Source organism: Chroogloeocystis siderophila 5.2 s.c.1 (assembly GCF_001904655.1).
In the GTDB taxonomy this organism is placed as follows: Bacteria; Cyanobacteriota; Cyanobacteriia; order Cyanobacteriales; family Chroococcidiopsidaceae; genus Chroogloeocystis; species Chroogloeocystis siderophila.
Genome location: NZ_MRCC01000021.1, coordinates 1 through 57671, shown reverse-complemented (window position 1 = coordinate 57671; position 57671 = coordinate 1). Strand labels below are relative to the sequence as shown.

Here is a 57671-nt window from a genome sequence, read left to right as displayed (position 1 = left end):
ACGGTTATTAGGCTACGACCAGCGATCGCGTACCCCAGTCAGCTTAGAATTACTCGGCACAGGAAAAATCTTAGGCGCAAATTCGATAGTACGCGGCATTCCCTGCGAAACGGCAATTTCTTCAACTGAAGTTATTTGTATTATAATATCATCTCAAAATTTCTTAGACTTGCTCAGTTCAGAACCAATTCTAGAACAGGCTTTTCACAATAGTTGTAGCTTGAGTGAAGTTTTTGAGTTATTAAGTGTCGAACTCCAACGCAGCGCCAACGAAACTCCCAATTTAAAAGAGTTAGCGATCGCAGCGTGGCAAGATGCTGTTGTCCGCAACATCCCTAAAGGCAAACTCAATCTCGCACAACTTGACGCGGATCGCGTATGGTTAGTCAGTAGTGGGACGGTTTCAGATTTTCCCGTCGGTAGTCGTCTACCTGTTGATGGGTCTTCGCAAGTGCTTCGCGTTGAGAACACGCGTTTACTGGGACTTTCTATCCGCAAACAAATTAACATTCCAGTGGATGCAATTCCACCGAGTGCCACGCATGAGATCACGACTTTCAGTGTAGCTCCTCTAGAAGCAATTCCATACGCGCCCGACCAGCCACCCGAAGCACCACCCGATCCTTATGCTGCTAAACCGAAATACCCACTCGTCCGCGCTAGAGGTACAATTGACGCCCCTCTAGCGTGTTTTCAGATGTTGAGTCAGTCTTTGGGGCTCACATTTCGCAAAGATTTGATTCGTAAAGTTTTAGAAAATCAATATAAAAGCGCCGGAAATATTTCATTGCAAGCGTGCGGTGCGATCGCCGAAATGATGGGTTTACGCGCGCAGTTAGCGCAAGTATCCGCAACCGCAATCAATCGCCTCAAAGCCCCTGCATTAATCCGTTACGCTGATAGTTTTGCCGTTATCTACAGCATTACGGAAAAAGAATTAGTTCTCGCCATTCCTGAAAGTGGAATTTTGCGAAAAAGTCCCCAAGGTTTTGCCGAAATTTGGGGAAAAGAAGGGCAAGTACTGCTATTGCAACCACCAAGCCAGCAAGTCAAAGAAAAGTTTAGCCTCCGCTGGTTTATACCATCAATTTATCGCTACCGTAAAGTTTTAATCGAGGTTTTAGTTGCCTCGCTTTTTGTTCAACTTTTTGGTTTAGCAAATCCACTAATTACACAAGTTATTATCGATAAAGTTTTAGTACAGCGTAGTATTGATACTTTAGATGTTTTAGGTATATTTCTCCTCGGAGTCGCGGTATTTGAGGCATTATTGACTAGCGTGAGAACTTATTTATTTGTTGATACAACAAACCGCATCGACCTCAGCTTAGGTTCAGAAGTCATCGATCATTTATTACGTTTACCCCTCAAATATTTTGATCGCCGCCGCATTGGAGAACTCGCCGGACGCATCAACGAACTTGAAAATATTCGGCAATTTTTAACAGGTACAGCATTAACTGTTGTCCTAGACGCGGTATTTTCAGTTATTTACGTTGCAGTGATGCTATTCTATAGCTGGCTGCTTACCCTCGTAACTTTAGTCACAATTCCATTATTTGCCCTACTAACAATATTCGTCTCACCCATCGTTCGCCGGCAACTGCATAAAAAAGCTGAAAAATATGCAGATACGCAGTCTTATTTAGTAGAAATTTTATCGGGAATTCAAACAGTCAAAGCGCAAAATATTGAATTGAAATCGCGCTGGCAGTGGCAAGAACGCTATGCAAAATATATCACCGCTGGTTTCCAAAACGTTCTCACATTTAGTACTGCAAGTTCAATCAGCGGCTTTTTAAATAAATTTACAGGCTTACTTTTACTGTGGGTAGGTGCGCATCTTGTTTTAGCAAATCAACTGACATTAGGACAGTTAATCGCCTTTCGGATTATTGCAGGTTACGTCACAAGTCCTTTATTGAGACTGATTCAACTGTGGCAAAACTTTCAAGAAACCGCCTTGTCAATTGAACGACTCAGCGATGTTTTAGATGCACCGCAAGAAGTCGATGAAACAAATCGGGATAATATTCCCATGCCAGAAATTAAAGGCGATGTGCATTATGATGCGGTGTCATTTGGGTTTAATAGTAATGGTCCGTTGCAATTAATTAATGTCAACCTAGAAATTCCTGCTGGTTCTTTTGTGGGAATCGTCGGGCAAAGCGGTTCGGGTAAAAGTACCTTAGCTAAATTATTGCAGAGATTATACGAACCCACCTCTGGTAGAATTCAGATTGATCGTTACGACATTAGTAAAGTCGAACTTTATTCACTACGGCGGCAAATCGGCATGGTGTTACAAGATACCTTGCTATTTAATGGCACTGTTCAGGAGAATATCGCCCTAACCAATCCTGAAGCAAGTTCTGAAGAAATTATTGCGGCTGCAAAAATCGCTGTGGCGCACGATTTTATTATGTCTTTACCTCAAGGATATAACACTGTAGTCGGCGAACGCGGTTCTTCATTATCCGGCGGACAACGCCAACGAATTGCGATCGCGCGTACCGTTTTGCAAAATCCCAAGCTCTTGATCTTAGACGAAGCAACGAGTGCTTTAGACTACAATTCCGAGCGGCAAGTGTGCAACAACTTAAATGAAGCGTTTCAAGGTAGAACCGTATTCTTTATTACGCACCGCCTTTCTACCGTAAGAAATGCCGATACAATCGTCGTCATGGATCAAGGTTCAATTGTCGAGCAAGGAACGCACCAAGAATTAATGGCACTCAAAGGACGGTACTACTGTCTTTATCAACAACAGGAGTCGCAGCTATGAAGTCAGAATCGATCGAACAACCAGTCATTTTAGAACAGCCAGCAGTATGGTCACGAGTCGTCATGTGGTTACTTGTGTCGGTGACGACTTCGGCGTTTATCTGGGCTTCAGTCGCCAAAATTGAACAAGCCGTACCCGCAACCGGAAAACTCGAACCGCAAGGATCGACAAAAGAAATAAAAGCCCCATCTGGTGGTGTTGTCCGCGACATTTATGTTCAAGATGGGCAGTTAGTTAAAAAAGGAGAACTATTAGTCACATTCGATCCCACTGCGCCACAAGCAGATGTGCGATCGCTCATTCAGTTAAAAGCTTCTTTATTACGCGAAAATCAATTTTATACAACTGCCGCCGCCGGTAATAACTTAGATAATTCATCAGACTTCGCAACACTAACGCGATTGCGCGCCGCTTTAGTTGCAGAAAATGACTTTTTAAAAGCCCAAGTTAATGGTTTTAATCCTAACAAGCCAATAGAAGGCGAATTTGATGCTAATCAACAACAATTACTAGCAAGTGCAAAAGCCGAATATCGTTCGCGCGTAGCCAATGCCTATCTTGAAATTAAAGAATTAGAAAAACAACTGAGTCAAACGCGATCGCAACTAGAAACCGCTAAAAAAGTCACTGCAATCAACCAAGGTATTCTTGAGAAAATTGCTCCTGTCGCCGAAGAAGGTGGATTATCGCAAGTACAATACCAACGCCAACAACAAGAAGTTTTAACACGACAATCTGAAGTAGATCGCCTAACAAGTGAAGAACAAAGACTATCAATTCAAATCGCTCAAGCTCAAGAGCAGTTACAAAATACCGTTGCGCTGACTGCAAAAGATATTTTAACTAAAATCGCAGATAATCAGAAAAAAGTTGCGGAAATTGATACTCAACTTGGGCGAAACAAAATAGAAAACGAAAAACGAATTGCAGAAATTGAGGGACAACTCAGTAAAGCAAATCAAAGTTTGCAATATCAAGAACTGCGATCGCCTGTGGATGGAATTGTTTTTGATTTACAAGCAAAATCACAAGGATTTGTAGCAAATTCTGCTGAGCCAATCCTAAAAATTGTGCCAAACGAGAATTTAGTAGCTTCTGTATATCTAACAAATAAAGATATTGGTTTTGTATATCCAGGTATGGAAACTGACGTTAAAATTGAATCTTTTCCAGAATCAGAATTTGGTAGTATCAAGGGCAAATTAATCTGGATTGGCTCAGATGCTTTACCACCTACACAAGAGCGCCCTTATTACGCCTTTCCTGCCAAAATTCAACTAGAACGCCAAGCTTTAAGTATTAATGGAAAAGAAGTGCCACTACAATCTGGTATGAGTGTTAATAGTAGTATTAAAGTGCGTAAAAGAACAGTTTTAAGTATGTTTATGAATATGTTTGATAAGAAGATTAAGAGTTTAGAAACAGTTAGATAAAAAGAAGGGGTAGGGGGAAAAACAAAGACAAGACTCGTCTCTCTAAGTTCTATGCCTCTCGAACATACCTTTTGATTCTAGTAGGGCTGTTTCATTGTCACTGAAGGAAAATAAGGTCGAATTGGTTAGCCAAGTGTCGCATAGCGATTGAAATTGAATCAAAGCCGCAGCGTCGAGCAACAGTAATACCATCCGCTCGACCACAATTGAATGAACGTAACCCGCGCGACTTGCTGAATTAAAGACAAAGCAGGGCAATAGACCTGGATGAACGCAACGATGCACGCATTGACTATGAGTGCGTTAGGTAATATTAACGTAATCTCTACTTCTCTAGCTCCCAACCCCTAGCCCCTCGTATGATGATCTGGTAACGATTATTTCTGGGTGTTGCTAATGTCACTAGCTTCCGATTTACTAGCTCAGTTTGCTTCTCCAGGTCCCGTTATTATTAATGTTGGACCAATTACAATCCGCTGGTATGGTTTACTCATCGCTTCGGCTGTATTAATTGGAATCACGCTTTCGCAGTATCTTGCGAAACAGCGCAAAGTTGATCCAGATTTAATCGGTGACTTGGCAATTTGGTTAGTTATTGGGGCGATACCTGCTGCGCGTTTATACTATGTTTTGTTTGAGTGGTCAGAGTACGCGCAGAATCCTGAGCAAATTATTGCAATTTGGCAAGGAGGAATTGCAATTCACGGAGCAATTATTGGTGGTTTGCTTGCAGCACTGATTTTCGCACGTATCCGGCGAGTTTCGTTTTGGCAGTTAGCCGATTTAGTCGCTCCCTCACTGATTTTAGGACAAGCGATCGGGCGTTGGGGCAACTTTTTCAACTCCGAAGCTTTTGGGAATCCGACAAATTTACCTTGGAGATTATACATCCCTCCCGAAATGCGTCCGCCAGAATTTGCAAATTTTGCTTATTTCCATCCCACCTTTTTATATGAATCGCTGTGGAATTTGATGGTGTTTGCGTTGTTGATCGCTTTATTCGTGAGAGATGTACAAGGTAAACAGCGTTTAAAAACTGGCACACTATTTCTTGTTTATCTCGTTGCTTATAGCTTAGGACGCGTTTGGATCGAAGGATTACGTACTGATAGTTTAATGCTCGGACCACTACGCATTGCTCAGGTAGTAAGTTTAACAGGAATTGCGATCGGATTAGTCGGCTTGGTGTGGTTGTACGTATACAATCGTGCTTTACCTGATGTGGTAGAAGAAGGGATGAGGGGTGAGGGGTGAGGGGTGAGGGGTGAGAGAGTAAGATTAATAGTCTATACTCACTTTTACTAATGACTAACTCAACATCACTATTACCGAAAGTTTATCTTGTAGGCGCGGGTCCAGGAGATCCAGATCTCCTGACGATTAAAGCACAAAAGATTCTCGCGCAAGCGGATGCGATCTTATTTGCCGATTCGCTGGTTCCACGCGAAATTTTACAATATTGTCGCTCGGATGCCGAAATAATTAGGACGGCGAATAAGACTTTAGAGGACATTTTACCTGTAATGGTGGAACGCGTGCGATCGCATAAATCAGTCGTACGACTTCAATCAGGCGATCCAAGCCTCTATAGTGCGATCCACGAACAAATGCAAGCCTTAGCAGAAGCGGATATTCCCTTTGAGGTGATTCCTGGAATTAGTGCTTTTCAAGCTGCGGCAGCTAAACTTAATGTTGAACTTACAATTCCTGGAGGTGTACAAACCATTATCCTTGGTCGGATTAGTGGACGCACAGAAGTTCCCACAACCGAAGAATTATCCTCGCTGGCAGCGCATCAAGCAAGTCTTTGCTTATATCTTAGTGCACGTCACGTAGACAAAGCCCAAAGCCAACTTCTCGAACACTACCCAGCACACACCCCAGTCGCAATTTGCTTCCGCGTTGGTTGGTCAGATGAGAAAATTGTGCTGACAACGTTAGCGGAAATGGCAAAAGTGACTCAAGCAGAAAACCTAATTCGCACCACACTCTACATCATTAGCCCCGCCCTCACAGCAACCGCCGCCCGTTCTCGCTTATACCATCCCGAACACTCTCACCTATTTCGCCCACACCGATCCACAGCATCTTAAATTAAACTTCTCCATTATTCTTCTCTTGGATTTCTAGCCTTTGGCAACTCCTTTGGGGAATGTGTCTTTGTGATTCGTTAAACTTAGCGATGTAGCAATCCAATAGGAGAACAACCCTTGTTAGACGAACAAGCCAAAAAAACCATGCTGCGGAAAATTCCTCACGGCTTATACATCTGTGGCGTCAAAGATGGAGAAGAAGTCAATGGCTTTACTGCTAGCTGGTTAATGCAAGCTTCTTTCAAACCACCTTTAGTTGTTAATTGTGTTAAACAAGATTCCAAATCCCACGCGATGATTAAAAATAGCAGGGTGTTTGCTATCAGCTTCCTAGATGATTCTCAAAAGGAAGTCGCCCAGAAATTTTTTCAACCGCAGCGCCGTGTTGGTAACAAATTTGAAGATGTAGAATTTTACATCGGTGAAACTGGATGTCCAATTATTTCTGATAGTCTTGGCTACATCGAATGTCAAGTTGTTGATGCCGTAGAAAAAGGCGACCATACTGTTTATATAGGTGAAGTAATTGCTGCGGGTGTTCACCGTGAAGGTGATTCTCTCCGACTCGAAACTACAGGTTGGAACTATGGCGGATAAATAGCAATTTGAGTTGAGCAGGCATCTTGCCTGCTTGTAATTGATCGAGTTACCCTAGGTTGTGAAAAGTTTTTTAAATGAACTACTCCAGATGCAGAGAATGCAGAAAATTCTTGTTTTATGAACGGTTTAAGCTTACTTTAGTAGATATATATTGGGGTAACTATGCCTTTGATTAAAGTTCAAACTTCTGTCGCTAATTTTGAAAAATCTGAGGCTGAAGCTTTACTTAAGAATCTTTCTTCAGCATTAGCAAAACATTTAGGTAAACCAGAATCTTATGTTATGACAGCTTTGGAATCTGGAATTTTGATGACTTTTGCGGGTACGCTTGACCCTGTTTGCTATATAGAAATTAAAAGTGTTGGTTCGATGAAACCTGAGCAAACCAAAGCAATGAGCCAAGACTTTTGTCAACAAATTAATCAAGCTTTAGGTATTGATAAGAGCCGAGTTTATATTGAATTTACAGATGCAAAAGGTTATATGTGGGGCTGGAATAGTTCTACGTTTGGTTAATTGCGTGTATTATTTTACTTTAATCGGTTCACCTGGACGGGTAAAACGAATTTCAATGCGTCGTCGTGTTGCATCTGGTTTGCGATTGACTGATGCAAAATTTCCATCGGGTAAAATTAGCTGTGCAGCTGAGTAAGCTTTAAATTTTAAGCCTTTCAACTGTCCTTTAGCTTGAACATCGTGCAATACTCTAACAACTGCTAAAGCACGCATTAAGCCAAGATCGGCGTTAGATCCCGCTTTGAGTTGACTTACAGGTATACTTGCGTTAGCAACTTTCTCTAAGTTTTGGTCTAGGTTACTAGCTGCGCTACCGTTGCCCTGACCGTCGGTGTGACCGATAATTTCTACAACATTAATTTGGTATTCTTTTGTATTACGCTCAATCTCTGGAACAATTTTATTTTTAATGTATGCGTTCATAATTGGTGGAATTTCGGCGCTACCCGAAGCAAATCTGTAAGCGCCTTCATCTTCAATGACAAGGATAGGAGGAGGGCTTTTAGGAGGTTGAATTTTTGTGACTTCAGTTTGAGCGATCGCACCTTTAACGATAGCTATTAACAATAATAACATAGCTATCATAAAAGTATTAGACATCAAATCTGTAAAAGCCGACCAAATATTTAGTTCTTCTTGAGATTGATGAGATCTACGAGAATACCGCATCTTTTTTTAAGTAGATAATGATTTTATTTAGCGGTGTTGGTAATATATTGTTTAAAAGTTTCATCTGCTATAAAATGTTTTTCTAAAAGTTTATTCAAGCGATAGCTTTCTTGCTTAGAATCACTGAATTGCTTTATAAGCTGTGCTAAGTATTCTACAATAATTTGCATTTGTTGTTGTTGATTGATCGATTGATTGCTAATACTCGTAACTAGGCGATCGCTCAAATTTTTTAAACCAACGGCTACTACTTGATTATATTTATTGAGTGATTCAGCTAAAGTTTTTAGTTCAATTTCTACAAGTTCAAAGCTATCTGCTTTATCTAAAGTTTTTTGTTGAAGTTTATCAAGTATTTCTACAGCAAATCGCAGTTTTTCACCACCTTGATGTAAACAAGGTATAATCTCCTTTAAAGATTGCTGGTTACTACGATGTAGTTCTAAAGCTTGAACTGTGTTTTGGTTGTGGTTGTTAATTTGATTAGCTATATTTTGGACTTGACGATTAGAATTTACTACCTCAATTACGGCTGATTCAATTACTGATACAGACTGAGATAAAACTTCAGTTGAGTTATTAAACTTTTTCTGTATACCATACAAATCTTTTGTAGCATCGGCGAGAAGTTGCGCAAAATTACTGCGCTCAAATACTTGTGCTATTTCTGCAAACTTAATTGTGGTGGCTTGTAGATCATCAACACTTTTTGCAAAAGTACCAGATGATTCTTGAAATCCACTATACACGCGATAAGCAAGTTCGTTAGCTTGTTTATTAACATCCACAATTTCTTGAATCTTTGCTCCAAGTGATGATTCTACTGCATCACGTACTGTTGTACCAAACCTACCTAAAAAGTCTTTAAACTCAAACACTAATCGATCTACAGCTTTATCTAATCGATGATTTCCTTGAATTTCAGATTGATAAATATTGTCCAAATAGTCTTCAATTGAGCAAACTAATTTATATTTAGCTACACTAGTATTTTTAATTAAATTAAATGTTGTTATTAAAGCACTAAAGAGTATTCCAGTTAAACTAGTAGCGAAAGCGATACTCATTGCTTGTAGAGGTTGCTGTAGCTTATTTAATAAATTCTCTATGTTATCTACTTGTGCAACATTTGTAAGCATCTGACTCAACTGATTTAGGTTCAAGGTAATACCTAAAAAAGTACCAAGCAAGCCAAATGCTAAAAGTAAATTAGGTAGAACCCTACAAAAATATTCAATTTGATCGTAAGAAAAAATACCAATTTTCTGCTGGCTATAAACTTGTTCGATTAAAGCTACTGTATTAACTTGATCAATATCCACACTAGCTTCTTTAAATCGAAGTTCTAATTCTTTAATGATTTCTGGCTGATCTCCACGTTGAGTGCGGTTAATAAGTCTTCTAACACGACTTTCTAAAAAGACAAGTTTGCTATAAAGATTTGAGCGTAAAATAATAGCAGCTATAGAGGGTAATACAACAGCTAAAAATACACTTAATAATAGCGTTGGTGATAGAGAAGATATAAAACTTTCCATAAAAAAGTTAATGACAAAATTAAATAGAGTGGGTCTTACCCACCCTGTTCACTAGCACAAGGGATATTTAGCAATGATTTGTTGATGCTCTTGCTGGTATTCTTCTGGCGTTAGAATACCATCAGCAAGATCTTGCTTCAGACGTTCTATCTCGATACGGCGTTTTGTTCTATTGTCTTCAATATCAACAGCAGGCTCAAGCACTAAAACTTCACCTGTCAATACTTTTTGACTGGATGCGATCGCGCTATTAGTGTTGTTATTAGATACTATCCTAGTCATAAGTTTTTCCTGCATTCGCGCTTGGAAACGGTTAATGACTCCTTCTTTTGCTGTTGTAGAATCATTTCCCTGCGAACCAACAACACTCAAACGATAAGGATAGTTTTCGTGGCTATCTGGTAAATTATCAACCTGTTGCACAAATTTACGTAGTTGCGGTAAATAACATTCTTGCCATCTATTAGGTTGATGTTCAATTTGTGAAATAACGTTATCAAGTAGATCTTGTAGTGCTTTTGTTTTATTGTTATGCTCGCTTAATTCCTGTAAAGCTTTTTTCCAAGATGAGTTGAGCGAAGCAGTATAGTACTCTCCTCTTAAATTATCGAAGTATTGAAATTCAAGTTCCTGAGTCTCTGGATTAGTTTGAATTAGATTCAAAGCAAGACAAGGATAAAAAATATCTTGTAATTCCAGCATTTTTTTTACTGGTGGTGGAATAATATCTATAAATCCTTGACTTCTGTGATTATGTAATGACACATTTCCAAGTTGATTTTTCTGTCTTATATAATGGTTTCTTAAATTTTCTAAACCATCAATCAATCTAAGTGGAAAAGCAGCATATTCAGTAATTAATAAAACTTTGTCTTCATGCTGAGTAGACTTAAGTTCATTGTCAGGAATTCCTAGTTTGCTAGTCAATATCTCATGAAAATGCTTAACTTCTGGCTCATCTGTATCTTTAAAACCAATCAGTTGGCTTTTTTTAGCGGAACTGCTATGAAAGTATGGCGCAGTCAAATTAAGTGGTAGTAGTGGTTGTGCTTCGCGAATAATTTGCCCAAGGCGCACTGCACGTTCTGAAGCAGGATACTTCTCATTGAAGCGCTTGATAACTGATTGTACAGTATCTGCACTCCGCGACCCAAACAATTGATTTACTCTATTGTCAATTTCATGTCTTAGTTGCTCTGTACTAATATGGCTTTGTGCGAGAAGAATTGCTAAAGATTGTCCTTCACCGATAGACTCTAAAATCTTTTGAGTAATTTGAATCGATTGAGCACGATATTCTCTTAATGGTAGTAAAGCTTCATAACAACTTTCTATATCTTCTTCAGAGAAGATTTCCTCACCGCTCATTTCATCCGAATTTGATTGTTTCAGCTTGATTTGATATTTTTCGTAGTGACTTTTTAAATCTTCTACTGAGCGGCTTAATAAAGTAAGTTGATTTGCTTTTGCTTGTACGTGATGCTGTAGGACTTTGACCACTTCTAAAGCTTCTAGTGCTACAGATAAGTTAAAATTTTGTTTGATTGCTGTTTCTGTCTCTTTTACTGCCTTTCTTGCTTCATCTTGAACGCGACTATTTTTAGTATTAAATATCAGTCTAAATTCTTCTTCTATATCCTGAACTATTTTATTAGTTTGTAACCACTTTTTTTCTAATTGTTCTAAGGTACTACCACCAGTGAGGCTTTTAATTTTTGATTCGATTTCATATTGATAAGTATTTAATTCAGACTGAATTGCATCGAGCCAATTTCGACTATTTATAATTGAGAAGTATTGGTTACTAGGTTGAAGCAAGCTATATAAATAACTATCAATGTCGTTGCAGAGTTTTGTAGTTAAACTGGCTCTTTCTTTAATAACTTTTGTTAACCACACTCCCCGATTAGTGTCTGTATCTCCTGATTTTATTTTATAAAATTGTTCGCGAAAGTCTCTTTGAAGCTGACGCAGCAAGCTCGAACGGTCTTCTTTTGTTTTACACTCGGCAATTTTATTTTCTAACTTTGATCTCCAGGCGCTCATCAAAGCATTAATTTTTTTTTCATTCTCAAGTGTTGAGTCTTCTAACTTAGCAATTATGCTATTTTTTTGCTCTAAGCTATTATGCCAATGATACTCGATGAAAAACTGTTCTAATAGTTTTAGTGGATCTGGGCTTTGTCCCTCACCTTGTAACCAAAAGTTAACGAGTTTATTACTGATGCGTGTCACTGTAATTTGTGAGATGCGATCGCGTGGGAAATAAATAGCAGCTAAGCCAAAAGTTAAATAATTTTGAGTGTTAGGACGAGGATGATCGTCTTCTTGAATAAGATGTTGAGCAAAATTATCGCGCATCCCTTTAACAACAGGAGCTAACTCACTTGAAAAGTCTAAGGCGATTTTATTAGCAATTACATTACAGAGTTTCCGCTGTTTATCGATAACATAGTTACCTTGTTCTGTAAATTTAGAAACTAAGTAAGTATAATCAAATGGCGGGCGTTTGTCTTGTATATTAATGTGATATCGTTGATCGTAACAAGCTTCAAATGTTGTGCCTGGACTTGAATAATAATCAAGCTCCATCAGCGCTGCATAAGTATTAGCACACATATTTGGCGTGTTACCATACAATTCTGGACTAATCACCAAATATCCAATAAGTTGCTTAACTTCAGGATAGGAATATCTCAGGCTATATGCCATATCTAAAAAAGTACCGCTACCTGTACCACCACACAGCGAACCAACAACAACAATATTTAATCCAGGATCGACAATTAAACCAAATTTTCGTAGTAACTCTTGTTCGTGTCCTCGCGTACGTTGTTCAGCAACTTCAATTGTTTGCTTAATTTTTAAGTAGTTATGAAAAAATGATAATCTTCCAATAGGTCTAATGCCTTTTGCTCCCTGGTCGATTACTTTAATATTCCTTAAAAGTTGGGGTGGAAACCACTTAGCAATATGTTTATAGGGACTAGGCTGATCGCCAATGAGATTGCACTGTTCTAATCCTTGAACTAGTTCTGTAACTTGTGTAGCAGTCATTGTAGCATTGGCTTTTTCTGCATCTTGAAAACCTAAGTCAACACCCTGATAAACATTTCCTGCACGCAAACTAACTGATTGTGTTGCTTCTTTGTCAGTATCTATATGAACAAAACTAACTACCGGTAAATTATCTAAATTTTTATAGCGGTCTACAATAAGTCTACGAATACGCATTAGAACATCTCTACCAGTACCACCTAAACCAATACAAATAGTACGGTTTATACCTTGGTATTGCCGTTCATTCATAAAAAATTGATTACTATACAACATAGTTAGCTTTAATTTTATAAACTATCTTTTAACTTGAATATTGATATAAAAATCTCCGTGTTTATCACTTGGGCAATTTAGTTTAATTAAGCTACACTTTAAACGAGTTTTTTTATTAACTTCTTTACCTTCCCACTCAATTGGTGCTAACTGAGTCGGTACTAAATAAAGCAGATTACCTTCACGTTCTAAGTAAGCTCTTACCTCTGAACCAGGACAATCGATTTCATCAATACAATTAGAATCACCTTGTCCTATAGCTAAAGATTTTCCAGGTAATAAAGGGCAGCATTCCTCCTCATATTCTTCTAAATCTGTAGAAACTAAAATACGCCATTTTTTACGTAAATTTACAAGATAATTAACTAAAAATGAAATAGAAGTTATTCCTAAGATGGCTATAAGAAAAGGTAGCCACAATTGCCCTAACAAGTAAGAGTTAACTTTACAAAATTCTTGGTTATTTGGTGCAATTGTGCAAAATTCTTGCACAGTCGGTTCTATATCAACAACCGCTAATTTATATTGCTGAGACGCTGAGTTTTCAATTGTTAGCTCTCTTTTCTTTAAAGGTAAAATATTGATCCATGCTTGTCGTTCTTTACTTTGAGAAGAATCTGCTACTCGAAAAGGACTATTGACTGGCGTTTCAATCCAATCGTTTCCAGACTTTGCTAGTAAAGGAGCATCGGTAACCCAAACAACTGATTGTGCTTTAATCGGTTGATTTTGTTGAAGACGATTTTGATTAAGCTGAGCTAAGCCTTGATATATAGTGAGCTCTGCTCGTTGAATATCTGTATTTTGTAACTTTAAATCTGCTGATAATGGAATTTTTTGAATAATCTTGTCAAAACTTTCTTGATTGTTACTAAATTCAATTGGTGATCCTAAAGGATATACATCAGATAGTCCGTGTAGTTGAGTTACTTCTGCTGCAAAAGGAACAATATATACTGAATCTCCTGGTTTTAAACTATCCTCAATAATTTGCTTTAATCGAATACGACCTTCATTATTAATGCCTACACTTTCAGTTAAATCAATTGCTAATACTACATCGCGTTTTCCATGAAGACGTGCAACTATGCCTAAAGCTGTTTGTTGTTGAGAGCTTAGTCTTTTTCCTGGGGTAACTTTTGTATTTGTAGATAATGATAAGATCCGCTCGGATACGAACATATTTTCAGTAATTCGTGATTGATTGATAGTATATATTTTTCTGGTTTATTAAATTTAAGAGTAATTAAGGTACAAATCAGTTTTAGCTACTAATTATAGTTTTTTTTTAGATTAACTGAATATTATTTTTTCTATAATCGCAATCTTACTGATAATCTTGTATATTCAATTGTTGACCTAAGTTGAGTTCAGTGATAGTACTGTAGAGACTTATCAACTTCTTTTAGTAATATATTGCTCTGACTATTAAATCAAAACAGAAGTGTAAGTAGTATTAATTATCTCAATGCATTTCGGCTTAAATTTAGCTTAAAGAACATTTAAGAAAAGATTGCCTTGTGAAAAACTTTTAACTTTCTGGGGAAAACTTTGGGGAAGTCTGTGGAAAACTACAGGGTATTTAGGGGAAAACTTAACTAAGTATAAATACTGTGTGAATAACTCGGGGCTTTTTCCACAAGTTTTCCACAACCTTAAACCGTGAAAACGGAGATAGGCAAAGATTTTTTTGACTTTTTCCACAATTTCCACAGAGCCTACTACTACTATAGAAAAATAATAAATACACTTCGTAGTAGATAGTTTGCAGCAAATGTCAAAAGCAAGTGTTACGATAGTTCCTCTAAGCTGGTTTTGACCATAACGCGATCGCAAGTAACTGCTGGATACATCAATGAAATTCGTTTGCAACCAAAGTGATATCAGTACAAACTTGTCACTCGTAAGTCGGGCGGTTCCTTCACGTCCAACGCATCCGATTTTGGCAAACGTCCTCTTAACCGCAGACGCGCAACAAGGACAGGTTAGTTTAACTGCGTTCGATCTTAGCTTAGGAATTCGGACTAGCTTTGCTGCACAAGTCGAAACTGGTGGAGAAATTGCCCTTCCAGCAAAGTTACTCAATGACATTATCTCTCGAATGCCACAAGGAGAATTGACGATTGATGATGAAGGCGATACGCCGTTAAGCGCGACGATCACATCGACTTCGGGAAAATATCAAGTGCGGGGTATGGGAGTTGAAGAATTTCCCGAATTACCTGTTGTCGAAGGTGAAACGATTTATCTTCCAGCAGAAGCTTTAACCGAAGGGCTACGCGGTTCTTTGTTTGCAACGAGTGCAGATGAAACGAAACAAATACTATCTGGACTACATCTGACTTTAGAACAAGATACTCTAGAATTTGCATCTACGGACGGTCATCGTTTGGCAGTTGTACAAACAATTAATGAAAATGCTTCAGTAGAAGCTGAGACAACGCGATTAGAGGTAACAGTACCAGCAAAGGCTTTGCGCGAACTAGAAAGGATGCTAGGAATGCGCGATCAAAGTGAATCACTGGCGTTGTATTGCGATCGCGGACAAATTGTTTTTGAATGGGAAAATCAAAGGCTAACCAGCCGTACTTTGGAAGGACAGTATCCTGCTTATCGTCAACTGATTCCCCGTCAATTTGAAATTCAAGTCACACTCGAACGCAAATATTTACTCAGTGCGATCGAACGCATTGCAGTCTTAGCAGACCAGAAAAATAATATTGTTAAGTTTACACTCGATAGCTCAAGACAAGAATTAGCTTTGTCGGTTGATGCGCAAGATATTGGTAGTGGTAGAGAATCAATGGCTGCGCAAATTTCTGGCGACAGTATTGATATTGCCTTTAATATTAAATATCTAGTTGATGGCTTAAAAGCACTCCCCAGTTCAGAAATTCAAATGCAGATTAACACGCCCACCAGCCCAGTGATTTTAACGCCTTTGAGTGGTGTAAAAATGACTTATTTGATTATGCCAGTACAGATTAGAACTTAGATATAGAATAAGGACATTAAGTTTACTGAGGAAGTCTCTGCGCCGTTACAAGAAATACCCGTTCGACATTGGGAACATCACGAGGTGGCAATTTACGAGTATAGCGCCCAAAATATGCGCCGTCATCTCCAGGTTGAATGACCTTTGCTTTCCATCCATAGTCTGCTAGTAACTCTTCTGGGTTGTCAAATCCACAACGCCAATATCCTTGTGTCACTTGCACATCACTACATGAAGCTGACGCGCTTTTCCGGTTAGGAGTTCATCTTGAATGTTTGTGCGATCGCACTTTGGCAAATTTTGCCCTCTTACAGTCTCCCCCAAAATTGGGGGAGAAGTGATACATTGACAGGTGTTAGAAGAGCAATATTTACCTTATACAATAGTTAGTCTGCGTTCACAGACTTTAGTTTATTTAGCTGCAACTTTAGTTGCTAAGCCCTTACACCATCAGCAAAACGAATCTTTAAATAATCATCCTCCATCTTGGCACCTGCTGGCTGCAATGCGGCTAAAGCTTGCGGTAATACCAAGTTACGCCGATGATTACCGATGGTAATATTTAATTCATCCCCAGTTTTGCTTAATTGAACATTATCTTTAGCAATTCCTGGTAAATAAAGCTCTAAGCTGTACTGATTGTTATCTTGAACAACGCGTACAGTCGTTTCTTTGTAATAAACTTGCGTCGGGTCTTCGTCTTTATAAAGCGTATCTTTAAGTCGCTCTAAAGCTGCTAAACCGCACATTTCTTCAGAATATAAAGGGACTTCCTTTACAGGTAACGGACGGAAATTTTCATAAATTTCTTGGCGATATTGCTGTTGATTTTCTTTCCATCTTTGAAAGAAAGGATCTTGAACTTCTTCAGGAATAATGCGATTTGCAACGACTAAATCTGTTGCTACATTATACAAACTTAAATAAGCATGAGCGCGTAGCGATTCTTTTAATACCATCTTTTCTGGATTTGTTACCAAGCGCACCGAAGTTTGCATATTATCGGTTAAGACTTTTTCTAAGGCTTCGATTTGCTCGTAAAATTCATACGGTGCATCCATAACTTCTTTGTCAGGCAAAGAAAATCCTGCGATCGGTCGAAATAAAGGCTCTACAAGCGGTCTTAACGCTACAGACATCTTTTGTAATGGCTTGTAGAACCGTCGCATATACCAGCCGCTAACTTCGGGTAAACTCAATAAACGCAAAGCAGTACCAGTTGGAGCCGAGTCGATAATCAAGACATCGAACTCGCCTTCATCGTAGTGGCGCTTCATGCGTACCAAGCCGAAAATTTCATCCATTCCAGGCAAAATTGCGAGTTCCTCAGCTTGTACTCCGTCGAGTCCTCGTGCTTGTAAAACTTGAGTAATATAGCGCTTAACGGCTCCCCAGTTACCTTCTAGTTCTAATAATGCGTCTAATTCGGCTCCCCAGAGGTTTGGGCGGACTTGTCGCGGATCGTGTCCGAGTTCTAAGTCAAAACTATCTGCAAGTGAATGTGCTGGATCGGTACTCAAAACGAGTGTGCGATAGCCTAACTCTGCGCAACGAAGTCCAGTAGCCGCAGCAACAGAGGTTTTTCCGACTCCTCCTTTGCCTGTCATTAGAATTACACGCATGAATACTTTTGTCCTGTCTAAGCAATGTTTATATTTCTTTACTCTATCTATTCTTGGTAGGAAATAGGTGCTGTTTAATCACGTCGAGGCGCGAACATTTCCAATAATCGACATGAGAAGTAATAATGTCCTGTTGATTGACGCGCAACTCACTCCAACCAGGAATCGTAATTCGAGGTTTCCAGGGTACAGGAGTGTTCCAACTTAAAGTCCACTCGGTTTTAATCGTGTCTCCCTCACGACGGATATCGTGTAAGTCCATTTTGGGCGCAATGAACCATGTTTCGATAAAACCGATCATTGCTTTGTAGCGCTCAACGCCACGAAATTCATTTAAGGGATCTTTGAAGTACACATCTTGCGCGTAGATGCTGTACGTCTGATTCACGGGAAACCGTTGATAGTCCTGTTTGAGGATTTTAACAACGTCCATAAGTTAGGCTCAATAGTTTTGTACAAGAATGCTTTTGAGTTTAAAAGTTTATTAGTCTTGCTTTCCTTTATCTACAGGAGTAAATCAAGTATCAGCAGTCAACCGAGAATTTACGTAGAAATGCTTAAAAAAATAGTTGTTTTTTCTCAAGTGCTTCTAGCAATACTGAATTCTCTTTCAACTTTATGTTTACAACATACTCTGAAAAAAACTGTATTTTGCCAATATTTTGTAGTACTTTGGGGTCTTGGCATCAGTGTAAATTCTTACTTGTATGTAAAAAAAATACCAAGAAGTAGAGTTGTATCTTTACTAACTCAGTAATTTGACTGATACTAAGGTCATGCAGATAACAACTGCTCCACCTAATACGCAACTATCAAAAGAGGTATTTATGTTGAAAAAGTTCGCTGTAGTTCTACCCACATTAGCTGTAGCTCTTTCCCCCTTCGCTGCTTTTGCTGGTGAAGTTGGAGTTTCTAATAAGTACACTGATGGCTGGAGTTATGGTAATAGCCATATTAATATTAGCTCCTACGAAGTTCGTAAAGGGTTTGAAGCTTCTTTTGCCTACGCCGACAAGGACTACTCTAATATCAAATTCGATCAGAGCGGTTTTTCTTTTGAGGATGTCAATGCTACTTCTGGTTATCTCAGTGCTGGTACTTACTTAGTAGAAAATAAAGCTAATGGTTACACCAGCAGCCACTTTGGTAACACTAGCCATGAACACAGAACAACTGCTTTCACTAACTTCTAATTAGCTCAAAGCAGTGGAGGAAGATCCGAGGTGCACCTCGGACTTTCTCTTTGATAATTAGGAGGAAAAATGAAGCGTTATATCTACTTGTGTACAGCAGCAATGTTATTACTATCGCATCCAGTATTTGCAAGTGAGAATCAATCGGTCACGTATTATAGTAAAGATGCCAAAAATTTGAATAGTAGCTTTCAGCTTGATAATGCTCAAAACAACAATGCTGAAACTTCTCAAATCAATACTGGCTCTGTGCAGAATGTAGGAATTCTGAATCAAACTATTGGTGAGTATAACTTTGGTCCAGGAATTAGCTGTAGCACACCTAGTGTTGCACTTAATGGCTACATGAGTTCGCTAAGTAGAGAGCGTGAGGTATATGGTGCTACATTCTCTTTGATGATTCCTTTAGGAGGAAAAGTAGGAGGAAATTGTCGCCGTCTTACAGATGAAATTGTAAAACAACGTCGTCTTGACACGAGTCTTACTCTAGTTAAAACTTGCGTTGACTTCAGCAGTAGGGGAGTCAGAATTGATCCTAAAGTTCACCCTGAGTTAGCAGCAGCGTGTATTGGTGTTTCTGCACCAGCAGCAAAACCTGAGTAATTGAGCAAAAAGTATTGAGTATTAGATTGCTCCTGAATTGATGTCAGTTAATTAAAGCCCATTTATGTGATTAGTATAAATTAGTACAACAAAATTTCTAATTGGAAAAGCAGGATTAATCATTTACCTTCTAAATTTACTCAACTTCTTGCCACAAGCGTTCTAGCTGTCGTCGCCATGCTGTTAATGTTTCCTCGCGCGATCGCGCGCTTTGTTCCATATCACCTAAAATTCCTTCTTCGTAAAAGCGATCAAGATTTTGTAAGGTTGATTCAAGCGTTAATCCTTGCTGTTTTGCCGCAAGGATAATTTGACGCATGCGATTTTCTACTAATTGTGAAAAGACATCATTAAGTCCAGCTTGGTATAACGAAACTAAACGCGCGATCGCATCTGCTAAATCAGTCCTCACCAAACTTTCCGTTCTGTGCTGAAACACACCCCAAACAACACCTTGTTGCAGCGCGTAGCGCACTTCTTGGGTATCATCAAAATTGGCAGCCAACAATTGTTCTATAAAAGGTTGTGCCGCTTCAGCAGACATAATTGGTAGTAAAAGCCGCAACCACGATTGATCGTCAGATAAAAGTACCAACAAACGGAATTTAGAAGTTTCAACTTGCCACGAACCAGGCGCGATCGCTTGTACCGTTGCTGGCTCAAAAATTTCCGTAAGCGTACTTGCAATTTCTTCAGGTGTCATAATCTTTAGCGAAAAGAAACCCCCGACAATTGTCGAGGGATTTTGTAATCTATTTATCAGTGTGGCAGATAATGCTTTAAGCAAACCACTCTGGAACCGCTTCTTCTTTTGTATTCGTATTCCGCGATGGCGTTTCGCGGGTGAACTTCATATGAATGGAGCGTGTTTGCTCGCCGTCAGCAGCTACCGCCATAATCGGATAGTCGATTAAACCATCCTGGAAGGACATCTGGAAGCGGAATGTACCATCAGGATTAAGCTTGATCGGACGTCCACCAATTGTTACAGTAGCATCTGGTTCGGTTGCACCATAAACAATCAACTCGGCATCTGCGATTAACCAGAACTGACGCGGGCGCATTGGAATTGCCGAAGCTGAGAAGCCAACACCCGACATTCCTACACCAGACATTGTTGGTACAGCCCACATACCCATTCCAGAGGCAGTGACATACGAACTAATTGACTCTACACCAACCATCTGCGCAGAACCTGGTACTTGCTGCATTGAGCCATAGAGCGAACCTGCCACTCTTTGCGCTTCAACACCTTGAGCCATACCAAAGATCTCATCGTAGATCAGATTGCTGTCGTGTTGAACTCCAGCGGTTACCATGCGCTTGGTTGGGGGTACAAGTTCGTAGACCGTTTTACCGCGCAGATCTTCCTCAAAGCTGACAGTGATGAAATGGTCTTCAATCCAGTCGCTAGGGTAAACTGGTGGCACGTGAACAGGTGCAGAACGTGCTAAAACTAACCAACGACCGTCAGCACAGCGATAACCAATATCGACAACGTAGTCGCGATCGCTAACAGGAATTGGTAAATACCATTCCCGCGCTAACTCATCGCAAGGATATTCTTGAATGCTGTGCGGGCTTTGGTAATCGATGTTAATGTCTGTGACGTCATAAATGCGCAGTGCTAGCTGTTGTCCGCCTTGTTTGCGCAAATCTTCTTTATGATCGTTGGGGATATCCCAATATGTGTATGCCCATTGCGGATCGCGAGGCAGTAACACAATCCGACTTTCGCCATAACCATCAGGTAATTCGGCTAAACCTTCATCTACATCAGCTAGGGAGCCACCTGTACGGTCATCTTGACCTAATTCAAATTTAGCTGCTTCCACTGCTTCTTGTGCCTCCAGTGTACGAGTTGGAACAACAGAAACTTTTGTGCGCTCGATTTGTTGAATTGCCGCTAGCAGTTGCGCCTTCCGCATTCGGCTATAACGCGAGACACCGTATTCACTGGCAACTCTTCTGAGTTGTCGCAAGGTCATCTCATCTAAAGGTGGGCGTTCTTTAGCCATGAATTTTGTCTCCGGTAATTTGAATCAATTATTCTGTTGCCGGACAAAAACTCCGTTCTGTCGGTAACATCCAGTGCCAGAATGGCTGCAATCAGGTTTGACTGGTGAGGGCATCTGAATGTTTTGTTATGCATTTAGCTTCTTGAACGGCTCTTGTTGGCGTATCCTGAACAATCCTAAGTGTGCTTAACAGCATTTTTTTTGGGATCGTGGGGATCGCTTGTTAATAACTATTAAGCCGCAAATCCTCTTTAGGGATCAAGGGGGACTCAAGGTGGCTTTGAGTAATTCTACGCATCAATCAGCCTTTTGGGGATCAAAATGTCATAAATTCGTGACAAAAACATTGTAATGTAGCCAAAATGTCACAGTTTTGTAACAAAACGATCTACTTTTTTCAGTTCGCACAGATAAAATAACTCACGGGTAGGATATTAAGAGGTGCGATAAGGACTTTTATCACTTGAGTACTACACTTCTTTTTGTTGCTTACCAACCTTTAGCTGTTTATGCCATCTCACTAAATGGGAACTGTAAATAATTCCCCTCTCCTTCCTCTACACTTCTGCTCTCTTATTTACAAATGGCATTAATTATCGCTGGAGAACGTAGCGGCGTTGGTAAAACAACGGTCACTCTGATGTTGCTTGCTTATCTGTGCCGACAACGACAAGTACAATCTTTTAAGGTTGGACCCGATTATATCGACCCGATGTTTCATCAGTATGCAACAAAACGCGCGTGCCGAAATTTAGATCCAATATTGACTAATGGCACTTATATAAAACAGTCTTTTAAACGTCACAGTCAAGGAGTTGATTGTGCGCTGATAGAAGGTGTCATGGGCTTATTTGATGGTGCTACAGGTATTGATGACACAGCAAGTACAGCACATATTGCACGGTTATTAGAATTACCAGTTGTACTTGTGATTGACTGTAGTCGATTGTCACGATCTGTCGCAGCGATCGCCCACGGTTATCGTTCGTTCGATCCGCGCGTCAAAATTGCCGGAGTTGTGCTAAACCGCGTTGGTAGTGATCGCCATTTGCAACTTTTAAAAGAAGCTCTCGAATCAATACAGTTACCAATTCTTGGTGTTCTTCACCGTTCAGATGATTTAACGATTCCCGATCGTCACTTAGGTTTAGTTCCCACCGCAGAAATGACGCAACTCGATCAATTGATCGATAAATTTGCACAACTTGGAGAAACCTGTTTTGACTGGGAACAGCTATTACCACTTTTGAAACGAGTGAGTAGCTTTAGCGTAACCACAGAAGATGAAGAAAAGATCGCAAGTGCTACCCCTGGTACTTCACTCAGAATAGCAGTGGCACGCGATCGCGCTTTTAGTTTCTACTACCTAGATAATCTAGAAATTCTGGCACAACTGGGTGCAGAGATCGTTTATTGGAGTCCATTAACTGATCCTGACTTACCAGAAAACATTCACGGATTATATTTCGGTGGTGGCTTTCCTGAAGTATTTGCCCAACAACTAGCAGAAAACTATTCAGCACGGGTAGCAGTAAAAAAAGCGATCGAGCAGGGAATGCCTACCTATGCGGAATGTGGTGGATTAATGTATTTGTCACAAGCGATCGTCGATTTTGAGCATAAATCTTGGTCAATGGTAGGAGTCATTCCTGCAACAGCAATTATGGATTCTCGCTTAACACTCGGTTATCGCCAAGCAAATGTCTTACAAAGTCCACTGTTTAAGACTGGTACAATAATTTGGGGGCACGAATTTCATCGATCGCGGCTCAATCAAACATCTACAGCACCTTTATTTGAACTGCAAAGATATAACTCCAGTTTTAGAACCTTGGAAGGATGGCAAGCGTATCAAGTTCATGCGTCTTACCTTCACCTTCATTTTGGTGGAAATATCGAAATTCCTCAACAGTTTTTACGACGCTGTCTCAAGTTTCGTGAATCTTAAAATCGCTCCTCTCTCTTGACTCAACTCAAAAAGCTCACTGGCAAGCACTTGTGCTACCAAATTGGAGCCAGATTCAAGGTGAAGCCAGGAAGAACATCTTCCCCCGAAAGCGTTGCAGGTGCTTGGCATACTTCAACTGCCTTGCCCGAACGATAAACTTCAACTTGCTTCGCCTTGCGGTTTAACAGCCAGCCCAAACGCGCACCATTATCAATATATTCCTGCATCTTGGCTTGTGTTGTAGACAGCGAATCACTGGGAGATATCAACTCCACAACAAAATCGGGACAAAGCGGAATAAACTTCTCTTGCTGTTCAGGCGTGAGTGTGTTCCAGCGCTCCAAGGTTAACCAGGCTGCATCGGGAGAGCGGTTGGCTCCATTGGGTAACTTAAAACCCGTTGAAGAGTCGAAAGCAATGCCAGTTGCATTAACATCAGTCCAGTTAAATAATTGCTGGGTAAGCCGACCGTTACGATTTCCTGTTTCCCCTCCGGCGGACGGCATAATAATCAGTTCTCCTTGGGCTGTGCGCTCAAACCGCAAATCTTGATTGCGCTGACAAAGCTGGTAGAACTGCTCATCGGTCAAGTCAATGACTGATTTAATGTCAACGGTAAGAGCGTTCATGGAAATGGAATTTCAGCTAGGTTTGGCTCTTATTGTAATACGCTTCAGAACAAAGGAACTGCTGCACAATCTCCAAGAGCGATCGCTCTTCACTCCCAAAAACTCAATACTCGTGTTATCAAATCCAGAAAGAGGAGCAAACGAGCGCGTGTAGACAATTTGGATATCATGCTCGTGAACAGGTGCGTTCACTATCAAGTCCTGCTGGTATTCGCAATCATAGAAACTTAAACACAGCCCTGGTGATATCTCTATGTTGCGATTAGAGCCGCGACCTATGCACTCTGGTATGCCTGTAATGTGATCCAAATCATCATACACCAAATTGTCAAGTTGAAGTTTGGGAGCCTGCTGATGTAATTCATCCCAGTTTGCTTGGTTGAGGCTCAGGGTCATAGCGAGGCTAAGGCAGTAAGTTGGTAGATTATTACTAGATGAGAATTATTCTAAGTTAACTTTAGCACGGTCTACTCGCCAACTCCAAAGAATGCAGCTATGCTGAATGCGATCGCCATTTTAGTAATACGTATTATGACCTAAGTTTCTATTTCATACAAATTGATAATTGCTGCTTGGTTTTTAATATCATTTGCAGGCTTTGTATACCACCATGCCCACGCAATTAAAACTGCTTGAAAAGGTAATCTCACAACTTGAAACCAAGGTGAATCAGGAATGCCATCAATATGAATATGATTAACTGCCATATTAATATTGGCAGGAAACACTGCAATAAAAAGTGCGACTAGTCCCCAAGCGGCAGCACGACTAACTGTAGGAACAAGTAACCCAATTCCTCCTAAAATTTCAAAAATTCCACTAATATAAACTAACGCTAAAGGGTAAGGTAGAAAAAATGGAATAATCCTGACGAAAATCTCAGGTACTGCAAAGTGAAGCAGACCTACTACAACAATAGATCCAGCAAGAATGACACGTAGAAGCTCTTTGTTTTTACGAATTATTCCTAACATAAACTCAATTTAATCTAATCTTACCAAAAGCTCTCTTTAATTTATCCTCTGTATACGCTACGGACACTTGCGGGGCTATTGGGTATTGCTTACGATAGCACAGTGTCCTCCTCTGTAGTGTAGTTCGTTAACTCTTGATAATGATTAACTAATTGCCATCATCATTATTCCTAGAACTGACTTTGAGTAAGATTTGATCGCTACTATCGAGCGGATTATAGAAAAACGATCCTGTTTGGGGTGGTAGTGTGGGATCAAAAACAATTTCTGTTAAACTTTTGATGACACCCGTGAGAGGAATTGCGAGAATTACTCCCAGAAATCCACCGAATTGCGCTCCCAATAGTAAAGACACAAAAATAATTACTGGAGATAAACCTGTAAGATTTCCCATAATTCGGGGAGCAACTAAATTGTCTTTGACTTGTTGTAATGCTACCGCGATCGCTAAAACTTGCAACGCTAGCCACCAGTCAATAAATGCAACAACAATCGTTACCGTTGCGATTCCTAAAGTTGCCCCAATAAAGGGAATCACTTCCATAAAACCAATAAAAACCGCAAATACAAGAAAAAATGGCACGCGCAATGTCCAAAAAGCTAGTGTCAGCGTTACTGCCATAAATAAACCGAGTAATAACTGACCCGAAACAAATCTTTGAAGATTACGTTGAAGTGATTCTGTTAGCTTTTCACGGATTGTTGGTGCAAAAATACGTGTTAAACCTTGCCACAATCGCTCTCCATCAATGAGCATATAAAACGAGATCACTAAAATAAAAATTAAATCTAATACCCAATTAAAAGTTCCCAGTACCAAACCAAAGCCTTTCGTCGCGATCGCTTCGCTTAAAGTTTGCGCCCGTGCGAGAAACTGTGATGTCAAAATCCGAACATCAAACGGTAAATTGTGTTCTACACTCCAAGTTTGAAACATTGTCAACTGCTGTTGTGCAGAGGCTACTAGCGATGGTAAATTTACGACCAACTGCCGTGCTTGATTGAATACTGGCGGTACTAAAGTCACAGCAGTGATAACGACAATGACTCCAGCTAACAAGTAAACAAGGATTGCCGCAATACTTCTAGGTATAAACGATTGCAAAGCTACAACCGCATAATTAAGCAAAAATGCAATCAACCCAGCCGTAATCAAAATGCTGAGTAGTTCTCCAATAAACCTTAAAGCATTAAGCGTTACCCAACCAGTTATCAAAATCAGCAGCCAGGTAATCAAAAACTGTTGCAGTGGCGAAAAGACACGATTCATTAGAAAGCTGTATTCACAAGCTACTCTCCAAAATGTAGCAATAAATAAACACGACAGTCAGCACGATCGCTTCTGGTTGGTGGCTAAAGTCACAACTATACTTGAGTTGCCAATTGCTAATCATTTTGCTAGCTTTTGTTTGCAAGTAGTGTTGTAGTTTCCCATCCACTGCATGGATTTAGATGCTTTACTACGACGACGCCGTCGTACTATTCGTGTTGTTGGTTTTGATGATGCACCGTTTTCCCGCCCTAGCAAAAGCGGAAAAGTTAGTATTGCTGGTGTAGTTTGTGCAGATACTCGATTTGAAGGGATGGTTTGGGGAGAAGTGCAGCAAGATGGCTGGGATGTAACCCAAATCATTTACCGCAATTTGCCCAAAGGCTACAAATATTACAACGTGCTGGTACGATTTATCCGTATCCACCCTTTTTCTTTCAAGTGTCTGGTAGCAAGTCCTGAAGTAACGTTTGCTGTACTACAACGTTTAACAAACTGTGGAAAAGTGCCGGAAGCATTGCGTTTAGCACATCTTATTGGTGCTGCTGTCGTCAAAGGGGAAAGTGGAAAATCAGCGTAAGATGAAACTCAAACCCGTTGATGTATTTGTTTATGGAACTCTAAAACCTGGAGAGACGAACTATCAACGCTACTGTGCGGATAAAGTGTTGACGGTAAAACCGGCGATCGCTTTTGGTCAGCTTTATCATCTTCCTTTTGGTTATCCGGCGATGACTGCGGGTGAGAATCGCGTACAAGGGTTTGTGCTTTCGTTTGCTGATGCAGAAATATTAACTCACCTTGATTTGCTAGAAGACTATAATCCACACCGCCCGATCAAAGAAAATGAATACTATCGCCAGCAAATTGATACTTACAACTTAGATTTAACTTTTCTTACTTCTGCTTGGGCGTATTTTATGACATTAAAGCAAGTTGATCATTTTGGTGCTAACCTGCTACCGGATGGTTGGTGGAGTGGTTGTATAAGTAACGATGATTCAACCACTCGTAGTTACTTAAATTTTACTCGTGACGGTAGTCAGCTTGATTGATAAAATGTGGTTCTGGAGCAACGACGGCTGCTTTGGGAATTTCGATAACCGGACTGTTTACAGCCACCATTAAGGTTTCGTTGGCTTCAGGTACTGGTTGCAACTGAGCGACTTGCAGTGATGGACGACCAGTCAATACACCAGATAATGCACCAACAAATAATGCAGCGATCGCTGTTCCTCCCCAGAGGACTAATCGCCGCGAACGACGCCGATCAATCCGAGTCAAGACTTGCTGCACAGTTTGTTCTACTGGCTCATGTTCGGTCGGTGTTGGTAGCGTTCGTATACTTTGACGTAACTTGAGCAATCTGGCGTATAAACGTTGCATTTCTACGTCGTTCGCCAGCCATTCTTCTACTTGCTGCCGTTCTGCTGCTGTGACTTCACCATCGAGAAAAGCACTTAATAACTCGAAACGGTCGCGCTGACATCTATCCATAACACCTGTTGGTTTAGCATAACCAGTGTGTATTGCTGGCAAATTCCCTTTTTGGGATTGCTCACGTGGCAACTTGATCTCAGACGTCATTTTAACACTACTACCAAATGTGATTGGGGCAACGAGCCAACTATTCATGCTAGTTAACTGCTACTTCTAATAATCTTCAAAAATCTAAGGTTTTGAGAATCTTCTTTAAGACATAATCCTCCGCTGCTTTTTTACTTATCTTCATCAAGTCAAGAATCCTTAACCATCTAAATATTGTTGAAGTTGTGACTGTAATCGGGAACGCGCCCGCGCGATTCGAGACTTAACAGTACCCAAGGAAACACCAGTAATTTCGGCAATGTCTTCATACGCCATGCCTTCGATTTCCCGCAGTACGATTGTTGTGCGGAAAACTTCTGGTAAGTCAGCGATCGCCTCTTGGAGTTGTTCGTAAAACTCCCGTGTTGTTAACTCTTCATCAGGGCTGGGATGATCTCCGGCAATTTCCCAATCCATATCTCCATCTTCCACTGCACGGGGAGCGTCCAACGATAACGGGCTAGAATTGCGCTTGCGTTTGCGTAGCTCGTCGTAGAATAAGTTTGTTGCAATCCGACTCAGCCAACCTCGAAATTTCACTGGATCGTTTAAGCGCTTGATGTTGCGATAAACTCGAATCCAAACTTCTTGAGCTAAATCTGCTCGATCTTGCCAGTCGGGAGCCAGATGGTATAAAACCTTATCAACATGGGATTGATACCGACGTAACAATTCAGCAAATGCATTTCGTTCTGGACGTAGCCCAGCTTGACAACGCAAGATTAAATCGTAGTTAGATAAGCTGTCTACTTGCACTGGTGTTTGAGGAATATTTGCCTCAACAGATGACCAGCTTACAGGAATTGATTGACTCATAAAAGCCACTGGCTCGACACTTCCCTCATTATTAGACACCACAGTTGCAGGGAAGTTCCTTGCCTGAGTGCCAGATTTATCACTGGCTCACTAGAGGGGTCAGGAATTAGGGCTCGGGGATCAGAGGTCAGGGGTCAGATAATCTTTTTTTAGCTGCACCACAGACTTTATAGAATGTGAAGTTTTTCTATTTCTCTGACCTCTTCTTCAAGATAGCTACCACGGAATCGAAGCCGCAGGTAATGGAGGTATTTTTGTACGATTTGGGGCATTAACTAAACGCGTTGGGGTTTCTCCTATACGGTAACTTGGATAGGTAACGGTCTTGTTTGGCAAACGTACTCCCAAAAACAAATTAAGGCAAAACGTAGCTGTGACCGCTAATATCAGTTTCTCTAGCATCACTATTCCTCACGCCACACTATTTTTGCTAAATCACAAATCTCGGCAATCAGCTTGCGACAACAAGTCAGATACCAAAGAATATGACTGAACTCCTAGCTATAATGTGCCTGAGGTATGAGAAAAAATGCGTGAAAAACTGGTAAATCTTTATTAAATTTTTTCTCTGAGAGTGATTAAGATACCTCATGGTCTGTAGCTGTTTGTTCTTCAAAATTAGGCGCGTACGCTTGTAGGAGGCTACTGACTTGTTTGAGGACTTCGTTTCCTGTACTTTTGCTGATAGCTTGCCGTTCGGGGAAGAAATGGGGTTGATCGAGACTGCGGGCGATCGCCGCGCTGACTTGCTCGCGAATTAAATCTTGTAGTTCTTCACTTGCTCTTTGGCTTTGGTATTTAGCACCTTCTTCGGTCGTGGCATAAAGCGGGGGAAGACGATTTAATGCATAAGCGGCAATATCACCGACATCGATAGTATGTACGCTTGTCACTTGAATTTCTGCTACTCGCGCGATCGCTTCGGTCAGCACTAATTCTTCCATTACATTGATGAATTGCTTACGCGGTACTGCTACAACTTCTCCTGTTAAGAGTGCCCCCATCAACTTGTCGAGTGCCATGTAATCTTCAATGGAAAGTTCCGCTGCAGTGTCGCAAATTCGACCAACCTCGGTTTCCATTGCTGGTGTTAAATAACCATCATGCAAAGCTTGTTCTATTATCTTTTGGATACTCATAACGCTGCCAAACTCCACGGCGCTTGCTCGAATAGATCGCAGTAACCTTGTATTAATTTTTCCCAGTTCTCCCACAAAACGATCAAGCTTGATGCAATTAGTTAAATCCTTGTTCGCGCCAAGGTACGGGATCGACTGCTTCGCCATGAACATACAATCCCCAATGCAAATGAGGCCCTGTAACTGCGCCTGTGGCTCCTACTGCGCCAATGACTTGACCAGGTTTGACCATATCTCCTTCTTTAACATCAATGCGGCTGAGGTGTAAAAAAGCGCTTGTGACTCCTTGACCGTGATCGATGCCGACAATGTTACCGTGAATGCGGAAGCCTTGTGATACTGTACCAACCAAAGCAACGCGTCCTGATGCTGGCGCAACCACCGGCGAACCGACGCCACCTGCATAGTCAACACCCCGATGGTAGTAATCTTTGGCAAATTTACCGTTGTAGTAGCGACGAACGCCGTAAATCGCACTGATCCGACCTTTATTTGGTCGGGCAAAAGCACCATTCCAGTATTTTTGTGGTGTCACAAGTTTTTTAAACGCCGCCACGCGGTCGAGTTCGTATTGTGTGGCGGAGATTCCTGATTTTCCAGGAGGAAGATTGATGCGTTGGATGGGAAATGAGCGATTGCCAACTTTCACAGCCATGTTACGTACTTGATCGCCAGCTATAACTTGAAATCGACGTACACCAGGTTGTTCTAGCGGCGTTGTTGGTAGCATCGCTCGAAATCGATTTGGGGCAATTTCAAAAGCAGGGTATGTTTTGTCTTGTAGCTTGATGGTAGGAGTGCTGCCGGTTGTGCCTGGTTGCTGCTCGATCGCAACAGCGATTGTATCTCCTAACTTCGGATTGGTTGGAGAAACTCGAACTTGCAAAGCACCGACTGCGGGTGTGCTGAAGGTTATGGGCAAAGCGATCGCCACAATTCCAACTAAGCCTAGCGATAAGAAGCTGATCAAGCGCTTAAATTTAAATTGCCGATGATTCCTCCCAACATTGACTAATTGTTTCCAGAAATTATACGCGCGGTATTGGTGAGCCATAAAACGAAAAAACCTGAAGCTGATTTTGACGATCTAGACTAGCTCTTTGTGGTTACTCTGTCCAACTAGTTGGAGGTCAAAGGTCAAAATGCAAGTAATGCTTATAGAAGTTTAGGGGAGCAAGTAATCAACATAGGTTTTATGGTGCGTGTTGTGACAGCAAAATTCAGTCTTGCTACTTTTCTGAGAAACTGAAAAGTTTGTATGCTGAAGTTTATAGACCTTAATAGTTCTTTTAAAAACTTGTGCAAGAAGATTTTAGATTAATTGTTGATTTAGTTTTGGTTCTCGCCGCCGCTGCTGGTGGAGGGCTGTTAGTGGCGCTATTACGTCAACCAGTGCTACTGGGCTATCTTTTAGGAGGTATGGTCGTTGGTCCTGCGGGACTAGGATTAATCAAAGAATTAATTCAAGTAGAAACTCTGGCACAGTTTGGCGTTGCGTTTTTATTGTTCGCTTTGGGTGTTGAATTTTCTTTTGCTGAAATTAAAAAAGTTCAAGTTATTAGTTTAGGTGGTGGTGGGTTACAGATCGCCTTAACAATTTTGATAACAGCCTTAGTCTCACTCGTCGTCGGTTGGGTGAGTTCTCCAGCGCAAGGCGTGTTTTTAGGGGCAATTTTGTCACTCTCCTCGACCGCAGTTGTTCTCAAGTGCTTGATGGAACGCAACGAAACAGAAACCACCCACGGACAGGTGATGTTGGGAATTTTGGTAGTTCAAGATTTGGCACTAGGACTCATGTTGGCAGTGTTACCAGCTTTGGATCAACCTGCTGAAACAATCGGTCTTGCGGTCGTCACTGCGCTCTTGCGAATTAGCTTATTTGCTGGAGGTGCAGTAGCAGCGGGAATTTGGCTGATTCCACGGCTGTTGAGACTCTTAGCACGCACCGAAAGTAAGGAGTTATTTTTACTTGGCGTTGTGGCTTTATGCTTAGGCATTGCCCTACTCACAGAACATTTAGGTCTATCGATTGAAATGGGGGCATTTGTAGCTGGATTGATGATTTCGGAGGTGGAGTACGCCGATCAAACTTTGACGTATGTGGAACCGCTGCGTGATATTTTTGCCACGCTATTTTTTGCGGCGATCGGGATGTTGATCGATCCGGTGTTTCTCTGGCAAAACTTAGAGTTAATTTTAGGATTGGTTGCGCTGGTATGGTTGGGTAAGTTTTTGATTGTTACGCCTTTAGTCAAAGCGTTTGGCTACTCGTTGAAAACAGCTTTATTAGCAGGATTAGGCTTAGCACAAATTGGGGAATTTTCTTTCGTTTTGGCAAGCGAGGGACAGGCGTTAGGGTTAGTTTCTCGCCGAGTATATCTTTTAATATTGGGAACAACCGCAGTGACGCTGGTGTTAACACCATTTGTGTTGCGGTTAGTTCCGTCATTTTTTAATTGGGCAGAATCTGTACCTTGGCTAAGACCATATTTAGATGCGGATGTACCAAAAGAAGTTGCATCAGATATTCCGATACAAGGTCATCTGGTTGTTTGTGGTTATGGACAGATGGGGCGTAATTTAGTGCGACTGATGCAAGAACACGGGCTACCTGTGGTGGTGATTGACCAGTCAGAAAGTAAAATTCAACAGTTACGCGAAGCTCATATACCTTATGTGTATGGAAATGCGAGTAGTTTGCGAGTATTAGAAACTGCTGGGGTAGATAAAGCGCGATCGCTCGCAATTGCCTTGCGCGATCCGATGAGTACGCGTTTGTGTCTGAAGCGGGCTTTGGAACTATCACCGGAACTTGATACCGTAGTTTGTGCGAATAAAGATCAAGATATTGAATTACTGTATCAACTTGGTGCAAGAGAAGTTGTCCAACCGGAGTTTGAAGCAAGTATCGAACTTTCAACGCATTTATTGGCGGGAGTAGGCTTAGCACTACCAGTGATTCAACAAGAAATGCAGCAAATCCGATCGCATCATTATCTCGAATTGCGCCCTGAGCGATCGCCTGCGCAAGTTTCGCGCGAGTTACAGCTAGCTGCTAGAGATATGAATAGTCGCTGGTATCGTTTACCTGATAAATCTCCGCTGGCTGACATGACGTTGGAAGAAGCAAACTTACGGTATCTTACTGGTGTCAGTTTGATAGCGATCCGTCGAGCGAAAGGTGAAGAAGTTGATTATCCTGATGCGACAGCAATCTTACAAACAGGCGATCGCTTGTTACTTGTCGGAACGACTGAGGAACTCGCGGCGTTTGACGAATTAGCGAAAGGTGAAGTGGCGATTCATGATGAAAATATGTTGTGTCACTGGATGACGCTTGGAGTGAATAGCCCCGTGGTTAATCAAACCTTGGCTCAGTTGGATGTTTTTACGCGTTGCAGCGTACAGGTACAAGCAATTCGGCGTGATGGAAAATTCTTTTGGTTTCCTGATAACAATATGAATTTACAAGCAGGCGATTTGTTATTGTTGTGTGGAGCTTATCCAGCATTAAATCAACTACAGCAGTTGCTGTCAGTACAAGGTGTACAAAGTATTTTTCCTGTTCTGTCGTAATGTGTGCGGCGGTAATTGCTAATCGGTAATAGAAAATTCGTAACTCTAGAAAATTTCTTGAACGGTATTAACAAACTTCTGTAAAACTGGAGAGGAGTCGTGTTGTCGCCAGGCTACAGCGATTTCAAGTTCTGGAGTGGGTTCTTGAAGCATTTTATAAACAACACCTGGTCTTTGTAAATTTTGCAGCGAAGCAGGTACAAGGGCGACACCAACACCGCCAGCGACTAAGCTGATTGTTGTTTGCAGTTGCGTTGCTTCTTGCACAACGTTTGGCGTGAAATTTGTCTGTTGAAAAAAGCGTAGAATTTGGTTGTATAACCCTCCTCCTAAATGATGCGGAGGTAAGATGAACGGTTCGTGGCTGAGTGCTTTGAGTGATAATTCGGGTAATGCTGCTAAGGCGTGAGTTTCGGAGATCGCTACAACAAGGCTTTCTTGTAATACAGACGTAGTACTAAGGATGTGGCTTTCAATCGGTAAATAAAGAATTCCAACATCGATTTGGTTGTGGTGAAGGCGATCGCACTGTTGGCGGGTTGTTAATTCTTGCAAATCTAACTCTATATCTGGGCAGTGTTCGCAAAAGATATGTAAAATTTGCGGTAACACGCTGTATGTCGCTGAACTGTTAAAACCAATTACTAATCGACCAATTTCACCACGACTGGCTTTTTGAACTGCAATAATTGCTTGACCGACTTGTTGTAAGACTAGCCGTGACTTTTCTAAAAACACTTTTCCTGGAGTTGTTAATTCTACTCTGCGCTTGGTTCGCTCAAAAAGTTGAACCCCTAACTCGACTTCTAAGTCTCGAATTTGTTGACTTAACGGTGGTTGGGCAATGTGTAATCTTTCTGCTGCACGACTAAAATTGAGTTCTTCTGCAACTGTAATGAAGTAACGTAGGTGTCGCAGTTCCATTTGGGTAACTGGTAATAGGTAATGGGTGTTCAATTTATATATTTAAAGTATAAATGAGCTATTAAAAATATATTGGACATCTATTGATTGCTTCTCTACAGTGAGTAGTAGGCGTACTCAGGAAGCTGAAAATGGATGAAATTGATATTAGAATTCGCGTAGCAACGATTGAAGATCGGGAGTTAATTCTTTCGTTTATTTCGCAAAAAGCAAACTTTGATAGGTATCCCCAGCCTCTAGAAATCACGATTGATAAGTTAGGACAAACTTTATTCGCTCAACCTCCACTTGCACAAGTGTTGTTAGCCCAAATAAATAATGTTGCGGTTGGATTTGCGCTATTTTCCTATGCTTACTCCAGCTTTTTAGCACAGCCAACACTTTGGGTAGGCGATCTGTATGTACAGCCACTGATGCGCGGTAAAGGAATTGGTACAGCGTTGTTGCAACGTTTGGCACAAATTGCAGAGGAAGCAAATTGTGGCAGATTAGAATGGACAGTTGCGGATTGCAATACCCGTGCGATCGCTTTTTATAAAAAATACGGTACGCAAGTTTTAGATGTCCGGCTGTGTCGAATCGAGCAGTCAGTAATTTCGCAACTAGCAGGTAAACGGTCACACAAAAGATTTACTGCTTCTCAAAAGTAAACAAAGAACATGAAATATGCACAAAGTAAAAATTAGCTATAAGAAGAATTATGATATTGATCGCCACAGTATTCTTAATTTATATAAAGCGAATCATTGGTCTTCAGCTAATAAGCCTCGGTAACTCCACAATGCACTAATGAATTCTCACTTTCTAGTTTCTGCTTGGGATAAAAGTAAGCTAGTTGGATTAGGCAACGCTATTTCTGATAACTTTTTAGTCGTTTACTATCCGCACTTACTTGTTTTGCCAGAGTATCACAAGCAGGGCATAGGTAGACAAATTATGAAGATTTTAACATCTCGTTACCAAGGTTTTTCATCAACATATCCTCCTTGCAGACAAACAGGCAATTGAGTTTTATAAAAGGTGTTGATTTGAGTGCACAGGCAAAGCTGAGCCAATGTGGATATATACGGAAGAAAATAGGTCTACTTTAAACCACTTTTATCTACTAGTTTATTGGCTTAAGATAAGCGATCGCGTGTCGCCAGACGATGATAGTCTGATTATTTACATCGATAATACATAAACAGTTTTGATCTTGCCAGCTAATTTTGCCCATGACTAAATCGCCAGTGACAAGTTTTAACTCGACGCGGTTTACTTGTTTAATTAAGGTTTGAACTTGGCGAATGCTAGGTAATGCTGGATCAAATTCGCTAGGCATAAATAAATTTGGTTTTCTCGTTGGGAAAGGGGTAATGGGTAATCGAAAACAAAAAGATATTTACCAGTTACCAATTACCACTCTTTAAGTTACATTTATTTTCACTCACTTTAAATCCTATGATGATTGAATTTGCTAAATATCACGGACTGGGAAACGATTTTATTTTGATTGACAATCGCTTGTCATCACAACCTGTCGTCACACCTGAACAAGCAATTAAGTTATGCGATCGCCATTTTGGTATTGGTGCAGATGGCGTTATTTTCGTGCTACCAGGGCAAAATGGCACTGACTACACGATGCGGATCTTTAACTCTGATGGTTCAGAACCGGAGATGTGCGGTAATGGCATTCGTTGTTTAGCGGCATTTGTCGCAGAAATTGACGGCAATCAGCAAGAAAATAGCCAAAAACGGATTCATACGCTGGCTGGCACTATTACACCGCAAATCATGTCTGATGGTCAAGTCAAAGTAGATATGGGTGTTCCTCGGTTACTGGCAAGCGAAATTCCAACAGCTTTAGGTGCGGAAAATCAGAAGGTCATCGATCAGCCTTTGGAAGTCGCAGGGCAAAGTTGGGATGTTACGTGTGTCAGTATGGGAAATCCGCACTGTATTACGTTTGTCGAAGATGTCGCGGTAATTCCTTTAGAAAAGATTGGTCCACAATTTGAGCATCACGCCGTTTTTCCGCAACGGACAAACACCGAATTTATTCAAGTCGTGCGTCGCGACTACTTAAAAATGCGTGTGTGGGAACGCGGTGCAGGGGCTACGTTGGCGTGTGGTACAGGCGCTTGTGCGGCATTAGTCGCAGGTGTATTGACAGGAAGATGCGATCGCCTAGCGACAGTCGAACTTCCTGGAGGTTGTTTACAAATTGAATGGTCTGAAGTCGATCAGCGGTTGTGGATGACTGGACCTGCACAGCGGGTGTTTACCGGTGTTGTAGAAGGTTAGCGGATTCTACAAGATTTGCGCTCGCTTTCTAGCTGTGGATCTTGCCAAGACAAAGCAAAATGACTGACACCTTGAAGTCGTGGCGCATAGGCGCGGAGTGCCTGCATTTGGGCTTCTAAAGATGGACGATTGCTAATTGGTTTTCCCCAAACTCCAGCGATCGCAGGAATAACCTGTGTACCTGGGGGCGCGTACTGCAAAACTCGCTGTACCAAAGCCGCGATACAACTCGTATTATTGCAGGCTGCGTAAGACATCGGATGCCATTCTAAAGTCGTTGGAAAGCGATCCCAAGGTTGTAAGCGCGAGTCATAGCCTTGACCAACTGCCTGGTTGCCATCTGGGAAAAATACTGCACCTGCTTTAACTCCCTGGCGCTGGACGGGCCACGCTGCGACTGCTAAAAAGTCGATGATGCCTTGAATTGCATGAGCAACACTGAGTTGCCATAATTCCCATTGTAGTTGGGGCTGTCTTTGTGCAGCCGTTGGCGGTTCGTTTGGTGGTTGTGGTGCTGGGGGCGGCGTGCGACCTTGCCATAACGGTTCGCCTTCTTGCGGATACAGTTGGTCGACGATTTCGATATCTCTGGCGCTGACATACCCTTTACTGAGAAAGCGTTGAATCAAATTGAGTCCTTTGTTGTTCAGCGCCCGACGATACAAGGCTTGTTGCGCAGCTTCGCTATGAATCCACAAATCTTGAACTCTGTTGACGACAGACCCTGCGCCCAAGCCTCTGGGATAGCGTACGTAATCGAAGAGAACCCCGTCAGGACGACGGCGCATAACTTCGAGCACTAGTTGGTAATAATCTCGTTTGGCTTGTAGGTTATAGGGATCGACAAATACTTGGCTTGCATTATCGACAACGTACAAACTTGTTTCGCCTTTGCTGTTGCGTGCTAGTACTGATTGTCGATCGGGGCGCTGTCCGTAGGAGTAGCCAAAATTCATCATGAACATCCAAGCATAGACCTTCAAGCCGCGATCGCGTCCTTTTTGAATTGCTTGGGCAAGTAAATCGGTTCGTTCAGCCCCAGGAACTCGCACCACTGAAGGCCAAACTGTAGGATTTGCTGCTGCTGGTAGTAACACTTGACCGTCGTAGAATACTTCTACATACACTTGGTTATAGCCACGATTAACAACATGGTCCATTACTTTATCGAGGACTCCTGGTTGCACATCACACGGATATAACCGTAGCCATACTGCTTGGGTTTGAGGCCAAGTGCGATTGCGGCAATCCTGTAAAATTTGAGCGTGTTGATTTACAAGCGCTCTGTAGCGATTCTGCGCGTCTGTGTTGCCTCGTAGTGCTGCTTGACGTAAAGTTTCTTTTTCTTGGGTTGCTGCTGTTGTTAGCTGACAATACGCTGTTGTTTGTGCTTGAGCCGGCGGCAGACTACCAAAATTGGCACTCAATAAGCTACTTGTCAACACAGTAGCAGCCAAGCGTTGCCAAGCAAAGCGAGGACGGGCAAATCTCAAACGATGGTTGAACATTACCACAAACACAACATAAGTACGATCAATAAATCAGTCTTGTAAGACTGATGGTGGCAAGGCTAATCATCAACGCACACGTGATGACCTCGACAAGCGTTGCTGAAAAAAACAGCGCTTTAGCTTATCTGTTACTAGCTGCACTAGAACAACGTTGCAAGGCACGCTAATAAGTCACTAGTAAGTACCCTGCGTTATAGAGTCTTTAAGACTAGTGTTAGAGACTACAAAAGCTCTGATTCGGTTTCCTTAGCCATTTAATTTCTTAAGTGTGGCACATGAAGGAAACCGTCTCAGGTGTTTAGCTCAACTGCTCAAATCATTAGACCTATTAGCTTTTGGCGACTGATCTTGTCAAATTCATTGAGGAGTAAGATTTTATTTTTTAGTAGTGAACTTGCTCGCTACTTGCAACTTATCTTTTATGATTATGAAGAGTTTAGCTACCTCGGTTAAGCGCCATTTCTACTTGTTTGAATTCTTGTTCTAAACGTTGTTTGAGTTTTTTTGGGACTGGACGATTTGGGTAAGAACTATAGTGTCCTGCTAAAGAATTTAATGCAGTTCGCATTGTCGTGAAAGAACTTAAACCAGCAACGCTACCATCTCGTTGATAACGCGCTGCAAATTCGTTGATCTTTTGGCGGGCTTCTGTTTGCGCCTCGGCTTTTTCAGGCGCATCATCAGGTAAATCAAGAGCATTTCTCAGTGTATCTACTACAGCGAGCGTATCTTGACGATAATCCCCACTCAGACTATCCGAGAAAACGTTGCTAGAACAGCCAGTCAAGCCGATGACAACAACCAACGTGAGGGCAAGTAGACGTGACCAATAGCGCTTCATAAGCATTAAGTGAGAAAAGACAGAAATCAACGTCCATCCTATCTCGGATTGGCACTGCGGGGATCAATTATTTGGAGTAGAGGGGCAGAGGAGGCAGAGGGGGAAGAGTTTTTTATACCACTCACCACTTCTAGCTACTAACCGTTTGCTTCTAGTCTTTTTTGATTAGGCAATAGAGAGTATCGCGTTGGGCGTAAGGTCTTTTAATAGAGGAGATCGCATCCTGTAATGTTGCTACTTCCATACACGTACCGCCGATCGCACCCGCCATTGTAGTAATGTGTTCTTCCATCAAAGTGCCGCCAATATCGTTGCAACCCCACTTTAAAGCTTCTGTTGCTCCTGCTAGCCCTAGTTTGACCCAGCTTGGTTGATGGTTGGGTATCAAGTTTCCTAAAAAAATCCGTGCTACTGCTGTGAGTAATAAGGCATCAGCAAGTACTGGTTGGTCTCTACCGACACGACGGCGTAATGCTTTGGGAGCTTCTTGACCGACAAATGGTAGCAAAATAAATTCGGTAATTGCTGCGGGATAGTCGCGATCGCGCGCTGTTTTTTGTAGCGATCGCAGTTGTTCGAGGTGAGTAATCTGCTGTTGGGGTGTTTCAATATGTCCAGAAAGCATCGTACTGGTTGTTGGTAAACCTAAGCGATGCGCGGTACTAACAATTTCAATCCAAGTCGCTGTGTTGATTTTTTCTGGACATAAAATCCGCCGCACGCGATCGTCGAGGACTTCGGCTGCGGTTCCTGGCATTGAACCCACTCCAGCATCACGCAAAGCAGCAATGACAGCGGCATAGCTCATATCGTCTTCTCGCGCGATAAATTCAACTTCCTGGGGTGAGAAAGCGTGTAAGTGCAGTTGCGGAAATTGTGTTTTGATGGTTTCTACAAGTTTTAGGTAATAAGGCAAAGAACGCCCGTTGATTTTCGCTTGCGGGTTTAATCCGCCTTGCATACAAATTTCTGTCGCACCGCGTTGTACTGCATCGGTAGTCTTTTCGAGAATTTGCCCCCAATCAAGCCAGTAAGCTTCTTTTTCACCAGAATCGCGGCGAAATGCGCAGAAACTACAGTGCTGTTCGCAAATGTTAGTAAAGTTAATATTACGATTAATGACATATGTTACAGTATCACCTGTCTGTAGGCGGCGGAGTTCATCGGCGGTATCGCGAATTGCTGCGATCGCTTCTACATCAGTCTGCTGTAACAAAATAACTCCCGCTTGTGGAGATAATTCGTCACCTGTCAAAACACGCGCCAGAATCTTTTCAACAGCTTTATTAGTCACAGAACATCAGGAATTAACTGCACTTCTGTTTCAATTGTGTCAGTAAATATTAAAAAACTGATGAGTCATGACACTTTTTCTGTGTTGGGTAACGGGTAACAGGTAATAAAGACTAGTTAACGGATTACCAATGACGAATGACCAGTTACCAGCCTTTAAATAACACTTCTTTACCGATGTCAAATCGCAATCACAAGCTCAAGACCGAATACCAAGATATATTGTTACTGCTGGGATGGACAGCGATCGCTGTTGGTTTGCGGTTGACGCTACTTGCTAGTAAACCACCATGGACAGATGAGTTCTCAACGCTAGTTTTTAGCTTGGGTAATAGTTTTCTTGGTGTTCCTTTGAATCAGGTGATCGCGCTTGATACACTTTTGCAACCGTTGCAGCGTAACCCAAATCATGGCGTTGTCCAAGTCGTTCAAAACTTAATCACAGAAAGCAATCATCCACCACTGTACTTTGTGCTAGCGCATTTGTGGATGAATTTTTGGTTGCCGCAGTCAACCGATTTGGTTTCAGTATGGGTGGCGCGATCGCTTCCGGCGTTACTTGGTGCGGTATCGATTCCAGCAATTTATGGATTGAGTTGGCTGAGTTTTCGTTCCCGCCTTGTGAGTCAGCTAGCGGCAGCGATGATGGCGGTTTCGCCTTATGGCATTTTTCTAGCGCAAGAAGCCCGACATTACACACTGGCAATTTTATGGGTGATTGCTTCTTTGAGTTGTTTAGCGATCGCAATTCGACGGCTTGAGTACCGTCAACTAATACCTCTGTGGCTCGTTATTGTTTGGGTTGCTGCAAATTTTTTAGGAATGGCCACGCACTATTTTTTTGTGTTGACTTTGTGTGCTGAAGCTATTGTGTTAAGCGTGTTGTGGTGGCGTCAGCATCGGCGTACTCGCTTTCGGTTAATGTGGAGTGCTGATCCTTGGTGGCAAATTTTGCTCGTTGCAGTGGGGACGTTTTTGGGTGGTTTAGTGTGGCTACCTGTATTCTTCCAAAACAATTATGGTAGCGATCTCACTGATTGGATTCAAAATGGAAGCAATGGATTATTGGTGTTACTTAATCCGATTTTTCAAGCACTAGCAGCTTGGCTGACGATGATATCGTTGCTACCAGTGGAAGCTCGACAACTACCGATTGTGATTGCTTCGGGTTTTGTGATGCTCATTTTCTTTTTATGGGCGCTACCTTGGTTGTATCGTGGCATCAAAGTAAAACTCACGCAATCGAAAACGCGTTTAATGACGCGGGTTTTTGTGGGAATTGTGTGTAGTGCGATCGCGTTGTTCTTTTTCTTCACTTACGTTTTTGGAATTGATCTGACTCGTGGTGCGCGTTACAACTTCGTCTACTTTCCGGCGGTGATGGTTTTACTCGGAGCAAGTCTTGCAGTATGTTGGCGGACTCCTGATCAGCAAGGAAAACGTGCTGTCGCGTTAATCTGGCTAATGGGGCTACTAAGTGCAATTACGGTAGTGTGTAATTTGGGTTATCAAAAATACTACCGCCCTGACTTGATGCTGGAAATTATGCAAAATGCCTCGCGATCGCCAATACTTATTGCGACAACACACAAAACGCACGTGCAAATTGGCGAAATGATGGGTCTAGGAAGGGAATTTAAATTGGCTGGAATTGATACGCCGCAATTTCTGCTAGCGCGTGAAACCAGCGCACCCACGACGACTTTACAACAAGCTGTAAATAATTTTCCTCGGCCGCTAGACTTGTGGTTAATTAATTTTCACGCCCCACTAGCAGTAGATAGCTGTACATTTGATGCTCTATCTTCACCACCCGTCAATGGTTACAACTACCAACTGTATCGTTGCAATTAAAGATCTTGCAAAAATTATCGCCTGCACCAGTGCGTAGAGTTGATTCTCAAAACCGAGGAGGACAAAGCAGAAGAGAGACGATTAAGCCAATTACCTATTAACAAAATTTACTGAAGATGCTTTGCGACAGTTTGTACATCTTTGTCGCCACGCCCCGAACAATTGATGACAATTCGCGGACTTCCTGCGAGTTGTTGACATAAAGTATCAAGATACGCGATCGCGTGTGCAGTTTCAAGCGCCGGAATAATTCCCTCTAGTTGTGCTGTACGCTTAAATGCGGCTAACGCTTCTTCGTCAGTAACGCTGTAATATTCTGCTCGTTGTATGTCTTTTAAATAGCTATGTTCAGGTCCTACCCCAGGATAATCTAACCCTGCACTAATTGAGTGTGCTTCTAAAACTTGACCGTCATCGTCTTGCAAAAGATAACTCATCGCCCCGTGTAACACGCCAACACGCCCCTGAGTCAAAGTGGCCGCGTGTTTTTCAGTATTGACGCCTTCGCCTGCGGCTTCAACACCAATTAATCTTACAGAGGAATCGTTCACGAATTCATGAAATAAGCCCATTGCGTTAGAACCACCACCCACACACGCGAGCAGAATATCAGGTAATCCCCCCCATTTTTCTAGACACTGCGCGCGAGTTTCTTTACCAATCACAGCATGAAAATCACGTACAATCATGGGATACGGGTGTGGACCTGCAACTGAACCTAAAATATAGTGAGTCGTTTCTACATTCGTTACCCAATCGCGAATTGCTTCAGAAGTTGCATCCTTAAGCGTTCCTGTTCCCGCTGACACAGGGCTAACTTCCGCGCCCATTAACCGCATCCGAAATACGTTAAGGCTTTGGCGTTCCATATCTTGAACGCCCATATAAACTATGCATTTTAAGCCAAATCTCGCGCAAACTGTAGCTGTGGCAACGCCGTGTTGTCCTGCACCTGTTTCGGCAATAATCCGCTGCTTACCCATGCGTTTAGCGAGTAATACTTGCGCTAGGGCATTATTAATTTTGTGCGCGCCAGTATGGTTCAAATCTTCGCGCTTTAAATAGATTTGCGCACCTGTGCCATTCTGTCGGGCATAATGCGCCGTCAGACGTTCCGCAAAATATAGTGGTGTAGCCCTTCCTACATAATCTCGCAGCAATTCTTGTAACTCGGCGATAAATTCTGGATCGTGGCGATATTGTTGATACGCTGCTTCGAGTTGACTCAATGCTGGCATCAACGTTTCAGGTACATATTTACCACCAAAGCGCCCAAAGCGTCCGAGTGAGTCGGGGCGTTGTTCAGCTTGCGATTGTGCAGGTAAGGGAGTAGTAGTCACAGACTGGCTAAAATAACGGAATACAGTTAATTAATTATAAATTAAACTCAAGCTTTCAACTTCTACTATGGCTGCTGCAAATCGTAAATCTTCAGATAGTCCCTATGTATACCGCGAGTTTGGCGGCGATAACTCTCCTGCGCTAGAACGCGGTGTTCAAGACTTACCACCCGCGCAACAAAATCTCCGCGTCCAAGCTTCGCGTAAAGGACGTAAAGGTAAAACAGTAACGGTAATTAGTGGATTTCAATCCACACCAGAGACTTTAACAGCTTTGGTAAAGCAACTCAAATCACAGTGTGGTAGTGGCGGAACTGTTAAAGACAACGAAATTGAAATTCAAGGCGATCACAAGCAAAAAATTATTGAAATTCTTACTCAACAAGGTTACAAAGCAAAAATCAGTGGTGGGTAGCTTGTTCCTACTTACTAAGAGTAGTTAATCCAGTCAGAAGTTAATCATAAAGAATATAGCTAAGATGCCAAATTTAGCAGAAGGGATAGCTGCATTTCAAGCAGGAGATTACACAACTGCTGTTAAAATTTTAAAGCCAATTGCTGATTGTGGAGAGGCTGAAGCGCAGTGTATAATTGCAAATACTTACCATCTAGGTCTTGGCCTAGAGAGGAATATTTTAGAAGCAGTTAAGTGGTATAAGAAAGCAGCTGAACAGGGTTATGGTCTAGCTTCAAATAATTTAGCAGGGATTTTTCTGTTTGGTGATGACGGTATAGAAGTAGATCGGGCAGAAGCAAAAAAGTGGTACAAAAAGGCTAGACAAGGTTTCTTACATACTCCTAGTGAAACATATCTTGAGTCAAGATTTCTACCTAGTAGTCTTGAATAAGTAAAGTATAGATGGCAACAATGGCTCTAAATACGCCCACTGTTCATTACAAAATCCAGGCAAATTAACGCTGCACCACAATCAAGTTAAGGTGTTAGCATAATTACCAATACCGGTGTGCTAAAAACCACCCTTTAATTCAATAAAAAGTTGTCACATCACATAATACAATGGATATTCTTCGCCTAATATGCGCAATCTTTTTGCCGCCTCTTGGTGTATTTTTGCAAGTAGGTTTGGGTAGAGATTTTTGGATCAATGTGCTTTTAACTTTACTGGGTTACATTCCAGGAATTGTTCATGCGGTTTGGATCATTCTTTCTAAATAAACTGCCTGCACAAACATCAAACAGCACTTAGTAGGAAAAGACACTATAATTAGATTGAATTTGGGTACTTAGTTTGAGTTTCGTGTCCGAAATCTATGTCTGCTCAATACCTCTCTGTGAAAGAAGCTTCGGAAATATTGAATTGCTCTGAGCAATACGTTCGCAAATTGCTCCGCTACGGTGACATCAGCGGAGAAAGGATTAGCAGCCGATGGATTGTTGCGGCGGAATCTGTTGATGAGTATCGATCTAAAGAGGAGGATACAAGCAGATTTGTTCGGGATCATGCAAGGAGATCTTTTAGTAAACCATCCCTAAAAGCATTAAGTTTTTTCTCTGGATGCATGGGTTTAGATTTAGGACTGGAAAAGGAAGGAATCAAAGTAATTCTCGCTTGTGAAATAGATTCAGCAGCCCGAAAAACGATCGAAACGAATCGACCGGATATCGCGCTAATTGGAGATATTAGAGACTACTCAGCTACAGCAATTCGGGAAAAGGCGGGATTAAGTTCTGAAGAAGAGATTGATGTAATTGTTGGTGGTCCCCCGTGCCAAGCTTTCAGCAGTGCAGGTAAGCGACAAGGGTTCAATGATGAACGAGGAAATGTCTTTTTAACTTTCATTGATTTGATTGTCGAACTCAAACCGAGGTTCGCAGTAATAGAAAACGTCCGAGGACTATTATCTGCTCCGTTAAAGCACAGACCACATGAGATGAGAGGAAATAACTACCCATCATTATCTCAGGATGAACAACGGGGAGGTGCACTACTTTTCATCACTCGGAAGCTCAAAGAAGCTGGTTATAGTGTTTCCTTCAACTTGTACAACGCTGCCAATTTTGGTTCGCCACAACAAAGAGAAAGAGTTGTAATTGCTTGCAGCCGTGACGGAGAAAAGCTTCCCTATCTCACACCAACTCATTCGGAGAAAGGTTTGTATGGACTTCCTCATTGGCGAACATTGAGAGATGCGCTAGCAGGACTTCCTGATAAACATCAATTCATCAAGTTTCCTGAAAAACGAATCAGATACTATAAACTTTTGAAACCTGGACAATGTTGGCGAGATTTGCCAGTAGAGTTGCACCAAGAAGCACTTGGGGCTTCTTATCACGCAGGAGGTGGAAAAACAGGTTTTTATCGGAGATTAGCCTGGGATAAGCCTGCTCCAACGCTCGTGACGCATCCTGCAATGCCTGCAACAGATCTGGCACATCCAGAAGAAAATCGACCGCTGAGTATTGAAGAGTACAAGCGAATCCAAGAATTTCCCGATGATTGGGTAATTGCAGGAAGTTTACTCGATCAATATCGACAAGTTGGAAATGCTGTGCCCTGTTCTTTAGGAAAAGCGATCGCCAGAATGTTACTAAACCACCTCAAGGGCGAAACACCAACTATTTACCCCGACTTTCCCTACTCGCGGTATCACAAGACTGATGATGTAAGTTGGACTATTGAAACTTTAGGCTCTCTGGAACCATCTGTAAAACAACTTTCCTTGAATTTAGTCTGAAGACTGAGACAAAGATTGCCAAGGATTATTTGCTTCTAGTGCTAAAGCACTTGGATTTGCTAATAAAACTTTCTGAACAAAAAGAATAAAGTTTTCTTCGGAGAAGCGATTTGTATTATATTTCGTATTAAAGTATGACCATTTGTATAGTCCTGTTTTTGCATCAACCCTGTGCCATTTTTCGATTGGTTGATTAATCCTGACCCTAGAAGAAGAGCTATTTTCTGAATTACTACGGTTTTTTACTTGTAAAAGGGAGCCATCTATGTGGCAAAAATCGACGTGGCGGATAACTTCTCCCCAACAACAGTACCAACCATAATCAGCTAGTTGTTCAGCTAGAAATTCTTCAAGAAGTAAGCCTTGAATATTTTCTGCTGACATGGACAATCTATGAGCATACTTAATCTGCTCAAGATGTTTTTCAGTTAATCCTGTTAACCTAGCTTTGATAATTGTATCGACGATTGGATCAGCAACTGTTCTCGGAGGTTGAGAGATTCGTCTTGAGATTCTGTTCTCGAAGCTATAACAATACTTTTGCAACCAGGACTGAGCTAAGAATTCTGGTGTCTCTCCTTTTAGAGTTAGAGAAAGTCCTGGATTTCTATAACAAGCTGTTAAAATTATACGATGCTCTTGGAGAAGCGGCTGATCAACCTGAGAGAAGGCATTTTGAAAAATTTGGAGAAAGTTTTCTTCAGAATTACAAGCCGTGATAATGTCACTAAAGGTAACAGGCATGAAATTTCCTCTCTGGGCAAGAGAATGCCAACAGATTACAAATGCCCAGGTTTCATATCAAAAAAATGCTTATAATTAAGCCTACTCTTCTAGAGGCTTGTTTTCAAAATACCCTATTTCACATAAAGAGTGCTTAACTAAGTCCATCTCAAAAATAAACTGAGGATCGCCACTGCGCATAGAATCCAAAGCAGTCACTAGTTTAGACACTACCTGCAACGTAGCATCTAATTTTTCCTCTAACTGTGCAATAGCTACAAGATCTTGTTCACTCATTTCTCTGCGGTTCGCTATCTTACTCCAAAAATCTCCGCGAAAAACTGCCGCATATCTTGCCAAGAACGGCGATCAGCTAACTGATTATACGCTACACCTTGAGATTTATCGCTACCTGCTTCAGGATTTGTAAAACTGTGAACCGCACCACCGTAAGCCATTAATTGCCAATCAACTCCAGCATTGCCCATTTCCTCAGCAAAACCTAAAACCTGTTCGGGTGGTACTAAAGGATCTTCAGCACCATGTAAGACAAGTACTTTACCTTTAATATTCTTCGCATCACTGGAATCTGGCGTATCTAAATTACCGTGAAAACTGACAACGCCAGCAACATTTGCCCCACTACGGGCAAGTTCCAATACAGTGCCACCACCGAAACAATATCCAATAGCAGCAATGCGTTGGGCATCAGTTAGAGAATTTTTTTGTAAGACTTGTAATCCTGCCAAAGCGCGATCGCGCATTAACTGACGGTTAGATCTGTAAATTTTAGCTTGTGCTGCTGCTTCTTGGGGATTTTTAGGTCTAATACCTTTACCGTAAATATCCGCTGCAAACGCAACATATCCTAGTTTTGCTAATTGTTGTGCGCGTTGTTGAATATAAGGATTGATTCCTGTCCACTCATGAACAACCATAACACCAGGACGCCTGCCTTGAATTTCATCATCGTAGGCGAGGTATCCTTCTAATACTGTGTTGCCTTGCTTGTATTCCACAACTTGCGTTTGAATTGCGGCTTGAGCAACGGTACTAAAAGCTAAAGCAAAAATAGGAGCAAGTAAAAAGGAGCGTAAGATCTTCATTAGGTTGACAGTGGAATTTAACTTATTCGCTAGCAATCAGTACTTGTGATTCAGGTACAGCTAGCTGTGGTGCAACTAATGCAGTTGAATAGAGAGGCGATCGCTGTTTTTGCGCGATAACTGTTGGTAACACTTGGCGTACTTGTGCTGCAACTGCAACTGTTTTGACATCATATGTCTGAGTTGCCAATTTAGGATACATCCCGATGCCGATAATTGGCAATAGTAAGCAAGCTGCAATAAATACCTCGCGTGGCTTCGCGTCACCAAGATACTCTTCAATGACAATTCCAGAATTCTCGTTACCGTAAAATACTTGACGTAGCATCGACAACAGGTAAATGGGAGTTAAAATTACACCCACCGCAGCTAAGAGAGTGACAACAACCTTAAACGCAGGGTTGTAAGCATCGCTGGTGGTAATTCCCAAAAAGATTGTTAATTCACCAACAAAGCCACTCATACCAGGTAACGCTAACGAAGCCATCGCCCCAGCGGTGAAGAGTGCGAAAACTTTGGGCATTGCTTGCGCCATACCGCCCATCTTCTCCATGATCAACGTGTGCGTGCGCTCGTAAGTGACTCCAGATAAGAAGAATAAGCTAGCCGCAATCAAACCATGCGATACCATTTGCAGTACTGCACCGCCAATACCAAGTTCGGTAAACGAAGCAATACCAATTAATACAAAACCCATGTGCGCGATTGAAGAATAAGCTAAACGGCGCTTGAGATTTGTTTGTGCAAACGCAGTTAATGCACCGTAGACAATATTAACGACACCCAAAATTGCCAGTACGGGAGCAAACGAAACATGGGCATTGGGCAACATTTCGATATTCATGCGAATTAGCCCGTAGCCTGCCATTTTGAGCAAAACTCCTGCCAAAATCATTGAAACAGGTGCAGAAGCTTCACTGTGGGCATCTGGAAGCCAAGTATGTAGTGGAAAAATTGGTAATTTGACGCCAAAAGCAATGAGTAGTGCAGCATAAACCAAAAGTTCAAACGCTCTAGGATATTGCTTAATACCTAAAGTTGCCATGTCGAAGGTAACGACATCACCATACATTGCCATCGCAAACGCAGCTACTAGGATAAATATCGATCCAGCAGCAGTGTAGAGGATGAACTTTGTTGCTGCATAGCGGCGATTTTGTCCTCCCCAAATCGAAATTAGTAAGTAGACAGGGACTAATTCAAGTTCCCACATCAGGAAGAACAACAGCATATCCTGGGCAACAAATACGCCAATCTGTGCGCTGTACATCATTAGCATCAACGCGAAAAACAAGCGTGGCTTTTTCGTGACGTTCCACGCTGCCAAGATTGACAAAGTTGTGACAAAACCTGTTAGCAATACCAACGGTAATGATAAGCCATCTACCGCAACCGACCAGTTCATGCCTAGCTGGGGTATCCAAGGATAGCTTTCTGCTAGTTGAAATGTTGAGATTTGTAAATCGTAGTTCTGCCAAACGGCGTATACCATCAGAACCAAATCCGCTATCCCTACTCCTAAGGCGTACCAGCGAACTGTTTTACCTTGATTGTCTGGAATTAAAGGAATGGCTAGGGCAGCCACCAGCGGTAACAGAATAATAGTTGTTAACCAAGGAATTTGTGTGCTAAGCATGACTGAGGATAAATACCTATTGCCTATGCCATATATTCTATTAAGTTACGTGAAGTTTTGAAAAGGTATATTCATAGCAATTAGCATTTTAAGAATAAATACTTAGTGCAGTTTTGTATTACAAATCTTAATGAATAAATGTTAAGAGCAGGAAATAAGGTGGCGATCGCAACAGCGTATATAACTTAAAAGTCTCGAAACCCATGACACTAAAACAAGCCAAAGACTGGTACAGTACAGTTGCCAGTGTCCATACTTCAGAACAAAGGAAAAACTGGTACAGTGCAGCCGCAGAGGCTTACAACCAAGTAAGACCGCGCTATCCTCAACAGCTAATTAATCGCGCAATAGAGTTAGCCAAACTGCCTGATGAAGCAATTATTTTAGAAGTAGGCTGTGGTTCTGGGATTGCAACAGTCGCATTTGCAGATCGTGGCTTTTCGATGATTTGCCTAGAACCAAACCCAGAAATGTGCCGGTTAGCACAGCAAAACTGCATTCAGTATCCAAATGTCAAGATTGTAAATACTTCTTTTGAAGAGTGGCACGTGGAGGCTAAGAAATTCAATGCTGTCGTTGCTGCAACATCTTTTCATTGGATTTCACCTGAGATTGGGTATTCAAAAGCTGCTACTGCATTGCAAGACAACGGTTCATTGATTTTGCTGTGGAACGCTATTCCAATTCAACCTCCATACGCTATTTACCAACTATTGCAGGAGGTTTATCAAACTTATGCACCATCTCTTGCAGAATATGAAGTGAGAAGCACTCAGGAAGAAAGTATCAGTAGGTTTAGGACAAACAGCGATCGCGTCAGGGCTATTTAAGGATTTAGAATCCGAACAATTAACCTGGGAAGCTGCATATAGTATTGATGACTATCTCACGCTTTTAAGTGGCATTATTTGCTGGTTTAAAGGAAGTACTTGCGAGAAATTGGATTACAAGTATCCCAGTTTCCTACCTCTCAGTGCTTCAGGTTGCTCAAAGAGCATGAATTAAACGATGCGATTTACAATTGTTAACACATCGCTATCAGTACGCACGTAGGGAACCGAGATCGATCTAAAGCCAGTAATCAAAGGTTTGTAATACACCTGCCAATAACCGGGGCTGAGTTCATCCGCAGTTGCTTTGAGTGACTGTAGTTCAGCAGCAAGTTCAGCGGCGAGTTGATTAATCCGTTCAGCTTGGGCTAAAGCCTGTCTTTTACCAGCAACAACACGTTGTTCTAGAGAATTATTCTGCGGTTGCGATGCCAACTCAATTTTTTGAGCAAGTTGCGCTTCTAAAGCAGCGATCGCATCGTCAATACCTTTAACTTCTGCAAATAATTGTAAATCTTGTTTAGCACGGCGACGGTAAGCATTTGCAATCTCTTCTGGAGACGCACTTTCTAAATCTATTGGATCAGTTGTCAGTGAAGTACGTTCCTGACATAGAGCCTCAATTTGAGTTTGAATAGCCGTAATTTCTGCTTGAATGTCATTCATCATACTTACTAGGCTACCTCATTAGAGCTACGCGCACCTTGATTGTCAATTTCCAACGATCGCACTTGGGCTTTTACTCCTACTTGCTGCCAAGTTTGAGCGATCGCCTCAATCACAGGCTCAGCTTGTCTGGGGTTTGTCAAAGCAAGTAAAGTAGGACCTGCACCACTAACAACTAAACCATACGCCCCAGCATCCACCGCCGCTTGCTGTACCACTTCATATCCTCGAATCAAAGCTTGACGATAAGGTTGATGCAACCGATCCTGCAAAGCTGCCCGAATCCAATCTTCATTTCCCGTCTCCAAGCCGCGCAATAGCAACCCCAAATGCGCCGTATTAAAAATCGCATCCGCACGACTCACCTCACTCGGTAACACTCGCCGCGCCTCAGCCGTCGAAAGCTCAAAATCAGGAATTGCCACCACAGGTACAACACTTTCATGCCAAGGTACATCACAAATTTCCCAGCGTTGGCGACTTAGCGTTTCAACACTTGCTGCTAATCGACATCCCCCCAACAACGCCGGAACAACATTATCAGGATGTCCTTCTAAAGCGATCGCCAACTCCATCACCGCAGTTGTATCAAGTGGTTCGCCTGCAAGTAAATTTCCTCCAACTAAACCCCCAACAATCGCCGTTGCGGAACTTCCCAAACCCCGCGCAAGCGGTACATCCATCGCAATATCTATATGCACAGATGGTGGATTTTGTCCAATATGTTCATACAATTTGACAAACGAGCGATAAACCAAATTACTGTTATCCGTGCGGACGCGATCGCTTTCTGTCCCTGTAACATGAATAGCTACTTCGTCTTGATGCGTAAACTTAAATCGGTTATACAGCGTCAACGCTGCACCAATACAATCAAAACCAGGACCTAAGTTAGCCGTTGTAGCCGGAACCGTGACCGAGACAGAGTGAGTCATTGTTGATTGTGTTACACCACACGACGCAAATCATATCAGAATTTATCTACTAATATCGACGCTAAGCTTGACTCTGCCGCTAGCACTAGTCATCTATTTTGGAATTTCCGCTTTGAACGAAGCTTAAATTATTCAACTACTGTATCTACATCGTCTTCAAAGGCTAAAGAAGCTTCTTCGGCGTCAATATCGTCAATTTCCTCTTGTGTTAACCCCAGTTCTTTCTTTGCAAAGACCCGTCTAGCTCTCTTGTCGAGAATTTGAATGATGTTAGTGCGATCTTCTTTAATGGCTTCAATATCTTCACGTTGAATCAAGACCATATAATAACGGGAAACTTCCATCATCCGGTAGGCGTACTGAAAAGCATCTCTACTGAACTCTCCTGTAGTTACGATCATTACTACGTCAGCCCCCGTTACAAAGGTCATGCCAATTTCTTTTGCTAATACCTCAACATCAACCTTTTTAGTGTTTTTACACTGAATTTGCCAGCGATGATAAACGAAGCGATCTGATGCGGCTAAAACATCAACTTCACCCTGTCCAGTTTCATAACTCCGTGTCCGCCATTGAGTAAATCGCAAGCTAGTCAATCGAATCATCCAAATTGCTAAAAGCTCTAGGGCTTTCCCTTTAACGTGCTTATCTGGGTGATTTAAGTCAGCGACAACTTCTTCAAAAGTTCGGTTTAGCTCAGTCTCAGAGAGCTTTGTAATCTCCGCGATGCTCGCTAGTAGCGAAGAAACTAACTCACCCTTTGCTTTCTCTGTCAACTTGACATAGTGAGACTTTGCCCCTCTGCCGTCCGTTGATTTTTTTGAATCAATCAATCCAACGTTTGTTAATGGTGTGATAATTTCCTGCACTCTCATCTTGGATGTTAGCCGGACTTTGTAGACACTAGTGACATACTTAACTACTTTGTCTGAAAGCGTCCAGTCCTCAATTCCTAAATGAATCATTGCTAGTAGAAAATACTTCTGCTCAGGAGTTAGGGTGTAAAGCTCATCAATATAGTCTTTATCAATTTCTAGGATCTCTGAAACAACATCCCAATTAATTTCATACTCCCGCTCAAATACCCCTGCTAACTCTAACCATTTTCGCATAGTGCTAGTATAAATGGCGTTTGGAGAAAGAGCGTAGCCCATTTCTTGTAATTCATAAGCAATTGTTTCTAACTGAGGCTTGTCTCCTCTAGCGTTGATTGCTTCAATTGCTTTTAGCAGAGACATTCCCGTTAAATTAGTTAGGATGTGCCGAGCAAATATTGTTAAAGCCTCTTGGGGATCGCTCTGCTGAAGAATCTGTTTGCCCAGGTCAGTAACTTGGTAGCTCCAATCATTGTTGGTTTTCTCAACTAGCTGATAAGCTCTTAAAGACAAGAAGCAATTCATTGCTAATTTACGTATATTTTCTTCTGCTCTAGTAGGATTTGAGTTTTGACTAGAGTGAGTTGAGAAAAATCTCTCTGCAATTTGACTCTGTAACTGACGGCGGTCTGGTTCGCAATCCTGGCAAAGTTGAACAATTTCTGACAGGCTAAATTTTTCCGGTTCAAATTGGTGTCCGTAGGTAAACCTCAGTTTGTGTTCTTCCATGCTTGTTAATTCCTGATTAAACAGGTTTAGCTGCTGCATCACGTTCTGCTCTGTTTTTTGCTTAGAGGGTTGATCTACTGTGGAAACAGGTGCTGACTCTAAGGCTTTCTGCTTTGCTGGCTTCTCCAAGTCCATGAGTGGAGTAACAATGAGTGGGGCTTCTGGCTCAAACCTAAATTTTGAAGCTTGGAGATAATTTTCATCAATCTCGAATGCCAGCCACTGTCTTTGTAGCGTTTCTGCAACTCTTCCAGTCATGTTAGATCCTGCGAACGGATCAACAACTAAATCTCCTGGTTCTGTGCACAAATTAATAACAAATTCAGGCAATGCTTGAGGGAATCGAGCAGGATGAGGCTTGATGCCAAATTCTTTGCATCGCCTTTGGTAGTAGTCGTTTGAGGCAGTATTAGAAGCCGAAATAACGTTGACTGGCTGTGCTAAATCGTTTTCTAGAACCCAGTTAAATGATCCCAATACCGCATTACCAATAAAAGACCCTAATTCACTTGCAGGGTCAGCAATGATGTTAGGAGGAATAGCGCCGCCACGATCCTTTTGAAACTTAGTTGAGATGTCATGTCCAGAAGGGCGCATTTTAGCATCATATCCATTCTTAAGCAAATTCTTCATTGCCTCACTGTAAGGGCGTAGAACTCGCTTATTATTAGATTTTGGATGAGGATCTTTTGATAGCCACCAAACTGTGTTAACAGCATCCTTAACTCGCTCTCTCCGTACTGTGACCCACTCCGCAGGTGTAGGTAGTTTAGCTGGGTTATACCAGTACAGATCTTGAGCCAACAAAAATCCGATTCCTCCTTCCCTCTGGGGTTTGCAAAGTTCGATAACTAGCTCGAAATGATACAACGAGCGCACTGGATAGCCTTTAACCCAGCTACCACCAATATCAATAACCAATGAACCTTGTGGTTTCAGAATTCGGTAGAACTCTCTAGCGAACACCTTGAACCATTCAACGTACTCATGGGCATCTACGTTCCCATACTCTTTTTTCCGAACTAAGGCAAATGGAGGGGATGTGCAGATCAGGTCAACGCTCTCATTAGGAAGTTGTTTTAGTAATGGCAAGCTATTGCCTAAATAGGCTGCCCCCATTTGTGTTTCATAGTAAGGTTTGTGGCTAAGTTCTACTGGCTTCTGAATCATTGACCTTCGCGCGGTTAAGCTTCATTAACTTTGGAGACAGGGTGAGATTAACAGCATACCCACTATCCAAAGCAAGATGAGCATCTATCAATCAAACATTTATGTTTGCTGATAGTACACCTGAACTCAGAGTATATTCTGATAAGCGTAAAAGCAAAAGCTCTCTGTAATACTCAACAAAACCCACTACATGAAGGAACTTATGTCTAAATCCGAAAGTACCTGTAATGTAACGAAAATATACTGACGTAAGCCGAGCTTATTGTTAAAGATATTTCCGCTAGGTCTTTGTCTATGACAACAAGTACGCTTGTACTAATTCTCCCAACACTGAGATACCCCGCTCGATCTTCTTAGGTGATAGCGTAAAATTGAGACGTAATGCGGGATAGCCTTGTTGTCCTGGGAAAAATGGCGATCCTTCAGCGACAAAAACTCCGTGTGACAAAGCTTTCTGACAAATTTCAGCCATTGGTACTGGAGGCATTTGTACCCACAAGAAAGTCCCACCGTTAGGAACTGTCCACGATGCGGAGGACGGGAAATACTTATGCAAAGCACTCAACATTGCCGTTTGGCTTTGACGATGCTGGGCTTGTAAGTGCGCTAGGTGATGGCGATAGTGTCCTGAGGCGAGATATTCACTGACAATTGCTTGAGATACTGTAGAAACGTGCAGATCGTCGAGTAACTTGCGTTCGACTAACGGCTGATAATGCTTTCCGGTAACAACTAAGTAACCGACGCGGATACCTGGCATTAAAGTTTTAGAAAAAGTCCCGACATAAGTTGCGATATCTTTACGATCTAAAGCTTTAATCGGGGCGGGGACAGGTTCAAAGTTTAACCCTTCATAAGCATTATCTTCTAGAATGACGCAGTCATAATGTTCCGCAAGTTGTAGCAATTGCTGACGATGTGCTTGCGCAGTGGTGATTCCGGTAGGATTGTGCAAGGTGCTGACGGTAAAAATCAGCTTTGGGCGATACGTGTAGAGATTCTTTTCTAATAACTCTAGATTCATTCCTTCAGCAGTCATTGGAATACCGATGACTCTTGCTCCCATGCTGTATAAAAGTGATAGCATTCCGTGCCAGGTAGGACTTTCAACGATGACCCAATCGCCTGGTTTGACGTAGTAGTGAACAACAAGCGAAAGCCCTTGCTTAGAACCATTGGTAATAATGAGATCCTCTGGTGTAACATTCATGCCATGCTGCTGTACAAGCATACGGCTAATTTGCTGCCGCAGCATTAATTGTCCTTGTGGATTGTCGTAGTTAAATAAACTACCACTCACTTGCTTAACTGCTCTGCGGGCAATACGCGGTAAATCTTCTAAACCGGAGTCTGAGGGAAACCCGCTACTTAAGTCAATCATTCCTGGTGAGGAACGCGCTTGCAGCGATGCCATATAGTGATTAAAAAACGCGCCGCTTTTGGCTTCCTCGAATGGATATGGCGGTGGTTGTTCGGAGACGATCACATCTTGCGGCGGTGCAAAATTTGAAACAGATTTTGGCTGAATGGTGGGATTGACGAAATACCCTGAACCTGGACGCGCTGCAATTAATCCATCAGCTTCCAGAACGTTGTAGGCTTCGATAACGGTTAGCTTATTAACTCCTGTATTTTCGGCTAAAGCACGAATTGAAGGCAGTTTGTCGCCAGTTTGCAAGGCTCCGGTTTCGATTAAACGACGAATGCGATCGCGGATCTGTAAATAAACTGCTTTGGATGAATGCCGCTCTAAAGGAATTCTCACGGTTCCGTCCTTCTTGAAGAATGACAATCCGATGATGTTTAGTCATCATAAGTGATTCTTTGATAGATGTCCTAGTACACTTTCACTTCATTTATCTAGAACAGTTGGTATTGGTTTAAACTGTACTATTTAAAATGTTTTATTTTGTACCTTCTTTTAACAAGAAATTTATAGGAAAACTAAAAATAAGAAATGAGCTAAACTTAAGTTTTTATGAAGAATATGAGTTTATCCTATATTTATCAACAAAAGAAGCCCGATATCAAAATCATTTTCAACCGTGTTTTACTTCACTTATTTCGATATTTGACAAGTCGCAATGATGTGCAAGTTTGGCAGAAGAAAGATCGCCATGGACGCTCTTATTGGCAAGCTTACGATCCTCTGACAGACAAGAAAATTAGCCTTGCTTCTGAAGCTGAAATGCGTATTTGGATTGAACAACGCTATTACAAATAATTATGGAAACTATAGTTTACTTTCTAACTTATGGATGTTGGTTGGTTTATTGTTGGTTATTGACTAATGCTAAAAATCAGCCACTTCCTCCCCCATCACGTTTTCATCATCGGCGTGTTCCTCAAAAAATGAAAATTAGTCTTCGGTGCCAAAAGTATTGGTTTTGAAAGCTTGAATATTAGGAGTAGTTTATCTACAAGCGATCACACTGAAGCACAACTGCAACTAATTTAAATAAACATAAATTCGACCTGCTAGAAAATAACATTAAGAATACTGAGATTGAGATTTTGATATTCAGTCTCAGTTCTTTTTTGTCAATGCCTATGATCGCAATCTTTTACTGATTGTATCCTGAAATATAAGTAGAGGTGATGAATGAAGTATTCATTACAGTCAGTTCAGTTTGGCATTGTTCATGCAAATGAGGTGACGTAAATGAATCGCACAAAACTTCTTTTCAGTTTGCTGATCGCTTTGGGAAGATCAGAATGGACTGCCACACCATTACAACAGGCGATCGCGTGTCAATCGAGTGGTGATTATCATACCGAATCGGGCGATCGCAAAGTACCATTATTAAATCTTGGCAGCCACCGCCATCCGATTTCAACTAAAAATGCGCTGACGCAACGTTACTTTAATCTCTGCGGGTCAAATTCCCCGCCGCTGTGCGGCGTAAAATATAGAGATG

Annotated in this window: 55 protein-coding genes and 1 pseudogene (1 of these 56 running past the window's edge); 24 read left to right on the top strand and 32 right to left on the bottom strand. The window is 41.7% G+C overall.

Features of this window, described 5'->3' with window-relative positions:
* The 6 genes from NIES1031_RS20565 to NIES1031_RS20540 all read left to right on the top strand — a co-directional run.
* Positions 1 to 2785, top strand: the 3' portion of a protein-coding gene (locus NIES1031_RS20565; protein ID WP_073551323.1) for a peptidase domain-containing ABC transporter. Its footprint begins 191 nt before the window's first position; only the last 2785 of its 2976 coding nucleotides appear in the window; the start codon falls outside the window, past its left edge; it ends in the stop codon at positions 2783 to 2785.
* The gene (locus NIES1031_RS20560) at positions 2782 to 4218 is read left to right on the top strand and encodes a beta-barrel domain-containing protein (protein WP_084544418.1); all 1437 of its coding nucleotides are present in this window, start codon (positions 2782 to 2784) and stop codon (positions 4216 to 4218) included. Before NIES1031_RS20565 ends, NIES1031_RS20560 begins: the two co-directional genes overlap by 4 nt.
* 396 nt (positions 4219 to 4614) lie before the next feature.
* Positions 4615 to 5472 (top strand): prolipoprotein diacylglyceryl transferase, encoded by an 858-nt coding sequence (lgt, locus tag NIES1031_RS20555; RefSeq protein ID WP_073551321.1) that lies wholly within the window; start codon positions 4615 to 4617, stop codon positions 5470 to 5472.
* A gap of 50 nt (positions 5473 to 5522) precedes the next feature.
* Positions 5523 to 6311, top strand: coding sequence for a precorrin-4 C(11)-methyltransferase (cobM, locus tag NIES1031_RS20550; protein ID WP_073551320.1), 789 nt, complete (start codon positions 5523 to 5525; stop codon positions 6309 to 6311).
* A gap of 117 nt (positions 6312 to 6428) precedes the next feature.
* Positions 6429 to 6908 carry a flavin reductase family protein gene (locus NIES1031_RS20545; RefSeq protein WP_073551319.1) on the top strand — a complete coding sequence of 160 codons (480 nt, stop codon included), beginning with the start codon at positions 6429 to 6431 and terminating at the stop codon, positions 6906 to 6908.
* A gap of 165 nt (positions 6909 to 7073) precedes the next feature.
* The gene (locus NIES1031_RS20540; protein ID WP_073551318.1) at positions 7074 to 7427 is read left to right on the top strand and encodes a phenylpyruvate tautomerase MIF-related protein; all 354 of its coding nucleotides are present in this window, start codon (positions 7074 to 7076) and stop codon (positions 7425 to 7427) included.
* A 9-nt stretch (positions 7428 to 7436) separates the two neighbouring features.
* Here the strand turns inward: NIES1031_RS20540 and NIES1031_RS20535 are convergent, their stop codons facing one another.
* Genes NIES1031_RS20535 through NIES1031_RS20520 form a run of 4 tightly spaced genes read right to left on the bottom strand, consistent with a single transcriptional unit; the run spans position 7437 to position 14149 of the window.
* Positions 7437 to 8096, bottom strand: coding sequence for an OmpA family protein (locus NIES1031_RS20535; RefSeq protein WP_073551317.1), 660 nt, complete (start codon positions 8094 to 8096; stop codon positions 7437 to 7439).
* Between the two features lie 23 nt (positions 8097 to 8119).
* Positions 8120 to 9634, bottom strand: coding sequence for a hypothetical protein (locus NIES1031_RS20530; RefSeq protein WP_073551316.1), 1515 nt, complete (start codon positions 9632 to 9634; stop codon positions 8120 to 8122).
* A 51-nt stretch (positions 9635 to 9685) separates the two neighbouring features.
* The gene (locus NIES1031_RS20525) at positions 9686 to 12943 is read right to left on the bottom strand and encodes a tubulin-like doman-containing protein (protein WP_073551332.1); all 3258 of its coding nucleotides are present in this window, start codon (positions 12941 to 12943) and stop codon (positions 9686 to 9688) included.
* 45 nt (positions 12944 to 12988) lie between these two features.
* On the bottom strand, positions 12989 to 14149 hold the full coding sequence (locus NIES1031_RS20520; RefSeq protein ID WP_073551315.1) for a vWA domain-containing protein: 1161 nt from the start codon (positions 14147 to 14149) through the stop codon (positions 12989 to 12991).
* A 673-nt stretch (positions 14150 to 14822) separates the two neighbouring features.
* On the opposite strand from NIES1031_RS20520, the gene dnaN reads away from it, so the two are divergent.
* The gene (gene dnaN / locus NIES1031_RS20515) at positions 14823 to 15962 is read left to right on the top strand and encodes a DNA polymerase III subunit beta (RefSeq protein ID WP_073551314.1); all 1140 of its coding nucleotides are present in this window, start codon (positions 14823 to 14825) and stop codon (positions 15960 to 15962) included.
* 22 nt (positions 15963 to 15984) lie between these two features.
* On the opposite strand, the gene NIES1031_RS20510 is transcribed toward dnaN, so the two are convergent.
* From NIES1031_RS20510 to NIES1031_RS20500, 3 genes are all read right to left on the bottom strand, one after another.
* Entirely contained in the window at positions 15985 to 16179 is a 195-nt protein-coding gene (locus tag NIES1031_RS20510; RefSeq protein WP_178378204.1) for a hypothetical protein, read from the bottom strand.
* A gap of 217 nt (positions 16180 to 16396) precedes the next feature.
* The gene (locus tag NIES1031_RS20505; protein ID WP_073551313.1) at positions 16397 to 17584 is read right to left on the bottom strand and encodes a TRC40/GET3/ArsA family transport-energizing ATPase; all 1188 of its coding nucleotides are present in this window, start codon (positions 17582 to 17584) and stop codon (positions 16397 to 16399) included.
* Positions 17585 to 17627: 43 nt separating this feature from the next.
* Entirely contained in the window at positions 17628 to 18017 is a 390-nt protein-coding gene (locus NIES1031_RS20500) for a C6orf136 family protein (RefSeq protein ID WP_073551312.1), read from the bottom strand.
* Between the two features lie 325 nt (positions 18018 to 18342).
* Between NIES1031_RS20500 and NIES1031_RS20495 the strand changes: the two genes are divergently transcribed.
* On the top strand, positions 18343 to 18777 hold the full coding sequence (locus NIES1031_RS20495; protein WP_218596895.1) for a hypothetical protein: 435 nt from the start codon (positions 18343 to 18345) through the stop codon (positions 18775 to 18777).
* Between the two features lie 69 nt (positions 18778 to 18846).
* Complete coding sequence (locus NIES1031_RS20490) at positions 18847 to 19380, top strand: hypothetical protein (protein WP_073551310.1); 534 nt, start codon at positions 18847 to 18849, stop codon at positions 19378 to 19380.
* 136 nt (positions 19381 to 19516) lie between these two features.
* Here the strand turns inward: NIES1031_RS20490 and NIES1031_RS20485 are convergent, their stop codons facing one another.
* Complete coding sequence (locus NIES1031_RS20485; protein WP_073551309.1) at positions 19517 to 20083, bottom strand: hypothetical protein; 567 nt, start codon at positions 20081 to 20083, stop codon at positions 19517 to 19519.
* Between the two features lie 76 nt (positions 20084 to 20159).
* On the bottom strand, positions 20160 to 21398 hold the full coding sequence (locus NIES1031_RS20480; RefSeq protein ID WP_073551308.1) for a DUF4912 domain-containing protein: 1239 nt from the start codon (positions 21396 to 21398) through the stop codon (positions 20160 to 20162).
* A 583-nt stretch (positions 21399 to 21981) separates the two neighbouring features.
* On the opposite strand from NIES1031_RS20480, the gene NIES1031_RS20475 reads away from it, so the two are divergent.
* Positions 21982 to 23346: a cobyrinic acid a,c-diamide synthase CobB gene (locus NIES1031_RS20475; RefSeq protein ID WP_073551307.1), complete on the top strand. Its 1365-nt coding sequence runs from the start codon at positions 21982 to 21984 to the stop codon at positions 23344 to 23346.
* 53 nt (positions 23347 to 23399) lie between these two features.
* Here NIES1031_RS20475 and NIES1031_RS20470 read toward each other — a convergent pair whose 3' ends face one another.
* The 4 genes from NIES1031_RS20470 to NIES1031_RS20455 form a co-directional block, all read right to left on the bottom strand.
* Positions 23400 to 23975: a Uma2 family endonuclease gene (locus tag NIES1031_RS20470; RefSeq protein WP_073551306.1), complete on the bottom strand. Its 576-nt coding sequence runs from the start codon at positions 23973 to 23975 to the stop codon at positions 23400 to 23402.
* Positions 23976 to 23987: 12 nt separating this feature from the next.
* Positions 23988 to 24371 (bottom strand): hypothetical protein, encoded by a 384-nt coding sequence (locus NIES1031_RS24545; RefSeq protein ID WP_178378203.1) that lies wholly within the window; start codon positions 24369 to 24371, stop codon positions 23988 to 23990.
* A 140-nt stretch (positions 24372 to 24511) separates the two neighbouring features.
* A complete protein-coding gene (locus NIES1031_RS20460; RefSeq protein ID WP_073551305.1) occupies positions 24512 to 24949 on the bottom strand; it encodes a DoxX family protein in 438 nt (145 codons plus the stop codon).
* A 148-nt stretch (positions 24950 to 25097) separates the two neighbouring features.
* A complete protein-coding gene (locus tag NIES1031_RS20455) occupies positions 25098 to 26219 on the bottom strand; it encodes an AI-2E family transporter (RefSeq protein WP_073551304.1) in 1122 nt (373 codons plus the stop codon).
* Between the two features lie 172 nt (positions 26220 to 26391).
* Between NIES1031_RS20455 and NIES1031_RS20450 the strand changes: the two genes are divergently transcribed.
* Complete coding sequence (locus NIES1031_RS20450; protein ID WP_143167838.1) at positions 26392 to 26799, top strand: endonuclease dU; 408 nt, start codon at positions 26392 to 26394, stop codon at positions 26797 to 26799.
* A gap of 1 nt (position 26800) precedes the next feature.
* Positions 26801 to 27274 carry a gamma-glutamylcyclotransferase family protein gene (locus tag NIES1031_RS20445; protein WP_236738930.1) on the top strand — a complete coding sequence of 158 codons (474 nt, stop codon included), beginning with the start codon at positions 26801 to 26803 and terminating at the stop codon, positions 27272 to 27274.
* Here the strand turns inward: NIES1031_RS20445 and NIES1031_RS20440 are convergent.
* The 5 genes from NIES1031_RS20440 to NIES1031_RS20425 form a co-directional block, all read right to left on the bottom strand.
* Positions 27246 to 27854, bottom strand: a complete 609-nt coding sequence (locus NIES1031_RS20440) for an anti-sigma factor family protein (RefSeq protein WP_236738929.1) — start codon at positions 27852 to 27854, stop codon at positions 27246 to 27248. The two genes, NIES1031_RS20445 and NIES1031_RS20440, sit on opposite strands and share 29 nt — an antisense overlap.
* 111 nt (positions 27855 to 27965) lie before the next feature.
* A complete protein-coding gene (locus NIES1031_RS20435; RefSeq protein WP_041918558.1) occupies positions 27966 to 28622 on the bottom strand; it encodes a sigma-70 family RNA polymerase sigma factor in 657 nt (218 codons plus the stop codon).
* Positions 28623 to 28838: 216 nt separating this feature from the next.
* Positions 28839 to 29024, bottom strand: coding sequence for a hypothetical protein (locus tag NIES1031_RS24010; protein ID WP_143167837.1), 186 nt, complete (start codon positions 29022 to 29024; stop codon positions 28839 to 28841).
* A 176-nt stretch (positions 29025 to 29200) separates the two neighbouring features.
* The gene (locus NIES1031_RS20430) at positions 29201 to 29761 is read right to left on the bottom strand and encodes a late competence development ComFB family protein (protein ID WP_073551330.1); all 561 of its coding nucleotides are present in this window, start codon (positions 29759 to 29761) and stop codon (positions 29201 to 29203) included.
* A gap of 97 nt (positions 29762 to 29858) precedes the next feature.
* A complete protein-coding gene (locus tag NIES1031_RS20425) occupies positions 29859 to 30815 on the bottom strand; it encodes a M23 family metallopeptidase (protein WP_178378202.1) in 957 nt (318 codons plus the stop codon).
* 245 nt (positions 30816 to 31060) lie between these two features.
* Here NIES1031_RS20425 and NIES1031_RS20420 point away from each other — a divergent pair, with 245 nt between their 5' ends.
* Positions 31061 to 33337 (top strand): cation:proton antiporter domain-containing protein, encoded by a 2277-nt coding sequence (locus NIES1031_RS20420; RefSeq protein WP_073551303.1) that lies wholly within the window; start codon positions 31061 to 31063, stop codon positions 33335 to 33337.
* Positions 33338 to 33382: 45 nt separating this feature from the next.
* Here the strand turns inward: NIES1031_RS20420 and NIES1031_RS20415 are convergent, their stop codons facing one another.
* A complete protein-coding gene (locus NIES1031_RS20415) occupies positions 33383 to 34261 on the bottom strand; it encodes a LysR substrate-binding domain-containing protein (protein WP_073551302.1) in 879 nt (292 codons plus the stop codon).
* Positions 34262 to 34392: 131 nt separating this feature from the next.
* Between NIES1031_RS20415 and NIES1031_RS20410 the strand changes: the two genes are divergently transcribed.
* Both NIES1031_RS20410 and NIES1031_RS26445 read left to right on the top strand, forming a co-directional pair.
* Complete coding sequence (locus NIES1031_RS20410) at positions 34393 to 34911, top strand: GNAT family N-acetyltransferase (protein WP_073551301.1); 519 nt, start codon at positions 34393 to 34395, stop codon at positions 34909 to 34911.
* A 139-nt stretch (positions 34912 to 35050) separates the two neighbouring features.
* On the top strand, positions 35051 to 35269 hold the full coding sequence (locus NIES1031_RS26445; protein ID WP_218596894.1) for a GNAT family N-acetyltransferase: 219 nt from the start codon (positions 35051 to 35053) through the stop codon (positions 35267 to 35269).
* Between the two features lie 97 nt (positions 35270 to 35366).
* Here NIES1031_RS26445 and NIES1031_RS20400 read toward each other — a convergent pair whose 3' ends face one another.
* The gene (locus NIES1031_RS20400) at positions 35367 to 35582 is read right to left on the bottom strand and encodes an Hfq-related RNA-binding protein (RefSeq protein ID WP_073551300.1); all 216 of its coding nucleotides are present in this window, start codon (positions 35580 to 35582) and stop codon (positions 35367 to 35369) included.
* 119 nt (positions 35583 to 35701) lie between these two features.
* Here NIES1031_RS20400 and dapF point away from each other — a divergent pair, with 119 nt between their 5' ends.
* Positions 35702 to 36547, top strand: coding sequence for a diaminopimelate epimerase (dapF, locus tag NIES1031_RS20395; protein ID WP_073551299.1), 846 nt, complete (start codon positions 35702 to 35704; stop codon positions 36545 to 36547).
* On the opposite strand, the gene NIES1031_RS20390 is transcribed toward dapF, so the two are convergent.
* From NIES1031_RS20390 to cofH, 3 genes are all read right to left on the bottom strand, one after another.
* A complete protein-coding gene (locus tag NIES1031_RS20390) occupies positions 36544 to 38055 on the bottom strand; it encodes a family 10 glycosylhydrolase (protein ID WP_073551298.1) in 1512 nt (503 codons plus the stop codon). The two genes, dapF and NIES1031_RS20390, sit on opposite strands and share 4 nt — an antisense overlap.
* Positions 38056 to 38494: 439 nt before the next feature.
* Positions 38495 to 38905 (bottom strand): photosystem II protein Psb27, encoded by a 411-nt coding sequence (gene psb27 / locus NIES1031_RS20385; RefSeq protein WP_218596893.1) that lies wholly within the window; start codon positions 38903 to 38905, stop codon positions 38495 to 38497.
* Between the two features lie 145 nt (positions 38906 to 39050).
* Entirely contained in the window at positions 39051 to 40193 is a 1143-nt protein-coding gene (gene cofH / locus NIES1031_RS20380) for a 7,8-didemethyl-8-hydroxy-5-deazariboflavin synthase subunit CofH (protein WP_073551296.1), read from the bottom strand.
* A gap of 176 nt (positions 40194 to 40369) precedes the next feature.
* On the opposite strand from cofH, the gene NIES1031_RS26560 reads away from it, so the two are divergent.
* Entirely contained in the window at positions 40370 to 42046 is a 1677-nt protein-coding gene (locus NIES1031_RS26560) for a glycosyltransferase family 39 protein (protein ID WP_073551328.1), read from the top strand.
* Positions 42047 to 42153: 107 nt separating this feature from the next.
* On the opposite strand, the gene trpB is transcribed toward NIES1031_RS26560, so the two are convergent.
* Positions 42154 to 43386 carry a tryptophan synthase subunit beta gene (trpB, locus tag NIES1031_RS20370; protein ID WP_073551295.1) on the bottom strand — a complete coding sequence of 411 codons (1233 nt, stop codon included), beginning with the start codon at positions 43384 to 43386 and terminating at the stop codon, positions 42154 to 42156.
* A gap of 67 nt (positions 43387 to 43453) precedes the next feature.
* On the opposite strand from trpB, the gene NIES1031_RS20365 reads away from it, so the two are divergent.
* The 4 genes from NIES1031_RS20365 (at position 43454) to NIES1031_RS20350 (ending at position 46083) form a co-directional block, all read left to right on the top strand.
* Positions 43454 to 43801 carry a translation initiation factor gene (locus NIES1031_RS20365; protein WP_073551294.1) on the top strand — a complete coding sequence of 116 codons (348 nt, stop codon included), beginning with the start codon at positions 43454 to 43456 and terminating at the stop codon, positions 43799 to 43801.
* A 64-nt stretch (positions 43802 to 43865) separates the two neighbouring features.
* The gene (locus tag NIES1031_RS20360) at positions 43866 to 44234 is read left to right on the top strand and encodes a tetratricopeptide repeat protein (RefSeq protein WP_073551293.1); all 369 of its coding nucleotides are present in this window, start codon (positions 43866 to 43868) and stop codon (positions 44232 to 44234) included.
* 170 nt (positions 44235 to 44404) lie between these two features.
* Positions 44405 to 44563: a YqaE/Pmp3 family membrane protein gene (locus NIES1031_RS20355; protein ID WP_073551292.1), complete on the top strand. Its 159-nt coding sequence runs from the start codon at positions 44405 to 44407 to the stop codon at positions 44561 to 44563.
* 95 nt (positions 44564 to 44658) lie between these two features.
* Positions 44659 to 46083 carry a DNA cytosine methyltransferase gene (locus NIES1031_RS20350; protein ID WP_073551291.1) on the top strand — a complete coding sequence of 475 codons (1425 nt, stop codon included), beginning with the start codon at positions 44659 to 44661 and terminating at the stop codon, positions 46081 to 46083.
* Here the strand turns inward: NIES1031_RS20350 and NIES1031_RS20345 are convergent.
* The 4 genes from NIES1031_RS20345 to NIES1031_RS20330 form a co-directional block, all read right to left on the bottom strand.
* Positions 46075 to 46827 (bottom strand): SinI family restriction endonuclease, encoded by a 753-nt coding sequence (locus NIES1031_RS20345; protein WP_073551290.1) that lies wholly within the window; start codon positions 46825 to 46827, stop codon positions 46075 to 46077. The two genes, NIES1031_RS20350 and NIES1031_RS20345, sit on opposite strands and share 9 nt — an antisense overlap.
* A gap of 81 nt (positions 46828 to 46908) precedes the next feature.
* Positions 46909 to 47103 carry a hypothetical protein gene (locus tag NIES1031_RS20340; RefSeq protein ID WP_073551289.1) on the bottom strand — a complete coding sequence of 65 codons (195 nt, stop codon included), beginning with the start codon at positions 47101 to 47103 and terminating at the stop codon, positions 46909 to 46911.
* Positions 47104 to 47117: 14 nt separating this feature from the next.
* A complete protein-coding gene (locus tag NIES1031_RS20335) occupies positions 47118 to 47912 on the bottom strand; it encodes a dienelactone hydrolase family protein (protein WP_073551288.1) in 795 nt (264 codons plus the stop codon).
* Positions 47913 to 47934: 22 nt separating this feature from the next.
* Positions 47935 to 49548 (bottom strand): NAD(P)H-quinone oxidoreductase subunit 4, encoded by a 1614-nt coding sequence (locus NIES1031_RS20330; RefSeq protein ID WP_073551287.1) that lies wholly within the window; start codon positions 49546 to 49548, stop codon positions 47935 to 47937.
* A 203-nt stretch (positions 49549 to 49751) separates the two neighbouring features.
* Here NIES1031_RS20330 and NIES1031_RS20325 point away from each other — a divergent pair, with 203 nt between their 5' ends.
* Positions 49752 to 50378 carry a class I SAM-dependent methyltransferase gene (locus tag NIES1031_RS20325; protein ID WP_236738928.1) on the top strand — a complete coding sequence of 209 codons (627 nt, stop codon included), beginning with the start codon at positions 49752 to 49754 and terminating at the stop codon, positions 50376 to 50378.
* Positions 50379 to 50549: 171 nt separating this feature from the next.
* Here NIES1031_RS20325 and NIES1031_RS20320 read toward each other — a convergent pair whose 3' ends face one another.
* The 4 genes from NIES1031_RS20320 to NIES1031_RS20305 form a co-directional block, all read right to left on the bottom strand.
* Complete coding sequence (locus tag NIES1031_RS20320) at positions 50550 to 51047, bottom strand: hypothetical protein (RefSeq protein ID WP_236738927.1); 498 nt, start codon at positions 51045 to 51047, stop codon at positions 50550 to 50552.
* Between the two features lie 5 nt (positions 51048 to 51052).
* A complete protein-coding gene (thrB, locus tag NIES1031_RS20315; protein WP_073551285.1) occupies positions 51053 to 51979 on the bottom strand; it encodes a homoserine kinase in 927 nt (308 codons plus the stop codon).
* Positions 51980 to 52107: 128 nt separating this feature from the next.
* Complete coding sequence (locus tag NIES1031_RS20310; protein ID WP_073551284.1) at positions 52108 to 54753, bottom strand: DNA methyltransferase; 2646 nt, start codon at positions 54751 to 54753, stop codon at positions 52108 to 52110.
* Between the two features lie 292 nt (positions 54754 to 55045).
* Positions 55046 to 56518, bottom strand: a complete 1473-nt coding sequence (locus NIES1031_RS20305) for an aminotransferase-like domain-containing protein (protein ID WP_073551283.1) — start codon at positions 56516 to 56518, stop codon at positions 55046 to 55048.
* Positions 56519 to 56740: 222 nt separating this feature from the next.
* Between NIES1031_RS20305 and NIES1031_RS20300 the strand changes: the two genes are divergently transcribed.
* Both NIES1031_RS20300 and NIES1031_RS20295 read left to right on the top strand, forming a co-directional pair.
* On the top strand, positions 56741 to 56977 hold the full coding sequence (locus NIES1031_RS20300; RefSeq protein WP_236738926.1) for a hypothetical protein: 237 nt from the start codon (positions 56741 to 56743) through the stop codon (positions 56975 to 56977).
* A 438-nt stretch (positions 56978 to 57415) separates the two neighbouring features.
* A pseudogene (locus NIES1031_RS20295) lies at positions 57416 to 57671 on the top strand (hypothetical protein); the annotation flags it as partial.

Bases quoted from the DNA above. Each gene is read 5' to 3' on its own strand.
- NIES1031_RS20560 (WP_084544418.1), top strand. From the start codon at position 2,782: ATGAAGTCAGAATCGATCGAACAACCAGTCATTTTAGAACAGCCAGCA.
- lgt (WP_073551321.1), top strand. From the start codon at position 4,615: ATGTCACTAGCTTCCGATTTACTAGCTCAGTTTGCTTCTCCAGGTCCC.
- cobM (WP_073551320.1), top strand. From the start codon at position 5,523: ATGACTAACTCAACATCACTATTACCGAAAGTTTATCTTGTAGGCGCG.
- NIES1031_RS20540 (WP_073551318.1), top strand. From the start codon at position 7,074: ATGCCTTTGATTAAAGTTCAAACTTCTGTCGCTAATTTTGAAAAATCT.
- NIES1031_RS20535 (WP_073551317.1), bottom strand. From the start codon at position 8,096: ATGCGGTATTCTCGTAGATCTCATCAATCTCAAGAAGAACTAAATATT.
- NIES1031_RS20530 (WP_073551316.1), bottom strand. From the start codon at position 9,634: ATGGAAAGTTTTATATCTTCTCTATCACCAACGCTATTATTAAGTGTA.
- NIES1031_RS20525 (WP_073551332.1), bottom strand. From the start codon at position 12,943: ATGAATGAACGGCAATACCAAGGTATAAACCGTACTATTTGTATTGGT.
- NIES1031_RS20520 (WP_073551315.1), bottom strand. From the start codon at position 14,149: ATGTTCGTATCCGAGCGGATCTTATCATTATCTACAAATACAAAAGTT.
- dnaN (WP_073551314.1), top strand. From the start codon at position 14,823: ATGAAATTCGTTTGCAACCAAAGTGATATCAGTACAAACTTGTCACTC.
- NIES1031_RS20505 (WP_073551313.1), bottom strand. From the start codon at position 17,584: ATGCGTGTAATTCTAATGACAGGCAAAGGAGGAGTCGGAAAAACCTCT.
- NIES1031_RS20500 (WP_073551312.1), bottom strand. From the start codon at position 18,017: ATGGACGTTGTTAAAATCCTCAAACAGGACTATCAACGGTTTCCCGTG.
- NIES1031_RS20490 (WP_073551310.1), top strand. From the start codon at position 18,847: ATGAAGCGTTATATCTACTTGTGTACAGCAGCAATGTTATTACTATCG.
- NIES1031_RS20485 (WP_073551309.1), bottom strand. From the start codon at position 20,083: ATGACACCTGAAGAAATTGCAAGTACGCTTACGGAAATTTTTGAGCCA.
- NIES1031_RS20480 (WP_073551308.1), bottom strand. From the start codon at position 21,398: ATGGCTAAAGAACGCCCACCTTTAGATGAGATGACCTTGCGACAACTC.
- NIES1031_RS20475 (WP_073551307.1), top strand. From the start codon at position 21,982: ATGGCATTAATTATCGCTGGAGAACGTAGCGGCGTTGGTAAAACAACG.
- NIES1031_RS20470 (WP_073551306.1), bottom strand. From the start codon at position 23,975: ATGAACGCTCTTACCGTTGACATTAAATCAGTCATTGACTTGACCGAT.
- NIES1031_RS24545 (WP_178378203.1), bottom strand. From the start codon at position 24,371: ATGACCCTGAGCCTCAACCAAGCAAACTGGGATGAATTACATCAGCAG.
- NIES1031_RS20460 (WP_073551305.1), bottom strand. From the start codon at position 24,949: ATGTTAGGAATAATTCGTAAAAACAAAGAGCTTCTACGTGTCATTCTT.
- NIES1031_RS20455 (WP_073551304.1), bottom strand. From the start codon at position 26,219: ATGAATCGTGTCTTTTCGCCACTGCAACAGTTTTTGATTACCTGGCTG.
- NIES1031_RS20450 (WP_143167838.1), top strand. From the start codon at position 26,392: ATGGATTTAGATGCTTTACTACGACGACGCCGTCGTACTATTCGTGTT.
- NIES1031_RS20445 (WP_236738930.1), top strand. From the start codon at position 26,801: ATGAAACTCAAACCCGTTGATGTATTTGTTTATGGAACTCTAAAACCT.
- NIES1031_RS20440 (WP_236738929.1), bottom strand. From the start codon at position 27,854: ATGAATAGTTGGCTCGTTGCCCCAATCACATTTGGTAGTAGTGTTAAA.
- NIES1031_RS20435 (WP_041918558.1), bottom strand. From the start codon at position 28,622: ATGAGTCAATCAATTCCTGTAAGCTGGTCATCTGTTGAGGCAAATATT.
- NIES1031_RS24010 (WP_143167837.1), bottom strand. From the start codon at position 29,024: ATGCTAGAGAAACTGATATTAGCGGTCACAGCTACGTTTTGCCTTAAT.
- NIES1031_RS20430 (WP_073551330.1), bottom strand. From the start codon at position 29,761: ATGAGTATCCAAAAGATAATAGAACAAGCTTTGCATGATGGTTATTTA.
- NIES1031_RS20425 (WP_178378202.1), bottom strand. From the start codon at position 30,815: ATGGCTCACCAATACCGCGCGTATAATTTCTGGAAACAATTAGTCAAT.
- NIES1031_RS20415 (WP_073551302.1), bottom strand. From the start codon at position 34,261: ATGGAACTGCGACACCTACGTTACTTCATTACAGTTGCAGAAGAACTC.
- NIES1031_RS20410 (WP_073551301.1), top strand. From the start codon at position 34,393: ATGGATGAAATTGATATTAGAATTCGCGTAGCAACGATTGAAGATCGG.
- NIES1031_RS26445 (WP_218596894.1), top strand. From the start codon at position 35,051: ATGAATTCTCACTTTCTAGTTTCTGCTTGGGATAAAAGTAAGCTAGTT.
- NIES1031_RS20400 (WP_073551300.1), bottom strand. From the start codon at position 35,582: ATGCCTAGCGAATTTGATCCAGCATTACCTAGCATTCGCCAAGTTCAA.
- dapF (WP_073551299.1), top strand. From the start codon at position 35,702: ATGATGATTGAATTTGCTAAATATCACGGACTGGGAAACGATTTTATT.
- NIES1031_RS20390 (WP_073551298.1), bottom strand. From the start codon at position 38,055: ATGTTCAACCATCGTTTGAGATTTGCCCGTCCTCGCTTTGCTTGGCAA.
- psb27 (WP_218596893.1), bottom strand. From the start codon at position 38,905: ATGCTTATGAAGCGCTATTGGTCACGTCTACTTGCCCTCACGTTGGTT.
- NIES1031_RS26560 (WP_073551328.1), top strand. From the start codon at position 40,370: ATGTCAAATCGCAATCACAAGCTCAAGACCGAATACCAAGATATATTG.
- NIES1031_RS20365 (WP_073551294.1), top strand. From the start codon at position 43,454: ATGGCTGCTGCAAATCGTAAATCTTCAGATAGTCCCTATGTATACCGC.
- NIES1031_RS20360 (WP_073551293.1), top strand. From the start codon at position 43,866: ATGCCAAATTTAGCAGAAGGGATAGCTGCATTTCAAGCAGGAGATTAC.
- NIES1031_RS20355 (WP_073551292.1), top strand. From the start codon at position 44,405: ATGGATATTCTTCGCCTAATATGCGCAATCTTTTTGCCGCCTCTTGGT.
- NIES1031_RS20350 (WP_073551291.1), top strand. From the start codon at position 44,659: ATGTCTGCTCAATACCTCTCTGTGAAAGAAGCTTCGGAAATATTGAAT.
- NIES1031_RS20345 (WP_073551290.1), bottom strand. From the start codon at position 46,827: ATGCCTGTTACCTTTAGTGACATTATCACGGCTTGTAATTCTGAAGAA.
- NIES1031_RS20340 (WP_073551289.1), bottom strand. From the start codon at position 47,103: ATGAGTGAACAAGATCTTGTAGCTATTGCACAGTTAGAGGAAAAATTA.
- NIES1031_RS20335 (WP_073551288.1), bottom strand. From the start codon at position 47,912: ATGAAGATCTTACGCTCCTTTTTACTTGCTCCTATTTTTGCTTTAGCT.
- NIES1031_RS20330 (WP_073551287.1), bottom strand. From the start codon at position 49,548: ATGCTTAGCACACAAATTCCTTGGTTAACAACTATTATTCTGTTACCG.
- NIES1031_RS20325 (WP_236738928.1), top strand. From the start codon at position 49,752: ATGACACTAAAACAAGCCAAAGACTGGTACAGTACAGTTGCCAGTGTC.
- NIES1031_RS20320 (WP_236738927.1), bottom strand. From the start codon at position 51,047: ATGATGAATGACATTCAAGCAGAAATTACGGCTATTCAAACTCAAATT.
- thrB (WP_073551285.1), bottom strand. From the start codon at position 51,979: ATGACTCACTCTGTCTCGGTCACGGTTCCGGCTACAACGGCTAACTTA.
- NIES1031_RS20310 (WP_073551284.1), bottom strand. From the start codon at position 54,753: ATGATTCAGAAGCCAGTAGAACTTAGCCACAAACCTTACTATGAAACA.
- NIES1031_RS20300 (WP_236738926.1), top strand. From the start codon at position 56,741: ATGAGTTTATCCTATATTTATCAACAAAAGAAGCCCGATATCAAAATC.